Genomic DNA, 57,671 nt, shown 5'->3' with positions numbered 1-57,671 from the left:
GCCAGTAGATGCTATTTGGACAAAGGAACAGTGGCGTGCTATTTTTGCTGAAGGACAAAATATTCTTGTAGCAGCAGCAGCAGGGTCGGGGAAAACAGCTGTTCTTGTTACAAGAATTATTGAGAAATTACGTAATGAAGCTGCTAATTTTAATGTAGATGAATTACTTATTGTCACTTTTACCAATGCTTCTGCTGCGGAAATGAAAAGTCGAATCGAGCACGCACTTGAATTAGAATTGGAAAAAACCCCTACTTCCGTTCATCTGCGAAAGCAAATTGCGCTTTTGAATAATGCATCCATTTCAACGCTGCATTCATTCTGTTTAGATCTCATTAAAAAATATTATTACCGAATCGAGATTGATCCTGATTTTCGGTTAATGGATTCTATTGAAACGGTTATGTTACGCGATGAAGTGCTGGATCAATTGCTTGAGAATGAATATGAAAAAACAAATAATGTTAACTTTTTTCATCTAGTTGATAGCATAACAAATGATCGAGGTGATCAGGCACTGTATGATTTAATTACTAATCTTTATGATTTTTCACGGGCAAACCCTAAACCAAATGAGTGGTTAAATCAAATCGTGCAAAGTTATAAAACGAATCAATTTAAGACGATTAAACAACTTACTTATTACCCGCTTATTGAAGAAGGCTTAACTGCCGGTCTAAACAAAGCCTTGAACCAATTAGAAATTGCTAAAAGAGCAGCAAATGAAACAAGGGGCCCTAGCCCGTATTTAGTTATCCTTGAAGATGATATTAATCAATTAGAACAACTTCATCGTGCATTCACGCTTTCATGGTCAGAAATGCAAGCCATCTGGTTAAATATATCATTCAAGCGCATACCAACACTTAAAAACAGAGAGGAATATGATGAAAATTTAATCAATCTAGCCAAAAAAGCGCGAGAAGAAGCTAAAAAAGAAGTGAATCAGTTAATTGATACCTTTTTTAAGCGAGAAGAGAAAAAATATTTAATGGATTTAGCTAATATGGAACAGGATGTAAGCATGTTGGTTCAATTGGTGGAGAAGTTTAGCAAGCAGTTTTCAAAGGCGAAACTGGAAAAAAGTGTTTTAGATTTTAGTGATTTAGAGCACTTGGCTTTACAAGTTTTAAGTGTTTATGATAATGGGGTTTATTGCCCTTCAGAAATTGCTGATCTTTTAAATGAGCAATATAAGGAAGTATTAATTGATGAATATCAAGATACAAATATGGTTCAAGAGACAATTCTTGCTTTAATTACAGATAAGAATGAGGCAACTGGTAATTGGTTTATGGTAGGAGATGTTAAGCAATCTATTTATCGTTTTCGTTTGGCTGAACCTAGCTTATTTATGTCAAAGTATAAACGTTATCAATTAGAGAGTGAAAAGACAGGTTTACGCATTGATTTGGCAAAGAATTTTCGTAGTCGAAAAGAGGTGCTTGATTTAACTAATTTTATTTTCACGCAAATCATGGACCATGAAGTAGGGGAAATTGATTATGATAAAACACAGGAATTAATCCTTGGTGCAGACTATCCAGATGATCCAAATCACGATACCGAACTACTTGTCATTGATATGCAAGACGATTCAGCAAATAGTGAAAATGAACTTGATCCACAAAGAATTCAAAAAGATGAGTTAGAAGCAAAAGCAATAGCTGAGAGAATTGATCGGTTAGTCAAAGATAAGTACCCAATTTACGATCAAAAAGAAAAGCAATATCGTCCAATCGAATATCGTGATATTGCAGTTCTTACACGTTCCATGTCGAATGCAACTTCTATTGAAGAAGCAATGAAAGAGCGTGAGTTACCTTTTTACGTTAATAGTAATACAGGTTATTTTGAAGCAACAGAAATAGCTACGATCATTTCTTTATTAAAAATTATCGATAATCCTTATCAGGATATCCCACTTGTGTCTGTTTTACGTTCTCCTATTGTTGGCTTAGATGAAGAAGCGCTAGGGCAAATTCGAGCAAGGGGGAAAAATGGTTATTATTTTGATGCGTTAAAAAAATACGCTAAAAGAGAAACCGATAGCATTGCACAAAAAGCTGGCGATTTCATTAAACAGTTAGATAGCTGGCGAGAATTATCTATTCGTGAAAATTTGGCTACATTAATTTGGCGAATTTATGATGAAACTTCTTTTTATGCTTTTGCTGGTGGCTTGCCAGGTGGGAAACAAAGACAAGCCAATTTGTTGGCGCTACATGATCGAGCAAGTCAATATGAAAAAACAGCTTTTAGAGGACTTTTCCGCTTTATTCGTTTTGTAGAACGCCTTGAATTGCGAAATGATGATTTGGGAACGGCTAAAACAGTAGGCGAAAAAGAAGATGTTGTGCGCATGATGACAATTCACTCTAGTAAGGGGCTTGAATTTCCAGTAGTCATTTTAGCAGGATTGAATCGTAAATTTAATATGCGTGACATTCATAGTAAAGTTTTACTTGATAAGGATTACGGATTTGCTGCTAATTATACAGATATTGAAAAAAGAATAACTTATCCAACTATCATGCAGCAAGCGATCCGGCAAAAGAAGCATCAAGAAATGATTGCAGAAGAAATGCGCGTCCTTTACGTCGCCTTGACAAGAGCAAAAGAAAAATTAATTCTAATCGGTATCGTTTCAGAATGGGAAAAAACATTACAATCATGGCTTAAAGTCTCAACACAAAAAAGCACCTTACTCCCTGCTAGCGAAAGAGGAAATGCGAAGACGTATTTGGATTGGATTGGGAAAAGTTTAGTTAGACATCCAACATTTTTTAATCAAATCGGATTAAAAAACAACACTTCTATCAATATCCTTACAACCGATGTGAAATTACAGATTCACGTACACCCAAAAGAAAAATATCTAGATGAAATCATCAAAAGTGATCCTCTCAAAAAGTTTAAGACAAACATTGAAACGTATAATCAAGTGCCAATAAACGGGATATACCATCAATACGTTAAGCAAGCATTGTCTTATAAGTATACTAAAAAAATCGCTACAGAAATCCGTTCAAAACAGTCTGTAACAGAATTAAAACGTCAGTTTTCCCTTCAAGATTCATGGAGTGACAATCGTTTTATTAAAAACTTACAACCTATTATCCTTGATCGTCCTAAGTTTTTACAAGAAGAAAAACTTTCATCGATAGAAATTGGAACGGCTATGCACACTGTTATGCAGTCGGTTCCGCTTAATAAGGCGCCAAGTATTGATGACCTAAAAGCGCTGTTACAAGAATTGGTAGATCGAGAAATGATTACAGAAGCGGAATATAAGGCGATAAAACTTTCACAAATTCTTGCTTTTTTTGAGACAAAACTAGGTGAAATCCTTCTTAATAATCATCAGCAGGTTAAAAGAGAAGTTCCTTTTAGTTATTTATTACCAGCGCAAAGAATTCATTCACAAGCAGCGGAAGGGGATAATATTTTAATTCAAGGTGTTGTTGATTGTCTTGTCGAATTGGAAGATACGATCCTATTAATTGATTATAAAACAGATCAAATTGATAGAAAGTTTATAAATGGTTGGCTAGAAGCTGAAAAGATCATGAGGGCTCGCTATAAAGTTCAAATTGAACTTTATAGCGAGGCAGTTTCTCAAATTACTGGTAAAACAGTAACAAAAGCTTATTTATACTTTTTTGATGGACAACATATTTGTGAATTTAGCGAGATATCGATTTAAAGCATATTCAATTATTTGATGATATACTATGAAACATAACGACATAGGAGAGGAATGTTAATGATGTGGGCTTACTTTCATTTGTTTTCGTGGCTGGGGATCTTAATTTTAACGATCACAGCTTGGGGAATTTATGCAAAATCAATTAAAGGTTTTAAAGTATTACAAATGATCGATCGAGTGTTTTACCTTTTTATTATTTTTAGTGGAATCATGATGTTAGGAAATAGTTTTGCAACCAATTGGGTTCTTGCCATTCTAAAAATCCTATTAGGAATCATCGTTATTGGTATTGTAGAAATGCTCCTTAGTTTTCGTCAGCAACAAAAACCAACGATGCCATTTCTTATTCTGTTTTTCATTCTATTATTATTAACGATCTTACTTGGTTTTTATTTATCTGGTGGATACCCTGTATTCGACTAATAGGATCGAAACAAAGTAAAAATGCAGATTTTGACAAATTTCCAAGGCGCTGCTATTATATGGCAGCTGCTTGATTTCTACTGTCAAAATCTGCACATTGGAAGTATTTGGTCAGTTTGTCAGGTGTTGATCAACATTTTATAAATGAAGGCGTTCTTCGAGATAAACGGCAATACCATCCTCTTCATTAGAAAGTGTAATTTCATTTGCTATACTTTTGGCCTCTGGTGTCGCATTTCCCATCGCAACGCCAATACCAGCATAATCTAGCATTTGCAAATCATTATTTTCATCACCAAAGGCAATAATATCGCGTTGATGAATTCCAAGTGTTTTAGCAGCTACACGAATTCCAATTGCTTTATGAATCCCATGCTTTACAACTTCAACAGCAGGCCAGCTTGCTCCCCAAGTGTGATAAGAGATGACATGCGATAACGATTGATCCAGATGATTACTAATTAAGCTAAGTTCTTTTTCTTTACCAAAAAAAAGCAGGGAAGTAGCATCAGCTTGAATGTTTTTCCGTAAATCGCCAATAAAGATTTTATTAACACCAGCGTGAAATGTTGCAGGGATGCTGTCATTTTTTTCTTTTAAAAATACATTGTCCTCTACTTCAGCAGCGATATTCGAGAGTGGGAATTGGGTTGTAAAGTCAAGTAACTCACGAACAATAGCTAGATCAATCGCGTGATGGTAGTTTTCTTTATAGTGCTTATCATGAGGATGATGAAGGACTGCCCCATTGAAGTTAACAATAGGCGTTGTCAGATTTAAAGCTTGGTAATACTGAGAACTAAGGCGATATGGTCTACCTGTTGCAATCATGACTTCATGCCCAGAAAGCCGAGCCTTTTTCAATGTTTCTTGTGTACGAATAGAGATCGTTTGGTTTTCCTTAAGTGCTGTACCATCTAAGTCAAGTACGATTAATTTTTTATCCATTATAAACTCCTTTTATGAGATATCATTATTTCGTATTTATATACATCCATGATAGAACAAATCGAAGTCATTTGTAAATGGTTGTAGCAAATATAATCGAAAGGAAGTAGTGAAATGATTCAAGTTTACAATGAAAAAATCGCTTCTATTCCCATATTGCATATCGTTTCCAAAGAGAAAGCGGAACAAAAAACACCAACTATTTTTTTCTATCATGGTTTCCGTTCGCAAAAAGAGCTTTACTTACATTATGGTTATCTGTTAGCGCAGAGAGGATTTCGTGTTATTTTACCTGATGCAAAATTTCACGGAGAAAGAAGGGAAGGGGCGACTGATACTCAGCAAGCTACTTATTTTTGGGATATTGTGGAAGCAAATATTAACGAATTAGTTACTTTAAAAAAGGAGCTAAACGATCGTCTACTTATTGAGCCAACACGAATTGGTGTAGGAGGCGTTTCGATGGGAGCAATTACCTCCTTAGGCATGCTTGCTAAATATCAATGGATCAAGGTGGCCGTTAGTCTGATGGGGAGTGCTTATTATGGTCATTTTGCTACCACACTTGCTAGTGAAGCGAAAAAAAATGGTCTCGACTTGCCCTTCGATGTAAAAGAAAGAATTGCTTTACTAAATCCATATGATTTAAGTGAACAACTTGAGAAACTGGATGAGCGGCCACTATATTTATGGCATGGTAAAGAAGATCAAGTTGTTCCTTTTGCGTATAGTGAAAGGCTTTATCAAGCGCTTGATAAAGCAGGAATGGCGAATAATGTTAAATTTGCTATCGATGAAAAAGCAAAACATAAAGTTTCCATTGAAGGGATTTTAGAAGGCGTAGCTTTTTTTGAAAAATATCTTTAAAAGAGGCAGTGAAAATGATTCTCAAATATGATACAATAAATTGACAAATAAAAACAGGAGGTTCAACTGCATGGATGAGGAGCTAAAAGAGAATATCCTTGGTGCTTTAGAGCAAGTTATTGATCCTGAACTGGGGATTGATATTGTTAACATTGGTTTAGTCTATGATGTTGATTTAGATGAAGATGGTATTTGTACCGTTACAATGACACTTACGACGATGGGATGCCCGCTTGCTGGTGTTTTAACAGATCAGGTGCATGCAGCGCTTAGTGACATTCCAGAAGTGAAAGATACAAATGTCAACATTGTGTGGAATCCACCGTGGACAAAAGAAAGAATGTCCCGTTATGCAAAAATTGCTTTAGGAATTCGCTAATCAAACAAGAGTTCAGGCGATTTAGCTCTATTTTTTAAGAAAATACGATTTAAAAAGATCGCATAGGTACAACATTTCGCATACGATAAATCGAGCGAAAGTGTTTATATTTAAGAAGTTTGCCAGGAGCTAGGAGGGAGCGTACGATTGTACGTGAGTACCGGAAGTCTGGCAAACTTTTTCAATTGCGAGCAAGTTAAGTTGTTCGCCGATTTATCTCCTACATTCCTTTTTTTCGTACCAAAAAGTTGCTAAGCCGCGTATTTTCTTAGCTATAATAAAATTAGATTTTAATTTTATTTAGACTTAGCAAAAAAATATTTTATTTTTTTGCTAAATCCTCTTGATTTTTATTTCAATATCGTTTAATATATAAAAGTAACATTCAGGTGGTTATCCCTTCAAAAAAAATACACAGTTTGTTCTCTTGCTTTTTTTAATGAAAATAGTAAAATGTAAATATAAGGTTTGGTTCTTATTCCGATGAAAATGAAAAATCAATTTTTCACTTTCATGGGGATAAGACCCTATCATGGTTATAATGGATATCGGTGTTTCCATCTTCCAATCGATTAATTTTTATTAATCATCTGTTTAACACCGAACCATTATTTGTTTTCATTCATCTCATTTGCCATGTAGTTTTTGTTTATGCTTCATCCCGTTACGCATAAGCATCTAAACATGATGGCGACGCTGAATTTTTTATTCAGCGTATTTTTTTTGCCTAAAAAGAATGTGGAACACGAAACCAATGATTTCATGCTCCACATTCTTTTTTCAAAAATAAAAACTAATGATAAATCCGATAAAATTAGGAATAGCCATACAAAGTAGCATGATGCTCCACTTCATTTGTTTCTTGCGGTTTCCTCCGCTCCGTCCACCAAATGAAACAAAAGCAGAGCAGATGATTGAACCGATGACAAGGAGCATTGCCATATAAGAATATAATGTTGAAAGCGTATAGCTTGAGACAAAAGGACGAGCAATAAGTATTAAAAAAGCAATACCAATACCCGCAAAAAAGGATTTCCAGTACAACATAACGTCACTCATTTCTGCAACCTTTCAAAGGAGAAAGTTGTTTTAGGGTAAGCACTTTTAAAAGGATAACCTTAATGTGGTAAAAATGCTACTAAAATAAAGAACAAGAAGGCAATGGCGATTAAAAATCCATTTAGCTCATGCCATTTCTTTGTAAAGATTTTCAAGATGACATAAGAGATAAAACCGAATGCTAGGCCAATTGCGATACTTGAAGTAAGTGGCATTGCCAAAATAACAAGAAAGGCTGGGAATGCTTCGTCGAGTGAATCCCAGTTAATTTCTTTAACAGCACCAATCATCATGCTACCAACGATAATTAAGGCAGGGGCTGTTATTGCTGAGATACTTGAAACAGCTCCTACAAGCGGTGCAAAGAAAGCGGAGACCAAGAACAAGATGGAGACAGTGAGTGTTGTTAATCCGGTTCTACCACCAGTAGCCACTCCGGCTGAGGATTCAACATAAGCACTTGTTGGTGTTGTACCAAAAATAGAACCGATTGTTGTTGAAACAGCATCCGCAAGTAAGGCCTGTTTTGCGTTAGGAAGCGACTCACCTTTCATTAATCCGGCTTTTTTAGCGACGCCAATCATTGTACCTGTTGTATCAAAAATTGTGATCAATAAAAAGGATAAGATGACTGCGTATAAACCATGCGTCATCACATCACCAAATGCATGAAGCGGATTGGTAAAAATAAATTCAGGCATTGGTGGCAATTTGATAATACCATCTGTAAATTTCAGTTCACCAGTAAAAAAAGAAATAATCGCTGTAATAATCATTCCAATGAAAAGTGCGCCTTTAACATTAAGGGCTAGTAAAATAAGTGTAACAAATAAGCCGATAATCGCAAGTAAGGCTTCAGCAGAATGTAAATCACCAAGTCCAACTAGATTAGAATTATTTTGGACAATAATGCCTGTCATTCGGAATCCTAGAAAAGCGATAAAAAGGCCAATACCAGCTGTAATTCCTGCTTTTAAATTATGTGGGATTGCGGTAATAATTTTTTCTCGGATGGGTGTGAGTGAAAGCAATAAAAAGATAACACCAGCAACAAACACAGCAGCAAAAGCAATGGAGTAGTCAAGTTTTTGCGTTGTTACAACGGTAACAAAATAAGCATTCATACCAAGTCCCGGTGCAATAGCAATAGGGTAGTTAGCGAAAAGTGCCATCCAAAGCGTTCCGATAACAGTTGAAATAATGGTAGCCATAAAAACGGTGTTAAATGGAACCCCTGCTGCAGAAAGGATCGCTGGATTGACAACAACAATATAGACCATCGTTAAAAATGTAGTGAAGCCAGAAATAACTTCTGTTTTAGCATCTGTTCCACTAGCTTTTAATTGAAACATAAGAATAATACACTCCTTTTGGCATTATTTACGAACAATAACCAATACATATTACATATTATTCGTTTTTAAAATAAATTGCAAGCTTTTCTAATGATTTTTTAGAAATAAGTGATATTTTTTGCTATGATAGAAATAAGTAAAATGAATAGCAATAGGAGGAACGTGATGAAAGCAATTGTATTTGATTTTGATGGAACAATGATTGATACGGAAAATTTATGGCATCAAATCACGATGGATTATATTAAAGAAGCTTATGGGATCGATTTACCAAATGAAGTTTACGAGTCAATTATTGGTACTTCTGAAGAGCCGCTACATGACTATATGCAAACAGAGACGAATGGCAAGTTTGATTCAGCTGCATTTACAAGGCATGTTAGTAATGAAATTCATAGCATGCGTGATGAGCTTGTGCTTCGTGAAGGGGTTATGCGAATATTTGATTATGCTACTCAGAGGCGGTTTAAAATTGGTTTAGCGACAAGCTCGACTCGTGAATGGGTAATGCCTGTTTTAAAGCGTTTTGGCTTATTAGAGCGCTTTGATACGATTCAAACTGCTGATGATGTTATCGAGATTAAACCAGACCCTGCACTTTATTTACAAGCTGCCAATGAATTAGGAGTGAAGCCTACAGATGCTTATGCGATAGAAGATTCTTTAAATGGTGCAAAAGCAGCACTTAAAGCAGGATACCATGTAATTGTTGTACCGAATGAAGCGACGAAAAATATTCATTTTCCAGATGAAGTCACTTCTTTTGATCAATTTGATGATATTGAGCTAGAAAAAACTTTTCAATAAAAAAAGAAGAGTCCAGAATACATGTGATTTAGCTCTAATTTTTAAGGAAATGAAGTGTAGATGCTACATTTCGAACACGAAAAATCGAGCGAAAGCATTTGTGTTTAAGGGGTTTACCATGCTTCTGGTTCTGGCAAACTCCTTAAATACAAATGCTTGTCGCCGATTTGTTTTGTTTATTTCCCAGACTTCTTTAGTTAGAAATTCAATTTTTCCAAACGATCAAAAGCTTCTTTAAGGGTGGGGATGTCTTGCGTTGCAGCAAGCCGGATATAGTGATCCCCACTGTCCCCAAATGCCAAACCTGGAACGACGAGAATTTGTGTTTCTTTAAGCAAGTATTCACTAAATGAAACGGAGTCCATCTGTGTAGCGCTAATGTTGATAAAGGCGTAAATAGAACCTTTTAGTGGATGAATAGACAGATAAGGAATGGTTTCAATCCGTTTTACGATATATTCAAGTCGTTTTTGAAATACATTTGTTACTTGCGGGATGAATTCCTCGGCATGATTCAATGCATAAATAGCAGCACGCTGAGATGGAGTTGGGGCAGAGTAGGTAATGCCTTCATTAATTAATTTTGCTGCTTCATTAACATAATCTGGTGCGATCATATAGCCTATCCGCCAACCAGTCATTGCGAAATTTTTTGATAGACTGCCGAAAGTAATGGTGTGTTTTGGCGCAAAAGTAGCCATTGGAAGAAATTTTTCATAAAAACTAAAACCATCATAAACTTCATCAGCAAGAATAAAAAAATCATACTTCTTGGCAAGTTGTGCAATTTTTAGTAACGTCTCTTTCGGAAAAACTGAGCCTGTAGGGTTGTTTGGCGAATTTAAAATAAGAGCTTTCGTTTTATTTGTTATTGCAGCTTCAAGAATATCCACATGAATAGCAAAGCCATTTTTTTCATAAGTAGGAATAAAAACGGGTGTGCCACCAGAGTTTAATACTTGCTCTTTGTAGGGAGAAAAATAAGGTTCATGAATAATAACTTCATCTCCTGGATCAAGAATAGTCTGCAAGGCCAGATACATACCATGTAATGCACCTACTGTTGCTCGAACTTCTTCTGGCTTAAAATCAAGATGATAAATACGCTTGAAAAAATGGATAATTGCGGTGATTAATTCGCTCTCTCCAGCCGATTCTGTATATTTTGTAGCACCATTTTGTACATCAGTAAATGCAGCAGCAGTAATGCGTTGATCAGTAATAAGATCAGGATCACCAATCGAGAGATCGATTAAATTTGGTGTTGTTTTAGCAAGCGTCCCAATATTAGCTAACAAATTAGGTGGTGTCATGTGATGTTTTTTGGCGATTTTATGAATTCCGACCATCATAAATCCCTCCTCAAACGAATTGTGTTATAAGATTATGCTAAAACTTTACCAAGAAAATCTTTTGTACGAGCATTTTCCGGCTGGTTAAAAATGTGCTCTGGTTTTCCTTCTTCTTGGATAATCCCTGCATCCATAAAGACAACTCGATCAGCCACTTCACGAGCAAATCCCATCTCATGTGTGACAACGACCATTGTCATGCCTTCTTTAGCGAGGGATTTCATGACAGCGAGGACTTCGCCAACCATTTCAGGATCAAGTGCTGAAGTAGGTTCATCGAAAAGCATAACATCTGGTTTCATAGCGAGTGCGCGAGCAATTGCGACACGTTGCTGTTGACCTCCTGATAAACTAGCAGGATAACTTGTTGCTTTCTCTTTGAGCCCTACTTTTGCAAGTAGTTGTAACGCATGTTCACGTGTAGCATTTGCGGCTTCATGTTTAACTTTGAGTGGAGCAAGCATTAAGTTTTCCAAAACAGTTTTGTGTGGAAATAAATTAAACTGTTGAAAAACCATGCCCATATGCTGGCGTAATGTGTTGATATTTGTTGATTTAGCTAGTAAATCTTCACCTTCAAATTCAATCTGCCCATTTGTTGGCATCTCTAGTAGATTAAGGCAGCGTAAAAATGTACTTTTACCGCTTCCAGAAGGGCCAATAACGACGACAACTTCGCCTGTTGCAATTTCTAAATTAATGCCTTTTAAGACTTCATTTTTTCCAAAGTATTTATGCAAATTAGTTACTTTAATCACTAGTTCTCATTCTCCTTTCGGCAAGACCGAGTAGTCTAGATAGTGTAAATGTGAGTACGAAATAAATAAGTGATGTTAACATCAATGGAATAAACGGTTTAAAGCTAGCACCTTGAACTACCCCTGTCATAAACATAAGTTCACTAACACCAATAATGGAAACGACGGAGGATTCTTTAATGACTGTAACAAACTCATTTCCAAGAGCTGGTAAAATGTTTTTAATGGCTTGTGGTAAAATGATATAACGCATGCTAGCTGAATGGGTCATACCAAGAGAACGGGCAGCTTCCATTTGTCCTTTATTTACAGCAGCAATCCCTGCACGGATGATTTCTGCAACATAAGCCGCACTATTTAATGAAAGAGCGATACATCCAGAGACGAAAGCCGAGATATTCAATCCGAGAAGCTGAGTTCCAAAGAAAACCATAAAAATTTGGACAAGAAGTGGAGTACCACGGATAAACTCAATATACCACGTAGCTGGCCAACGTAACCATCTTGTTTTTGCCAGTTTCATTAAGGCGAATAGCGCACCAATTAGTGCACCAGCCAATACGCCAATAGCAGCAAGAGCTATCGTAAATAACGTTCCTTTAATAAAATACTGTCCATATTGGGCGAAGAAACCACTTTTTTGGAACATTAATTTATTAGCTTCTGCCTGATATTTTGGAAAAAGGTGTTGATTGTCGATTTGTTTGATTGTACGATTAACTTGTTTTTTTAGTGCTGTAGCATTTTTAGGCATAGCTATAGCCGTTTGTTTTGAACCGTTTGCGAATTTAACATCGGAAATTTTAAGTGTTTTGTCTTGGCTAACATAAGCGTCTGCTACAGGGCCCTCTAAAATAACCGCATCGATTTTATTGCTTTTTAAGTTAAGTAGTAGATCAGGTACTTTTTGAAGAGCGACTACATTAGAGCCAGTTAATTCGTTTTCTGCTAGTTCCTCTTGTGTTGTTTGTTTTTGAGCGCCAACTTTTCGTCCGTTAAAATCACTTGGCTGTTTGAGTTTATCTTTATCTGCTTCGCGAATAATCGCTTTTTGTTCAACAGTCATGTAAGGATCTGAAAAAGCAACTTCTTTTAAGCGTTCAGGTGTAGGTGACATACCAGAGACAATCATATCAATTTTACCGGTCTTAAGTGCACCAAGTAAACTGTCAAAACCCATTTCACTGATGACGAGCTTAACGTGTAAATTATCAGCAATTTTTTGGGCAATTGAAATATCAAAACCAACAATTTTATCTTTTCCTTTAATCGTTTGATGAAATTCATAAGGAGGATAATCAGCGGATAGGCCAACTACGAGTGTGCCTTTTTCTTTGATATGGTTTAAAGAATCATCATTCGCCTTCACTCCTTGTGGTAAGAAGATGCTAAGTATAAGTAAAATACAGCAGAATAAGACAGTTTGCTTTATTATTATTTTTGTGCAGATCATGAACACAGCTCCTTTTTTATTTAGCAAATAATATATTATAATAATACATTTAAATGATTAAATATGCAACACTTTTTTTAAAACAAAATCGGCAACTTGCTTTTAAGTTGCCGATCCTGCTCTTAAAATTCAGTTTTAAATAATTTTTGAATAAAATAAAGTAGAAAAAATAAGCTATCGGGCACATTTGTGTTTTCATCAAAAATATCAATCTTGATAAAAGTCTTTCCCTCTGTATTCAGAAATTGATGAAGGCTTGCACTTTTTCTGTTATGAAAAAATAGTAAATATTCATCGTCTGGAGCTTTCTGAATGAAATCAATGGGGAAGTCTGTTGCTTTGGTGGTAATATGGCGACTATTTTGATGATCAGAAATTTCTTCAAAGATAATATGCTGATGATTTTCTTTATCATGGTAAATAACAGAAGCACCATCGCGGCCAAGCCAGCCAATTTCGAGTGTGACCGTAGCTAAATCTTTAGTTTGAGAAGAAAAAATATTGTTATTCTTGCTAAATATAATCCCTGAAGCTTGTTTTATAATTTCACCAACAGGTTCGCTCTGTTCATCTAAAATGGTAATGGGCTGATTTTTACGAAAGTGTTTTGGTTTTTCAAAAAAATAACTATTCATGACTTTCTCCTCCTCTTTGCATCTTTTTCCCCAAACTCTTCTTTAGAAAACAAAAAACGGAGAAAGCACTTATTTTTGGCTTTTCTCCGTTTTCTTTATAAGAATAAGTTTAGAATAAGAAAGATGAGTGCGGCAATAGCAGCCGAAATAGGGAGTGTGATAATCCATGTGATAATCATGCGTTGTGCAGTGTCCCATTTAACACCTTTTATCCGATGACTTGTTCCTACACCTAAGATAGATGAACTAATGACATGCGTTGTTGAAACAGGGAGGTGAATAAATGTTGCGCCAAAAATGATAATAACGGAACTAAGATCAGCAGCAACGCCATTGACCGGCTTGATCTTCATAATTTTTCCACCAACTGTTTTGATGATTTTCCAACCACCAACGCTTGTTCCAACGGCCATTGCAAGCGCACAGGCAATTTGTACCCAAAGCTTGACATCATCTGTTGATTGAAAACCATTAGCAATCAGTGCCATTGTGATGATCCCCATTGATTTTTGAGCATCATTGGTTCCGTGAGTGTAAGATTGCAGTGCTGCTGTAGCTACTTGGAACATTCGGAAACGTCTATTTGTTGTTGAGAGATTAAGGTTTTTCAAGAAAATCTTAAATAATGTATAAATAAGATATCCAACAGTAAACGCAAGAAATGGTGAAGCAATTAAGCCGACAATAATTTTAGTAAAACCACCATATTCAATAGAAGCAAAGCCAGCAGCAGCAATGGCTGCACCAGCAATTGAACCAATTAAAGCATGCGAAGAACTACTTGGAATTCCAAAATACCAAGTGATTAAATTCCAAATAATAGCAGAAATTAATGCTGCAAGGATGACAATCTCACCATGCGGTACGGAAAAAGGATCTACAATATCTTTTGTGATCGTTTTAGCTACGCCTGTGAATGAAATAGCTCCAACAAAGTTCATAACAGCTGCTAAAATAATGGCATATTTAGGCTTTAATGCTTTTGTCGAAACGCTCGTTGCAATTGCATTGGCTGTATCATGAAAACCATTGATCAAGTCAAATGTAAGTGCGGCAAGGACGATGACAATTGTGATGAATAACATTCCTTCCATTTGTCTACTCCTTACGCATTTTTCATAACAATTGATTCAAGCGTGTTGGCTACACTTTGACAACTGTCAGCGATTTCTTCAAGACCTTCATAAACTTCTTTTAAGCGAATAATTTTAATTGGATCTTGTTCAGTTTGGAAAAGTTTGGTAAGCGATTCGCGGTAAATATCATCGCAATGAGATTCATAATCTTTAATTTTAATCGCAAGTTTGCGAACATCTTTTAATTTTTTATCAAAAACGAGATCAACAGCTTTTTCGATCTCAACAATACTTGATAAGATCGCTTGGATAAATTGCAACATGTATTCATCGTAGTGTGTAATTTGACAAATTACTAATGAAAATGCTGTTTGTTCAAGACCGTCCATTATATCATCAAGATGGTTAGCTAATTCAAGTATGTCTTCACGTTCAATTGGCGTGATAAAAGCGTTATTTAGTTCGATAATCATTTTATGAACCATAGAGTCACCGTTTGTTTCATATTCTTTCACCTTATCTGAAAAAGTATGTAGATCCTCTACCGTCTTAATGTTATATGACGCAAAAAAGTTGGCACCTTCATGCAAATTTACAGCAATATCATGAAGTAAAGAAGCAAAACGGTCTTTCTTATTTTTAAAAGCCATTTTTTACAATTCCCCCGATCTTTTTGTTAAGTGAATCTGTAATGTCTGTACTGTTTAAAGAAACTATTTTTTTGTTGAAATTTACCACAAGTTAATACTAACATAGTATGGTCATAAATAGGAACTATTTTTTGAAAGGAATGGTAAATAAAATTATGTAATCGTTTTAAATTGATAAAAATAGCTTTTAATTGAGTAAAAAATAGCATTTTATTAGTACAATGTATTGAGTTTGGGTATACTAATCTTATGAAAAAAGCTTACTATTTTGAGGGGGCTATGAAGTTGGGGAAATCATTAGACGATCGTTTTACCCTTCGAACAAATGAAGTGATTCCTTATATTGGTCTTGGTGCATTTCAAATGGGAGAGCAAAGTCATATCACTTATGCGGTCGAACAAGCACTTGAAGTTGGTTATCGCTTGTTTGATACAGCAGCTGTTTATAATAATGAAAAGCAAGTGGGGAAAGCTCTTTTAGAAAGTGGAGTTAAGCGCAAAGAACTTTACATCAGCGCTAAAGTCTGGAATGGAGATCAAGGCTATGACAAGACACTATTTGCTTTTGAACAAACACTAAAAAACTTGGCATTAGACTATTTGGATTTATATTTAATTCACTGGCCAATTGCGGGAAAGTATCGTGAGACCTGGCATGCAATGGAGCGGCTTTATCAAGAAGGTGTAATCAAGTCCATTGGTGTTGCTAATTTTAAGCAGCATCATTTAGCTGATTTAATGATTGTCGCAAATGAAAAACCAATATTAAATCAAATTGAAACACATCCGCTATTTCAACAAAATGAATTAAGGTGGTACTTGCGGGAAGAACACATTGCACATGCTGCTTGGTCGCCACTTGCTAAGGGAACGTTGATGCAACATCCGGTGATTATGAATATTGCTAAACGTCACGGCGCGTCAGTCGATCAGGTTATTTTACAGTGGCATTTAAATCGAGAGACCATTGTTATTCTAAAATCGATTGCTGCATCAAGAATTCGCGAAAATGCTAATTTGACATATTTTCAATTAGATGAGACTGACATGCAAAAAATTAATCAGCTGGATAAAAGGCAGTTAGTTGGACCAGACCCGGATGATTTACCTTATTTTCTTGAAAGTATGGAACGTGAGCGTGAGTTCTTAGGAAAATAGGAATAGCATAGGCGTATATTATGTTTTGAACGTAAAAGCGTCTCAGTAGTTTGGTAAACTGCTGAGACGCTTTTGTTTATGTTTATTTTAATAAATATGAAGCTGCATTTTTTCGTGTTTCAGCAGTATTACTGCCTAAAAGAATCGCGATTTTATCTTTTGTTGTTGCAATGAAACAATAACCAGCTTGAGTCGTGAATCCAGTTTTTAAGCCTGTTATTTCTTTATTTTCTCGGAGTAGTGGATTTGTTGTTAAAATTCGATTCCCATCTTTTAAAGTGTATTCTGCTTTTGATGTTATCGTTAATATTTCAGGATAATTTGACATTAATTTCTTTGTTAAGATAAGGAGATCTTGTGCGGTAGAAGTTGAATGGCGTCCATTTATATCATCTAACCCACTAGCGCTTGTAAAGTTAGTTTTATTAGACATTCCTAGCTTTTTAGCTTCATTATTCATTTTTTTAGTGAAATTTCCGCTAGCTACCCTTTCCGCTAGCGCTTCAGCAGCATCATTTGCTGACATAATTAACGTTGCAGCAATTAAGTCTTTCACGGAATAATTTTTTTGGCCCGTTTTCGCTTGGAGATTCACTGCTTGTGGATCATCTACTCGCTTTAATATTAGTTTTTCAGATTGCGAAATTTCGTTCTTTTGTAGCGCTTGAAAGGTTAGATAGATCGTCATCAGTTTAGTTAAGCTAGCAATAGGAAGCGCCTTTGTAGTGTTTTTTTGTTGGAGTGGCTGCTTTTTTTCATTGCTAACCACAAGAAAGCTGTTAACGTCGTTTAAATACGCATTGTTTTGCTCTTCATCACTTAATAGAAAATTTTTAGTGGAAGTTAGGGTAGGTTTTAGGCTATCTTTATTATTTAGCCCTATAACAGTTAAGCATAAAATAGTAATTATAACGAAAAATATCAGAAATTTTTTCATGTTTCTCTCCTTGTGTAGTTGTCTTTGTAAATAGAATAGAACAAAGAAATTAAATAGAAAGAAAGAAAAAAGAAAAGATTCTTAAAGATTAAAAATCCGGGTATTTTATTTTTCAATCTCCAATTTCCACGTTAAATTTTTGTTTAAAAAAGGATGCCAAATCGATAGCTCATAAGCATGAAGCATAACGCGGTGAAATGATTTTCCACCGTATAAAGTATCACCAATAATTGGATGACCAATGCTTGCTAAGTGGACACGGATTTGGTGGGTTCGTCCGGTTTCAAGCGTACATGAAAGAAGGGTTGTATCTTGATTCAAATGAAGCGGTGAGATGTGGGTCAACGCGGTTTGTCCAGTTTGGCTAATGCGACGTTTGTTTGCTTGAGTCCGATCTTTTCCAATCGGCTGGTTAATGATTAAGTCCTTTTCTATATGGCCGCTTACCAATGCATGATAGACACGGTGAATACGCCTAGCTTCTAATTGCCAAGAAAGTGCAGCAAGAGCTGGGGTATTTTTAGCAAAAAGGACTAGACCGCTTGTGACCTGATCAAGCCGATGTACATGAAGTGCGCTTGCAGCCGTTTGTTTTGTTTCTTGAAAATGGCATTCAAGCTGGTTAGCAAGTGTATTTTTTTCATTAGGATCATTGGGGTGAGTTTTTATACCAGTAGGTTTAAAAACAACGGCGAGAAAGTCATCTTCGTAGATTACTTGAGCGGGTTTTTTTGCAGAAGGGATTTTTTCAATAGCTAAAAGAGGTAATTGTAATATTTTAGCATCGCCAAGTGGAGCGTTCCAATTTGGCTTTTGATTATCAAGAAGGACATCATTTGACATCCGGTATATATGACGTAATTTTTTACCAAAATGGAAAGGGGATTGTAATAATTCGGCAAGTGTTTGTTGCTTATAGTCGGATAATATAGGAATACTTAGATAATGAGTCATTCTTTTTCCTCAAATGCATAATTATTTTGCTGCTAAACAAATAGTATAACCTAAATTGTTGAGAAATAAAAGAGCGGATTTGGCAGGCTTTTCAGCAAAACGAAAGCCTACCAAAAACGATTGTTATTGCTCAGCTTGTAAGCGTCGTTCCTTAGCAGATTCGTTCACTTGCTCATCGGCATGATAGCTTGAACGAACCATTGGACCGGCTTCACAGTGGATAAATCCTTTTTTTCTAGCGATGCGCTTCAACTCAAGGAATTCTTTTGGATGATAGTAGCGATCAACAGGATAGTGCTTACGTGAAGGCTGCAAATACTGCCCGATCGTTAAAATTTCGACACCATGCGCTAATAAGTCATCCATTGCTTCTAAAATTTCTTCTTTTGTTTCACCTAGTCCAACCATAATACTGGATTTTGTTGGAAGATCAGGAGCCATATCACGAACGCGTTGTAATAACTCAAGCGAGCGATCATATGTTGCACGGTGACGAACATTTGGAGTAAGGCGACGAATCGTTTCAATATTATGATTGAAAATATCTGGCTTTGCATCAAGCAATGTTTTTAAGCTCAAGTAGTCACCTTTCATATCCGATGGTAACACTTCAACTGTCGTTCCTGGCATACGTTCACGGATTGCACGAATTGTATTTGCAAAAACAAGAGCACCTCCGTCATCAAGATCATCTCTTGCAACAGCAGTAATAACAACATGGCGTAAATCCATCAAGGCAACAGATTCTGCTACGCGTTTTGCTTCCCCTAAATCAAGGTGGGTCGGACTACCGGTTTTCACGGCACAAAACCGACAAGCTCGTGTACAGATATCACCAAGTATCATAAATGTTGCTGTGCGCCGTTCACCAAAACATTCCTGTAAATTTGGACATTTTGCTTCTTCACAAACTGTATGTAAATTATTTTCACGCAAATTGTGCTTGACATCTTTGAAACTTTCCGTATTTGAAAGTTTGATTTTTAGCCAATCTGGTTTTGGAACGTGCTTTTTCTTTTCCAAATTAATTCTCCTCTCGTTAGCGTGACCAGTTATAATCATTATTTTTATATTTTGTTTCAGCTAATGTATAAATTTCTTCCCAATTTTGTTCAGAGAGCATAAGTGGTTCAAAAGTAACGTCAAAAATCTTACTAAATCCATCTTTGAAAGCTTGTTTTAAGTCAGATAAGGTAATTTCTTTTTTTAAAATATCATAAATACCTGAAGCCTTGTTAGAAAACGAACGCTTCATCCGCTCTTTTACACGTGGATTATCAAAAATAAATAAATCAAAAAGATCGTTTTCGTCCATTGATAAAGGAATGGAGCCATGTTGCAGTAATATGCCTTGAAGTCTTGCTTGAGCGCTTCCAATAATCTTTTTCTGTTCATAAGTGATCTCATACCAAGACGGCTCTTCAAAACAAATAGCAGTTCCTTTTGGACGCTTGTCTTTTGGAACTGCAAAATCCGCTTGAATTCCGATTTGATGTAAGCCAACAAGTAAGGCCTCTGAGATAAGTTTATGAGCTGCTTTAATTGTTTGCGGAATTTGTGAATGATTTTCAGAAATAATAAAGCTATAGGTCAATTCATTATCATGTAAGACAGCTTGACCACCTGTTTGCCTGCGTACCATTTCAAACTGGTGCTTTTTTACTGCTTCTGAGTCAATTTTTGTGCGCGCTTTTTGAAAGTGGCCAACAGTGAGTCCTGGTGGATTCCAGCCATAGAAACGTAAAGTTGGTTGTATCAGCCCTGACCGGTGCCAATCTGCTAGTTTTTCATCAACGGCCATGTTAATTGCTGGCGACAATTTGTCTTGGTCAAGAAGAAACCATTTTTCAGCCACATTTTATCCCCCCATTATATAATTGCCTATTGGTAAAATATTTGCTAAAATTAATTGTAATCAAAAGTTAAGGTTTTATTCAAATGATTATTTGCATATTTAATAAAATTAAAGGGTGTATCTAATGGATCAAATGGGAAAACGAATTAAAAGATTGCGTACTAATCGCGAATGGACCCAAAAACAACTAGCAGAAGGAGTATGCTCACAAAGTTTATTAAGTCGCATTGAACAAGGGATTGAAATTCCAAGCATATTAATTGTTCATAATCTTTGTCAAAAACTTGGTGTCACAGTTGATGACCTTTTAAGTTATACAGAACTTGCATCACCGCTTATTACCCTTAAGCAAAACTTATTTTCACTATATCAAAAAAATGATGTTGAAATGATGTATACGCTTTTGCATAAAAAAACATTTACTACTTTTGAAGCCTACCGTGAAGAAAGCTATTATTATTTTTTTCTTGGTGTTACGGAACTTTATTATAAGAAGAATCAAAAAGAGGCGCTGGCCAATTTTTTGAAAGCAGAGGCGTTTTGGAAGGGAGAAGATCAAGTATTTAACTTATTGATTGAAAGCTACTTGGCAGCAATCCATGCTGAGCGCTCGGAAGAAATCAAAATGTTGACAACTCTAAATTATGTATTACAAAAATTAAACCAAATTACAGAAAGCGAACAACGAAATATTAATTTACCCACTGTTTTTTTAAATATTGCTACTTGTTACGCTAAACAAGATGAGCGATTAACAGCCATTGAGTATGTTAATTTAGGGATAGAGTGTTGTAAGCGTCAAAATAATACATTTAATTTAACCGCTTTACTTTTTAAATCAGGTTTGCTTTTTTTGCAGATGGGACGCAAACAAATTGGAATGAAGCGTATAAACGTTGCGATTGAGCTGTCAGAGCACGTAGATCAACCGAAGTTTACAAATGAGTTAATTTGGCAAAAGAAAAATTGGGATAAGATATGCAAATAAGAATATTTTAGTTTGCTCATTTTGCTGACAAAATAAAGAGTCAGGAACATACACAAAATAAATCGGCGACAAGTGCTCGCAATTAAAAAGGTTTGCCAGACTTCCGGGTTTTCACGTACAGTCGTACGCTCCGGATTCTGGCAAACCTTTTAAATACAAACATTTTCGCTCGATCTGTCGTGTTTGAAAGCTAAATTTTTAAATCGGGTTTTCTTAAAAAATAGAGCTGAATCGCGTGATGTCCCAGATTGTTACGATTAACTATTTGCCTTTTTTACAATTTCCAAATATTCGATATGGTGAGGTTCGGCTTGTTTCACTCGGAAGATATATCCGCCGTATTCAAGTTCATCGCCAATTTCAACTTCATAATTTTGTGTCAAGAACCAGCCACCGATCGTATCTACCTCATCTTCCTCGATATCGGTACCAAGGATATTATTTACTTCATCAATTAGTAGCTTAGCATCAACAATATAATGCCCATCTTTTATTTTTCGAATCTCAGGAATTTCATCGGCATCAAATTCATCGCGAATATCACCAACGATTTCTTCAACGATATCTTCTACTGTAACTAAACCAGAAGTCCCCCCGTATTCATCAAGCAAAATCGCAATATGAGTGCGTTCTTTTTGCATCCGAATGAGTAGTTCCTTGATCGGGATGGTCTCGATTACTCGGATAATTGGTTTAATATATGGATCGATGTTAAAGTCAGGATTGAAACCATGTTTGACATATGCTGAGAGAATTTCCTTTAAATTTAATACACCGATAATGTGATCTTTATCTCCGTCAATGACTGGGTAACGCGTGTAGCGTTCATTTTCCATAATCTCGGATAATTGGGCAATCGTTTGTCCAGAATCGACGGTAATAATCTCAGTGCGTGGAATCATTACTTCCTTGGCCATCCGTTCATCGAAATCAAATATTTTATTCACATAGCTAAACTCTGATTGGTTAATTTCTCCGCTTTTATAACTTTCACCAACAATGATTTTGAGCTCTTCTTCTGTATGGGCAATTTCATGTTCAGTAGCGGGCTCCAAGCCAAATGCTTTCGAGATTAAAACAGAAGATTCATTCAGTAACCAAATGAACGGGAACATGACTTTATAAAAAAGATGCAGTGGGCGAGCTACAGTGAGTGCCACAGATTCTGTTTTATCAATAGCAAGCGTTTTAGGAACAAGCTCTCCAACAACGACATGTAAAAAGGTAATGATGATAAAAGCGATAATGAATGAAATAAGTGTGACAGCAGAATTAGGTATTTTTAAGAGTGCAAAAAGTGGGTGGAGAGCTGCTTCTACAGTTGACTCACCTAACCAACCAAGTCCGAGTGAACTGATTGTGATCCCAAGCTGGCAAGCAGATAAATAAGCATTTAAATGATTATAAATATGGCGCGCCAAGTTTGCACGTTTGTTTCCTTCTGATATTAGCTGATCTAAACGGCTTGGTCGCATTTTTACAATAGCAAATTCAGTAGCTACGAAAAAGGCTGAAACCCCGATTAGTAAAGCTATGATTAAAAATTTAATGGTTAATATCAATAATTGGCCGCCTTAGATTTGAACCTAGTGCGGCAAACACCTCCTAGAATAATCAAGTTTGTACATAAAAAATGATGCGTGTTACTTAAGGAAGAATGTATTTTTAGTGGAGAAAATACTCTCATTAAGCAATTTGTTTTCAATGACGTGTTTCGTTGTTCTGCCCCATTGGAATATTCCCTCCTAACATTTTTTGATACTCATTTTAAATTATAATAGAGTTCAGTTAATAAAACAATTATTTTTAGTGCAAATAAAAAAACTCCCTAAGAATGAGTTTTAGGGAGTGAACTTCGCTTTTAAGCTTCAATTAAATGCTGCTCAAGATTTTTTACAGATAGTGCGATATGATCACAAACTTTTTGATAGCTTGCCCATCTAGATGATGGCTCTTTTTCTTGCTCTGGGTCCTCAATATCCCAATAACTGACTTTTTCCATCATGGCATCAGGAAAACCAGGTGCCAATTCATGCGTGGAATCATAAATCGTAATAATTAAATCCACATCTCTAAGCAGTTCATTGCTTGGCGGGAAAGATAGACTAGCTGGAGGATCAATCGAAAATTCTTGAAGCGCATCATCAGCAAAAGGCGTTTTTTTTGCGTTAAGCCACGATCCACTAATAAATGTAACGTCCCCAAGCGAAAGTTTTTTAGCCCAAGCTTCAGCAATCATGCTACGACTACGTGATTGTGATAAAAAATAAATTAGCTTATGGGTCATGTTTCAAGTCCTTTCTGACATGGTTCATCAATTTGTTACGCTATAACGATAACGCCTCTTGTCTTTACCCATTTTAAATAAATAGGAAACGCTTTTTTGACAAATAAAAATTCATACTTAAGAAGGTAGCATAAAACGAAATTTTGGCGTAAAATAATTGATAACCAGCAAAAATTTTAGAAGCTGAGACTTTATTTAAGAAAGTTAGGAGATCATATTGCAAAAGTTTAAGCAACTGATCGGTCTTTTTTTTCATTTTATTGCAAAATGGATAGGAATAGGCTGGCGTAAATTCAGGCGTTTTTTAAAAAACCGTCATATTGTTAAAATCATTATTTTAACGGTCTTAATCGTCATTTTAGGCTTTATTATTTATCTTGTTATCTTAGCGAAATCCTCAGATATTGAAGCGCTTAAAAAAGGGCTTGAAACAGCAACAACGATCTATGATAAAGATGGAGATAAAGCAGGTGAATTGTCAAGTACTGACGCCACATTTGTAAAAATCAATAAAGTTTCAAAAAACATCCAAAATGCTGTGGTTTCTATTGAAGATAGAGATTTCTATAAGCACAAAGGCTTTGATATAAAGGGAATTATGCGTTCAGCGTTTGGCCTTGTTTCAACAGGTGGGATTACTGGAGGCGGAAGTACCATTACACAACAATTAGCCAAAAATGCCTTACTTAGTCAAGAACAGTCCTTTACGCGTAAAGCAAAAGAATTATTCATGGCACGTGAAATTGAAAAAACATATTCAAAAGATGAAATTTTAGAGATGTATCTTAACCGTTCTTATTTTGGTAATGGTGAATGGGGAATCGAAAATGCTTCTTTGAAATACTTTGGCAAGCACGCTTCTGATTTAGATGTTCCAGAAGCTGCCACAGTTGCGGGTCTCCTTCAAGCACCAAGCGCATATGATCCGTATAAACACATGGAAAAAGCAACGAAGCGACGAAATATGGTACTAAAAGCAATGAAAGAAACCGGGAAAATTTCAACAGCAGATTATAACCAATATTTGGAAACAAAGATCGCTTTAAACAATAAAAGTAAAGACCCAATGCAAAATAAATATCCATGGTACACAGATGCCATCATTAATGAGGCCATTGCCAAGGCCGATCTTACGCAAGATGAAATCATGAAAAAAGGCTATCAAATTTATACGGAATTAGACCAAAATTATCAAACATCACTAGAAGGTGTTTACGCCAACGACTACCTTTTCCCAAGCAATGCTAGCGACGGGAAAGAAGTACAGTCAGGGGCGGTATTAATGGATCCAAAAACAGGAGGCATTCGCGCGCTTGTTGGTGGCCGTGGTAAGCATACGTTTAGAGGCTTTAATCGTGCAACACAAATGAAAGCTCAACCTGGTTCGACAATGAAGCCACTCGCTGTTTATGCTCCGGCGCTTGAAGACGGATATAAAGTGGATTCGAAATTAAAAGATGAAAAGAAAACTTACAAAGGAAATTATACACCTACGAATGTTGGCGGCGTTTACCGTGGTGAAGTCCCAATGTATCAAGCGGTCTCAAATTCAATTAATGCACCGGCTGTGTGGCTCCTTGATCAAATCGGTATTGACAAAGGCTATAAGTCAGCTAAAAAATTCGGGATCCCACTAGAAGCTAGTGACCGTACGCTAGGTCTTGCTCTAGGTGGATTAAGCAGAGGGGCTTCACCAGTAGAGATGGCAGCAGCCTATGCAACATTTGCAAATCAAGGTCAAAAACCCGAATCCTATATTATCAGAAAAATTGTCGATCCATCAGGAAAAGTTATTTACGAGAACAAACCAACAACGAAACAAATTATTTCTAAAAAAGTCGCTGATAGCATGACATCCATGCTCCTTGATGTAGTTAAAAGTGGTACGGGACAAAATGCTTCTGTTGCTGGCTATGAAATGGCTGGTAAGACTGGTTCAACGCAAATCCCATACAATAATACCGGAACAAAAGATCAGTGGTTCATTGGCTATACACCAGACCTTGTTGGCTCTGTGTGGATGGGATTTGATAAAACGGATAAGGAACACTACCTCACAACAAATAGTTCAGCCGGTGTTTCAAGCTTAGCCCACTATGTAATGAAAAGTGGTTTGCGTTACCAAAAAGCAGCTGACTTTGATACAAAAAGTGCATCACAAAACTCAAAAGAAGAGAAACAAAAGGAAACAAAAAATGATTTCTGGGAGTCAATCAAAGGCGGGGCAGATAAAGTGAAAGAGTTCGGAGGAAAGGTGACAGACAGCATTAATAAGTGGATTGATTCTTGGTAATTAGTGAAAGAAGGGGTGAATCGTTTGAAGCGAATAGAATATGATACCATTGGGCAAATTGAAGTTGATCAAGCGAAATATTGGGGTGCACAAACTGAGCGCAGTCGCCGTAATTTTAAAATAGGAGAAGAAAAAATGCCACTTGCTGTTATTTATGCACTCGCTGAATTAAAAAAAGCTTGTGCAACCGTAAATATGGCGGAAGGCAAACTATCTTTAAATAAAAGAAAAGCGATTCACAAAGTATGTGCCCAAATTACAAGCGGTGAACTTGATGATCACTTTCCATTAGTTATTTATCAAACGGGGAGTGGAACACAAAGCAATATGAATGTCAATGAAGTGATTGCACATCTAGCAAGCGAATATGCTGGTGAAAAAGTTCATCCAAACGATGATGTCAATCAGTCTCAAAGCTCAAATGATACGTTTCCAACAGCTATGCATATCGCTGCTTACCAAGCTGTTAGCGAAGAACTTTTACCAAAAATCATTGCTTTAAAAAAAGTCTTGCATGAAAAAAGTGAAAAATATATGGATGTTGTCAAAATTGGTAGAACTCATTTACAAGATGCTACGCCGCTTACGCTTGGTCAGGAAATTAGTGGTTGGTGTGCGATGTTAGAAAATGATGCGGATTTCATTCAAACAAGCTTGCCTAAACTATTGCCACTTGCAATTGGTGGAACGGCTGTTGGAACAGGTCTTAACGCATCTAAAACATTTGGTGTTTCGGTTTCCAAAGAATTAGAACGTCAGCTTGGTGTCCCATTTACATCAAGTGAGAATAAATTTTTTGCCCTAACAAGTCATAGTCCGTTAAATTTTGTTCACGGCGCTATCCGAAGTTTGGCCGCCGATCTTGCGAAAATTGCAAATGACGTGCGACTATTAGCTAGCGGACCGCGTAGTGGCATTGGTGAAATTGAACTACCTGCAAATGAACCAGGTAGTTCCATCATGCCAGGAAAAGTCAATCCAACGCAATGTGAAGCAGTAACAATGGTCGCTGCTCAAGTTGCTGGTAATGATACAACCATTCAGTTTGCCGCTAGCCAAGGACAATTTGAATTGAATGTATATAAGCCAGTGATCATTCATAATTTTTTACAATCTGTTAGGTTGTTAAAAGATGCGATACATTCGTTTAATATCCACTGTCTATCAGGACTGACTGCTAATGAGCGTGTCATTCAAGAAAAAGTAAAACAATCACTAATGCTAGTCACTGCTTTAAACCCACATATTGGCTATGAAAAAGCTGCTGAAATTGCAAAAATGGCCTATCAAAAAGATTTAACTTTAAAGAAAGCTGCGATTCTTTCAGGTTATGTAAGTGAAGTTGATTTTGACAAGTGGGTTGATCCACTTAAAATGACGAACCGTTAATTTTAACTAGCGTCTCATACCTACTTTTGTTATAGTGTTAAAGTAGAACAAATTTAAGTATCTGGAGGATTTTAATCATGAGTGAAAATATTTATGACTTGGCACATAGCTTAGATCGAGGAATTCGTGATACAGCTGAATTCAAAGATTTACAAGATGCCTACCAAAAAGTAAACGAAGATAAAGAAGCAAAAGCAAAATTTGATCATTTCCGTGAAGTACAAGTAAATATTCAAGAAAAACAAATGTCAGGCCAAGAAATTGACGATGAAACAGTCGAGCTTGCTCAAAAAGTGGCTGAAGAGGTTCAAAAAAACGAACATATCTTACGTCTTATGGAAAAAGAACAAGCAATGAGCACGATTATCAATGATTTAAATCGTATTATTATGGCTCCGCTACAGGATCTGTATAATACAAGTGAAGAAAAATAATCAAAAAACCAGAAATCGAATTTATGATTTCTGGTTTTTTTTGATTAAAGAGCAAAGACCATTTCCAATCAGCCCTACAATAAAATAAATGATAACATAAAACCAAGCTGTACCATTTAAATAAATGAAAATAGCAGGAATAAATAATAAACTACTTACAAGTGGAAATACCCAGTTAAAATGAAAAATAATACGATATAAGAGGTTAATAAATAATAAAGCAGCTGGAATGATGATGCCTAGTATGATCATATCATTTCCACCATCCTGAATAAAAAGAGGAAGTAAATAGAAGATAAGAACAATTGGAATGAAACGCCAGAAGAACCGTTCTTTTTTATTCACATTATCATCTCCCTTTGAACAATGGTATCTTAATTAAACACAGTATTACTTTCTTATTTTAAAATGAGAAAGGTACATTTCGGAAACTTTCTGAGGAAGACGGATTATTTTCACAGCCTCTGATTGTAATAAGCCCTTGTTATTCACCTTGAATACTTCTAATTTATCAAAGGTCTTTAACTCAGTTAATATGTAAATGGATTGGTCAACAACGTCAATAAACCTACTAGCTTCAGTCTTAAATAGGGATTGTTTTGTTAGCGTCATTTTTTTATCATTTAGATTAATAAGAAATAACTGTCCTGTCTTATCAAGAAAATAAAAGTTTTCTTGATAAATAAAAGTGGAATTACTCCCGGTGTAAGGCGTTTTTTTGGAAACCTCCTCGCTATTTTTATATGCAAAAAGCTGTTTTTTCTTAGTTCGATGTGTATCTAAACGAACTTCCACAAAATGACAGGCATTTTTTCCATCATCTTCAACAAAATACAGCCGATTTTGTTGGACTAAGATATTTCCAATAATGGTTGATTGGCCTTTATCACTGCCTTTAAATGGGAAAGTATTTTTTACAACGAACTTATTATTTTGGTAAGTTATAATATACATTTTAAATTCATTATTTTCGTTTCGATCAGATAGTAAATACAGATTTTTATCGTCGCTGCCTGCATTTAAAATTGTACCTGGAATCGTAAGTTGCTCATTTTTAGTGTACAAAGTAGTATGATATTTGCCGTCCTCTTTTTGCCCACTATTATATACATGAATGATCTGGGTTTGTAATTGAAAAGTAGCTATATCTAAAGTTTCTAGAGCACGTTTTTTTTCAGATAGCTTTTTAGTTTTCGTGTGATAAGCATACATATTCTCTTTATCGGAAAAGTAAAGTTTGTCTTTAGAATAAAGTAATGTTCCATTATCCATGCCTAAAGTAGGTTTAGAAGAAAGTAGCTTATTTCCTTGATAAACTAGAACTGCCCCTTTACTGACCGAGCTATAACCTAGATTGGTGGTAAAATACAGGCCAAATTGTTGTTTATCTAGTGGATTTGCACTTTCACTTGTGTTTGATTGAAAATAGTACGTAGCAAAATAAGTGATACTAAGCATAGCTACAATGGCTATGCTCAGTATGATTATTCTTTTTCTCGTCATTATCATTTAATTACTTTATAGGTCTGTGTGTAGATAGAATCTCTTATGTCTCTAGGATAAACACCTGCTCCTTCGTCTTTATCAATATCAATATCACCCTCTACTTTATAAGCACTCCACACGAGTTTAGAGCAATTTTTCTCGCCATAATGGCTGGTCATTCTATTTGTTACAAAATTATATGAGTAACCATCTTTTCCTGCTCTTGATAAAGCCCAATTTGCTGCAGCTGTACGGACGGCTTGAGATTCGATCACTTCTTGCATTAGAGCGTTTTCTTCTACTTTACGGCCGTTATAAGCTAATGTGTGGACACCAGTTTCTGGGGTGCTTTCTACGATTCGATCTTCTTTATAATACATCCCTACATGTCCATGGGGAATATTCATTGTTTGAGAAGAGGTGTAATAGATATCTCCAATTGATTTAGCTTTAGAAAGTGTATATTGCCCAGAACTTCCACCTTCAGGCTTCATTGAAGGCTCTTCATTTTCTTCTTGTTTTAGTTTAGAAGATAATTCGCTTGTAAGTCGTTGTTCAGCGTTCTCATTGCTAATTTTTTCTGAGTTTGCAAAATCCTCCACAATCGCTTTTGCTTCTTTTAAGGATAGATTTTTCTCTAAAGAAGCTAATTTTTCACCAGCAATATAGTTGTTAGCGCTTACATTTTGTGGCAAAAGCAACAGCGAAATACTAAGTGTAGCAATAGAAAAAGTCCCTATTTTTTTATTCATTTTCTTTCCTCCATTTTTTATATTTTATTATACTTTTAATAGTACCTATATAGGGATAAAAAGTAAAGAATTTTACATCGTTGCATACAATTGTTTTTTTTTAGCTTTAGCGCTGATTTTTATTTTATTAAAATAGTTTACAAACAAGGGATTTCAGGGGTATAATAAGAACGTATATTCTTATTTTTGAAAGGAGTATCTAGAATGAAAGAAATCCGTTTTATTCATATGGCAGACCTACATTTAGATAGTCCTTTTCTTGGTTTAAGCAATTTACCGGAAGAACTTTACGCAGAAATAAAAAATGCGCCATTTACTGCGCTAAAAAAAGCTATCAGCATAGCTATTTCTGAACAAGTCGATTTTGTTCTTATTGCTGGTGATGTTTATGATAAAGAAATTCAGAGTATTAAAGCTGAAGTCGAGTTTTATAATGAGATGAAGCGGCTATTTGTTGCTGAGATTGATGTTTTTTTAATTTATGGAAATCATGATTTTCGAGGTTATCATCATGATGCACTTGTACTTCCTGATAATGTCCATGTTTTTGGTCCAGAAATCAGCCAGTTTGACTGGCAGAAACAGGGGAGGCCACATGTGAAATTATATGGCTTTAGCTATGATAAAAAGCACATTACAGACAAACGTGTTAATGATTACGAGAAAAGTGGAATGGCGGATTTTCATATTGCTTTACTACATGGAACAGAAGCCGCTCACGTAAAAGGCGATGTTTATGCTCCGTTTGTAACAAGCGAATTGAAACGAAAGGGTTTTGATTATTGGGCGCTGGGGCATATTCATAAGCGGCAAGCGTTATCAACTTCTCCTGTTATCTATTATCCAGGTAATATTCAAGGGCGACATTTTAAAGAAGTCAAAGAAAAAGGAATCACACTGGTCAATTTGTCTGAACAAGAAACGAATTTGCAATTTATACCAGTTGCACCGATCACTTGGCTAGACGTTCAGATAGAGTTGGATCAGCCAGTTAGTAAATCTACGGTATTTCTCGCACTTACAAGTAAATTAGCGGACTTTAGCGAAAAAAAGAGTTCTTATTTGCTACACATTGAGTTGCTTTTTCAAGAAGAGACCCCCTTACTTAAGGAGAATTGGCTAGAAATGCTAAATGACAATTATCTTTTTGAAGATGGGCATTTTATCTGGGTAAATAAGTTAACAACCAGAATGAAAGCGAAAGCAGTTGATGGAAATTGGTGGCAAAAAGATTTGTTAAGCGCAGAATGGGAAAAAGCAAAAGACGATCTTTTAGAAGAAAGTGCTTTTTTTAATCGTATTGAATCACTTTATTTTCATCCGAATATTAGCCGTTATTTACCTGAAATAAAGAAAGAAAAGCGGCAGGAGATCATTTTAGCTGCACTCCAAAAAATTGGCGATTCACTAGCCGAGGTGGAGGATGAGCGCAATTGAAAATAACTAAAATTGAAATTATCGGTTATGGAAAATGGCAAAATCAAGTTTTTGAGGAAATTGCTGATTTTCAAATGTTTTATGGAGAGAATGAAGCAGGGAAGTCAACAATTACGGCATTTGTCCACAGTATCTTATTTGGTTTTCCAACAAAGCAGCAACGAATACTGCGGATGGAACCTAAAAATAAAGGACCATATGGTGGGAGATTGACATTAGCTGATACAGCTCTCGGTAACATAGTGATTGAGCGTTTACGCGGGAAAGTGACAGGGGATGTGACGATCACTTTAGAAGATGGAACGACATTTGGCGAAGAGAAGCTAAGCGAGTTTACCTTTGGCATGGATCGAGTCACTTATGAAGCTATTTTTTCTTTTGATATCCATGGTTTACAGCATATTCAACAAATGAAGCAAGAGGAGTTTGAAAAGTATTTATTAGCAAGTGGGGGAGCAGGTTCGAACCGATTATTTTCCACTGTAGATAAGCTACAAAAACAACTCGAGACGCTATTTAAACCAAATGGGCGAAACCCACTTATTAACCAACAATTAGAGAAAACAAAAAATGCACAAAAAAAATATTTTTCAAGTAAAAAGCAAAACATGGCTTACGAAAGTTTGCGAAGTGAAAGTGTGGCGTATGAGCAAAAAGAAACAGCGCTTTTAACTCGGCAAAAGGAACAACAATTAGCAAAGAATGAAATCGATATCCTATTAAAAAAATGGCCGCTTTATGAAGAATGGCAGGGTCTATCCAAAATTATCAATCAAGCAAACGATAGCCAATTTCAGGCAGATGGTCTTCTTCGGTTAGAGCAGTTAAACCATTTTGAGATGACAAAAAAGAATCAAAGAAGCCAAGTGGAAGAGCGTTTAAACATGTCAAGGAATTTAGCAGAGGCTAATGTGTTAACTGAAAACGATGAAAAAGAAGTCGCTCAATTATTAGCTGAATGGCCGATTTATCAGGAAAAAGTCCGTCAAAATAAAGAAGATGAAGATGGCCGATTAATAAATGAGCAAGAGATAACGAGATTGATGCAAGAATTTGCTTTTACTGAGCCTGAAGAAAAGATAGATTGGCAAGCAAATTTCAATAAAAAAGCAGCAGATATCGAACATGCGAAACAAGAGCTTGTGCAAAAGCAGCTGTTATTAACCTATCAGCAACAAGAAAAAAAGAAGAGCTTAGACAAAGTGCAATCTCAGGTTGATCAATTGGAACGCGATATGTGGTCTACAGAAGAGCTAAAAAATGCAAAAAAACGCTTTGAAACAAAAGGGAAAGAGCGCTATGCGTTATTTATTGGTGTATTTTGTTTTGTAGTTTTTATTTTACTGGGTTTTTTATTTAAGCAAGTGTTCTTTTATGGTATTGCGCTTCTTTGCATTGGTTTTAGCTATTTGAAACGGATGAATCATCCTAATGATACGGATGCTTTCGCTTTTTTCGAACAGAAAAGACTTCGGAATTCATGGCAGCAACTTTTAAGCGAGATGGATGTGATTGCGGAGGAGAGTGCAAGGTTAGAAACTGAATTCAATGAAACTTCTAGCGGCTTGTCTATTTTAAAGCAAGAGGAATTCACTTTTCTTAGCAGCCTTGGAATGAAAACACATTCAGGTAACTTACGAGAAGTGATTGCAGCATGGCAAATTTTTTTAAAAGAATGCAGTGCAAGAGAGCTTCATGAAGAAAGATTGAAGCAAAACCAAATCTTTTTAGATACTTGGGAGAGACATTGCTATGATTTGGTTAGTAAAGAGCTGTCAACAGAAGCTGCTGTGTTAAAATTACAAACGCTGTATCAGACGCATCATGAAAAAACAAAGCAACTTGCAACAAGTAAAGAACAAATAGAGCAAGCAAAAAATCAATTAGATTTACTTGAAAAAGATTTAGCAGATATTGAAACAAAAAAAGAGAAATTATTACAATCGGTCGGTGCTGCAACAGAAAGTGAATTTCAACAAATTGGTTTTAAAGCGCAAGAATTTTTCCAAGCAAAAGAGAGAGGTCATTTACTAGAAGCTCAATTGCCAAAAGAAATCCGAGAGCGATTAGCGAGCTTTCAAAATCAAGAAGCTTTAAAAGAAGCAGAACTTGAGCATGAAGCGTGTATTCAGGAAATAGAGCAAGAATTAAGCCGAACGAGAACGAAACGAGTGGAATTGAAACATCAAATAGCTATTCTTGAAGAAGGCGGTTTGTTTAGTGAAACCGTTCAAGATTATTTCACCGCGAAAAGTGAATTAAATGAACAAGTAGAGGATTGGGTAGTCACAAAAATAGCTGAGTCTTTAATTCAACGGGCGATGGGCTATTTACAAGATGAAAAGCTACCACGAGCGCTTCAATTTGCTACCGAATATTTTAAGCAGCTCACAAAAGGCCAATATCAATTCGTTCGCTTTGAAAAGGGAAGCTTAGAAGTATTAAGACATGATCATGTGATTTTTAAGCCAGATGAGCTAAGTCAAGCAACAAAAGAACAGCTTTACTTAGCCATTCGTTTTGCTTTGATTGAAACTTTGGCTAAAAAGTATCCTTTTCCTTTGCTTATTGATGACGGCTTTGTGAATTTTGATGAACAGCGTTTTGAAGCGATCATGGAATTGCTTAAGTCAAGAAAACTCAAAAACCAAGTGCTATTTTTCACGTGTCATCAAGAAGCTAATAAATATTTTTCCCGTGAAGAGACTCTCATGCTATACTAGAGGTAGATTAAATGCTGAATATAGAAAGAAGGCGATAGAAAATGGAGAAAAAGTTACTGGATTATGATGTTGGTGCAGGGGTTGATTTATTTTTGCTTATTAAATCAAGCACAAAAGGGATTGCAAGTAATGGGAAGCCTTTTTTAAGTTTAACATTACAAGATAAATCTGGTGAACTTGAAGCAAAATTGTGGGATGTTAAAGAAACTGATGAAGAACATTATGCGCCGCAAAAAATTATCCATATTATAGGAGATATTCAAAATTATCGTGGTCGTAAACAGCTTAAGATTAGACAGATCAAACAAGCTACAGCCACTGATCATTTAGTGCCTGCTGATTTTATGGAAACAGCTCCAGTGAATAAAGAAGAGATGGCTAGCGAGATTACACAATATATTTTTGAAATGAAAAATGCTAATCTGCAAAGAATTACGCGTTCACTTTTAAAAAAATATCAAGCTGAATTTTATGATTATCCAGCGGCGGTGAGACATCATCATGAATTTGTATCTGGTCTAAGTTTTCATGTGCTATCAATGTTAAGACTCGCCAAAGCGATTAGCGATTTATACCCTAGCATTAATCGGGATTTACTTTATGCAGGGGTCATCCTACATGACCTAGGAAAGGTAATTGAGTTATCGGGGCCTGTTTCAACAACCTATACATTAGAAGGAAATTTAATTGGCCATATTTCAATTGTTGTAGAAGAAGTAAGCAAAGTGGCAACAGAGCTTGATATTGCAAGCGAAGAAGTGGTTGTCTTAAAACATGTCTTACTAGCTCATCACGGTAAAGGAGAATGGGGAAGTCCTAAGCCTCCACTTGTTAGAGAAGCTGAGATTTTGCATCAAATTGATTTAATGGATGCAACGATGAATATGATGGATAAAGCATTGGGCCATACAAAGCCAGGTGAATTTTCTGAACGAGTTTTTGGTTTAGAGAATCGAGCTTTTTACCGTCCGTCATTTGATTAAGTTCGCTTGAAAATAAATAAACACCCTTTAGCAAAAGACTTATTGCTAAAGGGTGTTTATTTTTATTTTTTAGAAGAAGTGTAATCTTTGAATGTATCTTTTAAGTCTTTATCTTCTACCTTAATGTCTGCATCTTTCACTGCTTTTTTCAAGGCTTTTTCTTTGTTTTCTTGTGTTAATTGGCTTTGGATATAAGCTTTTTTAACAGCATCTTTATCTTTTTCAAATGATTGTTTTTCAGCTGGTTTTTCTAGTTTAATAATATGATAGCCAAATTGAGATTTTACTGGTTCACTAACATCGCCTTTTTTCTTAAGGGCATAAGCTGCTTTTTCAAACGCTGGATCCATTTTGCCAGGGCCAAATGGTTCTAATAAGCCGCCTTGTTCTTTAGAAGCTGTGTCAGTTGAATATTCTTTCGCTAATTTAGCAAAATCATCGCCATCTTTAACTTTTTTCTCTACTTCTTTCGCTTTTGCTTCATCAGCAACTAGAATATGTCTAACAGTGATGTCTGGTTTCCAAGTTTTGTAGTACTCTTTTAATGTTTTGTCATCTGTTTTGATTGAAGCTTTTGTTGCTTTGTCGATAAGCAGATTGTATTTTAACGTTTGTTTGAAAGATTTTTCGGTTAACTTAGATTGAGCAAGTACAGATGGCAATTGATCGCCATATTGTTTTTTGTATTTATTAAATTCAGCATCTACTTCTTTGTCACTTACTTTATATTTTTTTGAAAGAACTTTATCAAAAGTAAGTTGTTGTAAAACTTCTGCTCCACCTTTTGTTTTCATTGCATCATAAAGCTCATCTTTAGTAACATTTCCTGAGTTCGTTTTTACGACGTCACCGCCACCTCCGCATGCTGCTAGCCCAAATACTGACATCAGCATGACAAGTCCTAAAACCAGTTTCTTTTTCATTTAATTAAACACTCTCCTTAATTAGTTAGGGATAATTTCATTAACTATGATATCATAAAACAACTTTGAAAAGGAAAAATATGAAAAATTTAATTGTATTCTCATTTTCATCATTTCTCTCTCATCAGAAATTAAAATTGAAAAACTGTGTTTAAACGCTTTCCAGATTTTCATTTAAATAGCTCATTGCCAAGTGTAGCACAGAATTATAAAGTGGCAATGAGCTAACGTTTATATTAGAGAAAACTTATAGATTCAAATATAAAAAAATACGTATTGTAAGGCCAGAGCGAGCAATCAAGCGGAGAAACATTTATATATATATTGATAAAAAAATTTTGAAGAAATGATTAAAATGTGACAATCTTTTCGCTTTGTGGGCTTTGACAGGCTTTCTCACGGTCTTTGAAGCAAACAACTTTCCAAACTGAGATGCCTTCCCTTGATTGAACAGCACACACTTATGCCATATTTTCCTGAAAAATATGGAGTAAATTGATTTATATCCGCTAGATTTGCTTATTTTGCATCTTTTTTTAATGTTTTTTCAAGATCAGCAATTGTTTTTTGCATATCTTTAATTTCATCTTTTAAACGTTTTTTTTCTGGTTCCATGTCTTCGTTCCATTTTGAAACAGATTCCATAATGTCACTTGAGACATCTTTTAGTAAAGTCGTGCCCTCTGTTCCTAAAACTTGAATCGATTGCAGCAGTTCATTGGTGTTATAAGCAAGTTCTTTTAAAATGACACTTGCTTCACCGGATTTTTGTGCAATGTCATGTCTGAGTTCACGACCAGATTTTGGTGTTAAAAAGATAGAAGCGATAGCACCAGTTGCTGCGCCAGCTAGAATTCCTAGCATAAAAGATTTTTTGTTCATTTTTTGTTCACCTCTCCAATTGATAAGTCGATGCTACTTAAAGTAAAGTGGCTCGTTTTATTTTAAGTGGTCGCGAATATCCGCTGCGATTTTGTTGAAGCTCTCTGGTGTATAAGAACTTGAATGGTCTTGCCATTTTAGTCCAAAGCCATCTTGTTTATTGTAGCGCGGAATTAAATGCACATGAAAGTGAAAGACACTTTGACTAGCTATTTCTTCATTATTGTTAAGAACATTGAGGCCTTCTAGTGGAAAAGCTGCTTTTAAAGCATTTGCGATTTTAGGAACACGATAGAAAAGACTTGCAGCAGCATCTGCGTCTAAATCAAAAACATTGCGGGCATGTTTTTTGGGGACGATAAGTGTATGTCCTTTCGTTACTTGGCCTAAATCGAGAAAAGCGTAAACTTCTTCATCTTCATAAACTTTAGCAGAAGGAATTTCCCCGTTCATTATTTTACAAAAAATACAATCTTCCATTACTAAGGCCACCTTTCATCAATATGTATCTATCATTTAATTTACCACAAAACATTAGGAAAATCATGCTTTATAATCAAATCTTAAAGTTTTTTTAGAGAAATAGATAAAAATATGCTATCATTAAGATAAAATCATTTTGCTAACAGATGAGGAAGTAGAGGAGGAAGTCTTAATATGGCCTTATTAGAGGTTGAGCATCTTACTGGAGGATACACAAAAAGACCCGTTTTAAAAGATGTTTCCTTTAAAATTGATGAAAAACAAATTATTGGCTTAATTGGTTTAAATGGTGCTGGAAAAAGTACAACGATTAAGCATATTACTGGTTTAATGCAGCCCAAAAAAGGGATAATTAAAATTAATGGCAAAACGTTAACAGAAGACATTGAGGCCTATCGTTCAGAATTTGCTTATATTCCAGAAACCCCTGTACTTTATGATGAGCTAACGTTAAATGAACATTTGGAATTAACAGCAATGGCTTATGGCTTAAGCGAAGAAGAATTTAAAACGCGAATAACACCGCTTTTAAAAGAATTTCGTTTAGAGAACAAATTAAATTGGTTTCCTGCTCATTTTTCTAAAGGAATGAAGCAAAAAGTCATGATTATGTCTGCTTTTTTGATTGAGCCTAAATTGTATATTATTGATGAACCATTTGTCGGGTTAGATCCGCTCGGCATTGCGTCACTGCTTAATTGGATTAAAGAGATGCGTGATAAAGGTGCTAGTATTTTGATGTCCACTCATATTCTTGCAACAGCGGAAAAGTATTGTGATCGTTTTATCATTCTACATCAGGGAAGAATTCGGGCTGAGGGAACACTTTCCGATTTGCAAGAACAGTTTATGATGAGCGGGGCATCTCTTGATGAAATCTATATTCAGTTAACGAAGGAAGAAGAGGCCGATGAAGCTGAACTTTAATAGTAATGAGTTATGGAAGAAACGCTATAGTCATTATACAGATGAATTAGTTAAGTATCTCCGCTATATGTTTAATGATCATCTGTTACTTGTCTTGCTTATTGGGATTGGCGCGCTTATTTTTTATTATGCTGACTGGGTAAAGACACTTAAGCCTGGATTTCCTGGTATTCCGCTTATGGTTGTGTTATTGACGGTAGCTATTTGTGCTGGTCAAATTGTAACTTTGCTTAAACGCGCTGATTCTGTTTATTTAATTGTACAAGAAAAAGGAATGGCACCATATTTTCGAAAAGCACAAGTGGCTAGTTTTTGGCTACAGAGTTATTCTTTTGTGATCATCCTTGGTGCTGCAATGCCAATGTATACAGCGATAACAGGATATTCTTATAGCCGCTTTTTTGGTTTGTTAGTCGCGCTTATTTTGATTAAGTGTTGGAACGTTGGTTTTTCTTTTCAAGCGTTAAAGCTTGATAATAGTGATACCGCATGGCTTTATTTCCGCGTTATTTTAAGTGCGTTATTGATTTATCTTGTTTTAGCATTTCATTTGCTATGGACGATTCCAATTACGATTGTTGTTTTATTGGTGAGTTATGCTGCTATTTTGCAACGAACGAAAGATGTAACGTTGCGTTTTGAGCTTTTGATCGTTAAAGAAGAAGCACGAATGAACCGTTTTTATCGTTTGGTGAACTTGTTTACAGATGTTCCTCACTTAAAGGGGACTGTGAAAAGAAGAGCCTATCTGGATTTTCTTTATAAACCAATTCCGTATGCCAAGCGCAAAACTTTTGCTTTTTTATGGAGCAGAACTTTTGTCAGGACGAATGAATATATTGGTCTTTATGTAAGATTAACAGTTATTTGCGCGATTTTGATCATTTTTATTCAAGGTCTATATTTAAATTTATTATTTTCATTACTTTTTCTCTACTTAACGGGTTTTCAATTTATTCCGATGTTGAAACATTTTGATGGGCAGCTAATGATGAAACTTTATCCAGTAGAACCGAAAATTGAGCGCAGAAGCTTTGTTCACTTCATTCGGATATTATTAGTTGGACAAGCCGTTTTATTTAGTATTATTGAAATTGCTGAAAATGGATCAATTGGTGGTATGTTATGTTTAGCAATTAACTTACTTTTTGTTGTTATTTTCACGTTTATCTATATACCTTATCGGATGAAAAAAATGTATCAATAAAATAAAAAAGCTTGGTGTGATCTTTAAATAGACCACATCAAGCTTTTTATTTAGCATCATGCGTAAATTCAGGAAAATGATAAATATCTGTATGTGAAAAGCCAATCTGTGTATTGTTGCTTTCCATGACTTTCACGATTTCTTGGTAATGTGGTGTTTTTTTCCAAAGAGGATAATCAGATGCATTGTCCCAGAACATAATGATAATAAACTTATTATTTTTTAGAGACTGTCCGAGCTGAATACATTGCAAACCAGCTGTTTCGTTAAAATGAACGCTTAGATTTTGATAAAGTTTTAGAAAAAGGGGGATTTCTTCATCACGTACCATAATATATTCGAATACGACGCTACCGCTCCCTTTTATTTCACCGCGATTTTGCAGCAAATGATACGTACTTTCTTCTTTAAAAACTGTAGGGTCAGAGCTTTCTTGTAATAAAAGCGACTGATTATAGTTTTGCAGTAAAAGAATGTTATCAGATGGGTGATCATTTAAGATTTGCCGTAAAAAATGTTCTGTCCCTGTTGTTATATAAATGTTTTTCATTTCCATGACCTGCTTTCCTAGTGGTATGACTTATATTTTATTCCCAATTTTTATAAATTCAAAACGCTAGGCAATTTATTTGGTTTTAAGCGATATATTTAGTATTCTTTAATGTAGTCTAGTTCAGATTTGAACAATGGAAGGAAGTGCAGAGTTGGCTAAGATAACAAATGATTTGTTCTTGCGGGCGGCTAAAAGAGAAGCTGTTGAAAAAATTCCTGTATGGTATATGAGACAAGCCGGGAGATCACAACCGGAATATCGCAAGCTTAAAGAAAAATATTCCTTATTCGAAATGACGCATGAACCTGAACTGTGCGCTTATGTAACGCGTTTACCTGTCGAAAACTACGGTGTGGATGCCGCTATTTTGTACAAAGATATTATGACACCACTCGTTGGGATGGGGATTGACGTTGAAATAAAAAGCGGGATTGGCCCAGTGATTCCTCAGCGGATCCAGAAATTCCAAGATGTAGAGCGCTTAGGGACATTAGATGTAGCGAAAGACCTGCCTTACATATTAGAAACCATTCGTTTGTTAACGAGCGAACAATTAGAAGTTCCACTTATTGGTTTTTCTGGTGCCCCATTCACGATTGCTAGTTATTTAGTTGAAGGAGGTCCGTCACGGAATTATCATCGAACGAAAGCGTTAATGTATAAAGACCCAGCTACTTGGTCGTTTTTGATGGAAAAGCTTGGGCAAATGATTACTGATTATTTAATTGCTCAAATTGGCGCTGGCGCAAGTGCAGTACAATTATTTGATTCGTGGGCGGGATCATTAAGTCTTGCTGATTATGATGAATATATTAAGCCCACAGCGTCTAAAATAGTGCAACAAGTTAAAGCGATTTATCCAGATACACCGATTATCATGCAAGCAGTCGGAGCTTCACATTTGCTAAACTCATTCTCTGATCTATCCGTTGATGTTTTGGGATTTGATTGGCGTGTGTCTGTTAATCAGGCAAGAGAACTTACACGTGGCAAGGCACTACAGGGGAACTTAGATCCGTCACTATTACTTGCAGAAGAAAAATGTCTTCATGTAGCAGACCAAATTTTACTAGAAGCAGTAAAAAGACGTGGCTTTATCTTTAATTTAGGGCATGGAGTTTTCCCGGAAGTTTCACCGCAAATGTTACAAAAATTGACGAAGCACGTTCATCAACAAAGTGAAAAATTTTTAAAAAAAGGTGATCATTTATGAAGAAAATAGGGCTGTTAGTGATGGCTTATGGAACGCCATATAGCGATGCAGATATTGAACGTTATTATACAGATATTAGGCGCGGCAAGAGGCCAACAGCTGAAATGGTTGCTGATTTGCGTGAACGTTATCAGGCGATTGGTGGCTTATCACCACTTGCGAAAATTACAGAAGAACAAGCTTACGGTTTAGAACGTGTATTAAATGCACAAGAGGCTGGGGTTGAATTCAAAGTCTACGTTGGCTTAAAACATATTGAACCCTTTATTGAAGATGCTGTAGCAAAGATGCATCAAGATGGTATAACAGAAGCCATTTCTATTGTTCTTGCACCGCACTATTCAAGCTTTAGTGTTAAATCATATAATGAACGTGCGCTGACTGCCGCTTCAAAATTGGGTGATTTAAAGATCAAAACGATTGATGAATGGTATCTTGAGCCCAAATTTATTGAGATGTGGGCAGCGCGTATTAATGAAGTTGCACGTCAGATTCCTGAAGCTGAACTAGACAAAGCCATCTTAATTATTTCTGCTCATAGTCTACCAGAGAAGATTAAAGAATACGGTGATCCCTATCCAAAGCAATTACAGGAAACAGCAGATTTAATTGCAGAAAAAGTGATTGTTCCGCATGTCGCACTCGGTTTTCAAAGTGAAGCCAAAACAGGCGTTCCTTGGCTAGGCCCTGATGTCCAAGATTTAACAGAGCAGCTTTATCAAACAAATCACTATCAACATTTCATTTATGCACCTGTAGGATTTGTGGCAGATCACCTTGAAGTGCTGTACGATAATGATTACGAATGTAAAGTGATCACAGATAAGTTACAAGTAGCTTATCATCGCCCGCCAATGCCAAATGCAGATCCAACATTTTTGGATGTATTAAAAACGGTCGTCAAAAAGGCATATCAGGAGATGAGCTAAGTAATTTGATGTGGTGTGCTTTGTCTTAAGAAAAGCGCTTTCTTAATTATTACCATAATACTATCCTTTTTTAATCGGGTTCTCATTTTTTTGGGGGATAATATAAATTGTAGTAAGAAAGCACGGGAGGTTAGTAAAATGAAAAGTAGCGTAGAAAAACAAAGAATTGCTAATAACATTTCATTATATATAAAATTAAATGGATATACGCAAAGAACATTTGCAAAGGTAGCCGGGATTTCACAAAGCACAATGGCAAGTATTACAACAGGTAGAATGAGAAATGGCAACAAATTTAATAGGTACATAGCGAATATTACTGAACAGCTAGGACTTGAAGCAAACTATTTCTCAAAAAAACAAGAAGAGATTACAGCTGCACCAATTAAATTTCAAGATGAGACAAAACTTCATACGAGCGATGAAAAATTCAGTGCGCTCAGTCTCATGTTAAAAATTGGTGAAATTCATTACAAATAAAGGCTAAACACCAATTTACGAAGAAAAGAGTGAAGGAGGAGTAGCGAATTTGCGAAACAATGACAAACTTCTTGCCATTTTGGCTTATTTAAGTTATTTTTTCTTGCCGATCATTTTGCCAATTATCATTTGGGTTGCTGTTTCTAGTAATTACGTTAAAAAGCATGCAAAAACAGCTTTATTTGTTAACATTCTGCCATCGATTATCAATCTTCTCTTCCTCCTTATTCTTGGAATTTACGGCTTAGGGGTAGCAGTAGATGATGGGCTGATTGTCCTTTCTATTTTAGGTGTAGGTTTTATCCTTTTAATGAACTTGATCGTTTTTATCTGGGTGATCGTACGTGTTGTTAAAGTTGCAACAGATCGTATCTAAGTTAGGAGGATTCTAACGCATGGTGAGAAGAATTGTACATTTAGCTGTTGGTAAACCAAAAGAAATGACTTTTCAAAGCGATCAAAACATGATGACTGGAATAAAAAAGCAAGCGGTTAAAGAAGCTTTTTTGACAGAAGAAGGTTTTCAAAATGATGGATCTTTTCATCTTAAGTATCACGGGGGACCAGATCGAACCGTTTGTATCTTTCCAGCAGAGCACTACGTCTTATTTGAAGAAACGTTTCAAAAGAAATTACCAGATGCTGCATTTGGAGAAAATTTAACAGTCACAAATATGCTAGAGACCGACGTAGCCATTGGTGATCTATTTCAGGCAGGCGATGCTGTCTTTCAAGTAACCGAAGCGCGTAACCCTTGCTCAACCATTGCGAAATATAATGCTATGCCAGAGCTTTATGAAATGGTGCGAAAAACAGGATATACTGGATACTTATGCCGTACTATTAGAAGCGGAAAAATTCAATTAGGTGATGAGTTGGTTCGTTTAAAACAAGATCCACATCAGATAACGGTTAGTTATTGCCATGAAATGATCTTACATAGGAAAGGCGATCTTGCTGCTTTTAAGCGGATTTTAGCGGTGCCAGCTTTGTCTGAGCGTTACCGTGCAGCAGTAGAAAAAAAGCTGAAATAAAAAGACTAAAATTAGCGGGTATGAGAAATGGATCAGCGACAAGCTTGATCTTGACCTACTAATTTTAGTCTTTTTGAATTTGTGCTATTAAATTTGCAAGCGATTTTTTTGGCTGCGGGTAGCAAGTAGACTAAGATAGCAAAATAGCGCAAATAAAATCGTAATAATTAGACTATGGAATAATGCTACATAAAGGTTAACACTTGTTATAACGGACATGATGCCAGTCAAAGTCTGAAGTGCAACAAGGATGATAGCAAGGACCATACCATAAGTGAGCACACGATAATGTTTGTAATGACGGAAGATCAGATATGTAACATAGAGGATCCATATCACAAGTAAAAACGCAGCAGCGCGGTGGAGGTACTGAACGTAATCTTGAATGGAATGTGGCCAGATAAATTGTCCATTTTGAAAAGGCCAAGCAGGAACAGCCAGACTTGCTTTTTCATGGCGTACGAGTGCTCCAGTATAAACGGTAATGTAAGTATATAGTGTTAAAAAATAAATATGCAAGCGTAATTTGCGTTCCATAACTAGATAGCGTGCATCGAATTTTCGATCGACTTCAAAAATAAGGAGTGCTAGTAAAACAATCGCAGAATAACAAATAATGGAAATACCAAAATGAAGTGCCATAATATAAGGATTTTGCCCCCAAATCACGGCAGCTGCTCCCATAAAAGCTTGTAAAATTAAAAAAAGGATGGCGATAATGGCAAGCGGCTTTGTTTCACGACGATCTTTAATTAAACGCCAAGCACAAATAGCTAAAATAATAACAAAAATAGAGCTAATACCAGTAGTGAAACGATGCGCAACTTCGATTAGTTTTTCTGGTGTGATATCGGTTAAATGAACAAGCTGTCCGTTACAAAGTGGCCAAGAGTTACCACAACCGTCAGCAGAACCAGTTTTTGTTACTAAAGCGCCGCCAAAAACAACAAATGTCATCGCAATGATGGTTAAGACGGACCAGACTTTCAAAAATTTCTTCATATGAAATCAAATCTCCTCTTTAGTGTATATGTAATTTATGTAGACTCTAGGTGACTTGCTGCTTATAAAATTTATTTTAGCGTGTTTTATAGGATAAGTAAAGAAAGTATGATCATTGGGTAACGATATGTTTAAGCCGATTAATTGACAAGCGGCGTCATTTTTCCACATAATAGAAAGATAGTGGGGCTGTTCATGCGATTTTTGACTTAAGGGGGAATACAGGTGACTCAGATGGAAAAAACGAATCAGTTGCAAGACGTTTCAGCTAAATTTACAGTTCGTGATTTTACGGAATTGATTAAGATAGGGATTGTTAATTCAAATACAATTACTGCTTTCACTGGGATGTGGTTAGCATTTCAATTAAATGGGATTTCTTTTTTTCAGCAGCTTGACCTTCTTTTTTATACAATCATTGGTTCTGCGCTTATTGTTGCGTCTTCAGGGGCCTTTAATAATGTGATTGATCGTGATATTGATGGGATAATGGAACGCACAAAAAGCAGGCCAACAATGACAGGGAAAATTTCTGGAAAACAAGCATTGACTGTGGCATCTTGTCTTGGTTTAGCAGGAATAATCATTCTCTTTATGACAACCTGGCAAGCGGGATTGCTTGGGGTTTTTGGTATGTTTTTATATGTGGTTGTTTATTCGCTATTTGCTAAACGAAAACTTGTTTCTAACACGGTCATTGGGAGTTTATCTGGCGCAGTACCGCCGCTTATTGGTTGGTTTGCTGTTTTCCCACACATTAGCATCATTCCGATCATGCTCTTTCTCGTGATGTTTTGTTGGCAGCCACCACATTTTTATGCCATTGCGATTAAGCGAAAAGAGGAATATGCAGCAGCAGGGATCCCAATGCTTCCTGTAGTAAAAGGAATTGAACGCACGAAGAAAAGCATGTTATTTTGGGTGGTATTACTTACAATCTTACCTTTTTTTATGATGCAGCTTGGCATGGTTTATGTCGTGTTAGCGACTATACTTAATTTGGGTTGGTTTATACTTAGCCTTTATGGTTTTAAAATGAGAGATAGCATAAAGTGGGCACGTCTTATGTTTGTCTACTCGTTAAATTATATGACCATTTTATTTGTTGTAATGATTGTAGTATCCATCTTCTTGTAAAAGTGGGGTTTGCACTTGAGGGGCGTAGCGGACAAAATGATGGCGCTTTCTCTTTTAAACGCTAAAATCCTTACTTTTTCTTAAGCTTTTCATAAATATTTTCTGTATTTTGGTGTGGTATAGTGATAAAAATGCTGAAATCGGAGTGATATGACATGAAGATTGCTAGTTTTGAACGAACGATTCAATTAATCCGGGCGCATCAATTTTTAAAAGCTGAAGAAGAAGCGACACATATGATTTGGGAAAACCCCTCTCATTTTGCTGGCTATTTATGTTTAAGCTATGTCCAATTTAAGAAGCAAAACTTAGTAGAAGCAGCTGAAAATATTGAACAAGCGATTAATTGTCAACCTTTACAAATAGAAAGTTATCAACTAGCGGTTGCGATTTATAAAGAAATGAAAAAAAACAAACGAGTTTGCCATTTTGCTCGTTTAGGGATTAAACATGATCACACAAACGCTTATTTTTATTTTGAGTTAGCTGAACATTTATCTGTAAGCTTCAGTGAGCGTGAACCCTTATATGAAAAAGCTCTTCATTTTGATCCTGAAAATGTAAATTATTTAGGAAGGTATAGTGAGCTTTTAGTCGAGAGTGGAACGGAATGGCAAAAAGCATGGAGAATGGAAAGTTTAGCAATTGCACTTGAACCATACCACCAAGAAAATTTGCTTATTTTTGCTAAAACAAACTATGAGCGTGGCAATTTCGAGCAAGCCCGAGAGTACGTGGAACGAGTCTTAACTGGCGATTCAGGTAACAAAGAGGCATTAGAACTTCGGGAAGAATTTGCGATTACAGAAAGCCGATCGTTTGCTTTGTATGAAAAGGTTCGCTTGTTTTTAAAGCGAAAGCAGCTGTCTGTTAGTTGCTTGATTGTCGCTTCTTACATGGGTACGGTCTTATTACTGTGGTGGTTAATCGGAATCTCTGCCTTATTATGCATCATTGTGCCACTTGTTTTTATCATTAGAGCTATTTTTTTACAAATTGAAGCGGGTGGTAAGGAAACGATTCAAAAAAAGCAAAATCGATATATTAGGCTGCCTATTGCAATTTTTGCTTTATTAATTTTGTTAATTCCACTAGGGATACATTCTCTTGCTGCGTTTTATCAAACAGTGAGTGTGGATTCAACTCATCTAACTTATGGAGCTAAAAAAGTTGTTGCTACAAGTGATAAAAGCCAAGTAGCTGATCATCGTAATTTAGCACAATATCAAAAAATAGAAGCCATCCGTGATTTATATCAAAAAAATCAAGCCACTCCTGCCAATTTAAAAAAATATATTGCTAAACCTTATCTCGCTCAATTTGATCGCGCAATGAAAAATAAGGAAAATTACGTTGCTTTTATGAATTTTCGTTTTTCACAAATGTTTGTAAAAGATCGTCATGAACAGCTGTATTTAATGCAAGAAAACAAGCATCATAGCTTAATCATCGCCATGCGAGATAATAAAATCATTCATATATACAGAAATAACAAGGAAAAAGAGACCAAAAGTGAGCAGCAACAAAATAAACTGTTTTCAAAAATGAAAAGTGCTGGAAGTGTGTAGAACCTTACAATGTGAGTAGATAAATAGTTTGGAACATAAAACGATAGCGCAAATGCGTTCATTTCGGGCATGATCCAAGCTTATTTGTCGTGTGTAAAAAGCGTGTCAATCAATTTATCTTCAAAACGAGTCAATTTTTATAGCATTTCTGTAGAAAAATCGGTACAATATAAAGAAATAGCGCTTTGAGGAGGCAAAAAGTGAAATTTATTTTGAAAGTTCTTGTCATGCTTGTTATTTGCCTTTTTATTGGTTACAATACCGATTTATTTTTTCAAAGTCCAAATGAAAAAAACCAAGCTTTTGAGAAAATAAAACAGGAAGATTTAGCACCAACAAAGAAAAAAACAAATGAATCAAATCGATCAATGACTAGTAAAACGAGCATTAGTCGTTTTATTGATCAAGATTTTAAGCAATTTAAAGCTCAATTTGGTGAGCCTGTCCGAATTGATAAGACGCCTTATGGTTATGATAATTATGTCTATAATCAGCCGAATTCAAGCTATATGATTGTTGGAGTGCGGGATCAAAAGATTCAAACTGTTTATGCCTTAGGTGAAGACTTAAGCCTTGAACCGTATAAAATTGGGATGTCAATAGAAAAAGTGTTCACAAACGCCAAGCTTCAATCAGGAATTGCCTTTTCTTATCAAAATGGTTTTTATCGCTTTGAACTCTCGGAAGACGATTTGAACGTACGCCCCATTGTCAATCTAGGAAGTGGTGTTTATGCACAGTTGAATTTTGATAAATTTAAATCAAAGCTTGTCAGTGTCCGTTATTTAAATAAATTAGCTTTTATAAAAATGCATCCTTATGAGTTAAATTATCAAGGGAGTCTTTTTGAAGAAAAAATAGATGAAGCAATGTGGCAAAAAATTAACAAAGCAAACGATGAACAAACACTTGAAATTACGAATGTCATCCGAGAGCGTTATGGGGCAGAGGAGCTAGCTTATGACAATCAAGTCCAGCAAGTTGCTTATAATCACAGTGTTGATATGATGCAAAATAATTATTTTGATCATCAGTCAAAAACGTACGGTTCACTTTCTGATAGATTAAAACGAGCAGGCGTTCGTTACCAATTAGCTGGTGAAAATATTGCGCATAATTATATTGATGCAGGAGCGGTTGTTGAAGGCTGGCTTAATTCGCCTGGTCATCGTAAAAATTTGTTAGATAAAAAGTTCACGTATATGGGTGAAGGAACCTATCAAAAATATTACACACAGAATTTCATCACGAAGTAAAAAGTTATGGTATAATAAAAGATGCTTAAAAATAAAGATTGTCACGGAGGTTAGATGTGATGATGACAACAACGAAAGAACTAGAGCTCTTAAGTGAAGCAGATGGACTAGTACAGACTATCTTTGAATCTGACTACGTTCAGCTTTATCTTGAGAAAAAACAACAAATGAATGATAATCCAAAAACACAAGCGCGAAAAAAAGCTTTTGTTAAAATAAAAGAAAGATACGACGAAGTGCAACGCTTTGGTCGTCACCATCCTGACTATAAAGAAATCACGAGACAAGCTAGAAAGCTGAAACGTGAGCTTGATATGGATGAATTTGTCGCGGAATTTAAGCGAGCTGAGATGGATTTACAATCTTTGCTTGATGAAATTAGCATTATGCTTGCTGGCGCCGTTTCTACCAATATTAAAGTTCCAACGGGTAACCCATTTTTTGTGAAAAATTCTGGTTGTTCTGGTGGCGGTAGTTGCGGTTGTGCGAAATAATTAGCGAAAAGGAGGATGAGTTTTATGGGAAATGATCGTCAAGCGATTATTGTTTGGCTAAGTCATTTAAAGCAAGTTCGGTCACTAAAACGTTTTGGGAACATTCATTATATATCAAAGAAATTAAAGTATGTTGTGCTTTACTGTGATATGAGTGAAGTTGATGAGATTTCAGAAAAACTATCACGTTTTCACTATGTTAAACGTATTGAACCTTCCTTTCGACCATTTTTAAAAACAGAATATGAATCGAAAAAGGATCAACTGAATGAACATTACGTTGAAGAAATTCAAGTAAGTATTTAAATAAAAAAAGATGCGCCCTAATTTCAAGCATTTTTCGGAAATTAAAAGTCCGTTAAAGCTTGGGATTAGGGCGAGATTGATATGTGGTGTTTAAGGGAAGAACAAGCGAAAGTGAGGAAGTTGCCATGAGAGTCATTGCCGGAGATTGTAAAAGCCGTGTGCTAAAGGCTGTGCCTGGCAAAAATACGCGCCCAACAACAGATAAAATTAAAGAGGCATTATTTTCAATAATTGGTCCCTTTTTTGAAGGCGAGGAAGTGCTTGATCTTTTTGCCGGAAGCGGTGGACTTGGCATTGAAGCCCTTAGCCGTGGCGCAAAAACAGCTGTATTTATTGATCAGTCCAGCTTAGCTATTAAAACCATTCATGAGAACTTAACAACCTGCAAGTTAACTGAACAAGCGGAGGTTTTTCGCAATGAGGCATTTCGAGCTTTAAAAATATTTGCCAAACAAGAGCGTTGTTTTGATTTAATATTTCTTGATCCGCCATATAAAAAACAGCAGCTTGAAACAATTATCAGTCAATTAGATACACTTGAAATGGTGAGGCCAGGGAGTCAAATTATTTGCGAACATGACAAAGAAGCTACTTTACCTAAAAATTTAGGTCGCCTTACAAAAATACGCGAGGCTACTTATGGAATTACGATATTGTCAATTTATCGCTTGGAGGAGGGTCTACAATGAAAGAAACAATTGGAATTTGTCCAGGAACTTTTGATCCAATTACAAACGGGCATCTTGATATTATTGAACGAGCAGCTAAAGTTTTTGATATTATTTATATTTCTGTTTTAAATAATTCTAGTAAAAAGCCGCTATTTAATCTCGATGAACGAATGGAATTAATTCGCCTTTCAACTAGCCACTTAGCGAATGTCCATATTGAGAGTTCAGCTGATTTATTAATTCAGTACGCGAAAGAAAAAAAGGCGACAGCCATTGTGCGTGGTTTACGAGCAGTCAGCGATTTTGAATACGAAATGCAGATTGCGACAATGAACCGTGCACTTGATCCAGGAGTAGAGACTTTTTTTATTATGACAAGTTCTAAATATTCTTTTCTTAGTTCAAGTATTGTGAAAGAAGTAGCGAAGTATCATGAAGATATCGGTGAGTTAGTGCCCGAAGTTGTAGCAAAAGCACTGCGGATAAAGTTTCCACGTGAAATGAACTAGGAGAGGTAACCAATCAATGCACAAACAAACAAAAAAAATTATTGCGATTGTTCTTTTAATCATCATTATTATAGGCTTCTTTATTCCAATGCCTTATTATATTACAAAGCCAGGTTCTGCGGATGCACTTGAACCGCTTGTCACTGTGGAAGATCATCCAAAGACAGTCAAGGGCTCATTTAGCTTAGTCACGGTTGCTATGACAGATGCCAATATTTATTCTTACCTAGCTGCAAAATTTCTTCCGTATCATCAGATCGATCCGAAAGAAGAGGTCAAATATGATCATGAGTCAGATGAAGAATATAATGTTAGGCAAATGTACATGATGAATGAATCAAAAAATAACGCGATTCAAGTGGCTTATAAAGCGGCTAAACAAGATATCAAAGTAAATTATAGTGGAATTTATGTATTAAGTGTACTGGAAGAAGCTCCCGCATCTAAATTTTTAACAGCTGGTGATTTAATAACAGCCATAGATGGACATCCATTCAAATCGAGCCAAGAATTTATTTCTTATGTAAAAAGTAAAAAAGCTGGAAACAAAATCGAACTTAGTTATGTGCACAATAAACAAAAAAGGACGGCTAATATCCCGCTTGCTAAAATTGACAAGAAAGGGACAGTGGGTATCGGTATAACACTTGTAGATGACCAAAATGTAAGTGCCGATCCGAAAATCAAAATAGACTCAGACAAAATTGGTGGACCTTCTGCAGGCTTAATGTTTAGCCTAGAAATTTATAGCCGATTTATGAAGACAGATTTGACAAGAGGACGACAAGTCGCTGGGACTGGAACAATTGATGCTTCTGGGAATGTGGGGCGTATTGGTGGAATTGATCAAAAAGTTGTAGCCGCAGATAAAAGTGGCGCAAGCATTTTCTTTGCGCCAAATGACGAAATTACAACAGAAATGAAAAAAGATGATCCGACGATTCTATCCAACTATCAACTTGCCAAAAAGACGGCAAAAGCAATCCATTCAAAAATGAAAATCATCCCTGTTAAGACGTTCCAAGATGCGGTAAATTATTTGCAAAAATAAGCGATACGCGGTGTTTCGCCATTCATTTAAATGGGAATGAAAAGAGCAAAAGCTAAAAAAGGGGTTTGCCTATGACAGAATTAAGCGGAATGTTGATGCGCTTTTTATTGCCGATTATTGAGTTGTTGATTTTATTTCTCAATCTGATATCTATTATTATTTTAATTGTTGGGGTTTTTCAGGTTTTAATCTATTTTTTGAAAAGATTATTTCATCCGGAAAAAAAGCAAAATGTTGTACTTACGAATAATGCCATCAAAAATAAACTCGGCAGCTATGTGTTACTTAGTTTAGAAGTTCTAATTGCTGCTGATATCATTGAGACAATTATTAAACCGACCTTTGAAGATATTATGATGTTAGGTTTAATCGTTGTGATTCGGACCATTATTTCGTACTTTTTAACCAAAGAAATCAAAGAATTTGAGAGCGAATAAGCGAGGGAAATTATGACAGAAAAAAGAAATCTTTTAGTAGCTGTGGATGGGTCAAAGAAGTCATATGATGCTTTTTTAGAGGCTTTGAAGTACAGTGAGGCGCAGATTACATTGTTATATGTTATTGATCAATCACTTCCAAACGATCAAGAATTCTATTTATCTCCACAGTATCAGATTTTACCAGAAAACAATGCCTTTGAACCTTTTGCTGAGAACTATTTAAATCGCCTTGCTTCAAGTGCAGGTGTAGAGCACAATATTCAAAAAGTGACAATGGAAGGAAATGCCAGCAAATGTATCGTTCAATATGCTGAAGAAAACCCAATTGACCTCATCATTTTAGGAAAAACTGGAAAAGGTACTGTAGAACGTATGATTCTTGGATCAACCTCTCATTATGTGTTGAAGCATGCTTCATGTAACGTGTTAGTTGTCAATTAGAGAATGAACTAGGACATAAACGAAATAAATCAGCGCAAGCTCTCTCAGGCTTTCGCTTGATTTGTCGTGCTTCAGAAATTATGCCCCAGTCGATCTTTAGTTGTTTATTATTACAGGTCTTGTTCTTGATAAAAAGGAAGCCTTATTGAAAAGAGCGAACCTTTATTTGGTGTGCTTTCAGCTGTAATTGTCCCTCCGTGGTTTTCAACAAGCTGTTTGACAATAGAAAGGCCAATACCGGATTCGCCAAGTGCTGTATTCGTCCTTGACATATCCGCTTTATAAAATCTTTCCCAAATTTGTTCAAGCTCTTCTGTATTCATACCGATACCAGTATCTTGAATCTCCAAAATCGTTTCTTTATAATCTTGAACTCCCTTTAATGTAATCTTGCCATTTTCTGTAAACTGGATGCTATTTTTAATAATGTTCATAACCACTTGTGTGAGGCGATCATAATCTGCGTAAACTTCTAAATCTGCTGGGATCTCCATGATAAATTGATTGTTTTTCTCTTGTGCTAAAGGTTTTAATTGCTCGGCAAGTAAGTCAAAGAAAGCATGAACGTTAAATCTTGTTTTGTGTAAGACAATTTTATTTGCAAGAATACGTTCATAATCGAGGTTTTCATTAACCAGCTTTGTTAATCTTTTAGCTTCTGTGTCAATTAAATGAATAGCGCGATTTGTCTCACTTGCTGGAATGGCATGGTTTACAAGGCCTTCTGTTAGTCCGCTAATGGTTGTTAGTGGTGTACGCATTTCATGAGAAACATCTGCAATAAATTGGCGTCTACGTTTTTCTTGACGAACAATTTCTTCATGGGACTGAGCTAAATTCTCGGTCATTTTATTAAAATCACTTGCTAATTCACCAATTTCATCGATTGTGTTTTCTTTTAAGCTAGTTTTGTAATCTCCACGGATGACGTGTTTTGTCGCCTCGCGAAGTTTGTTAATCCGGTTGACCTGTAGTTTTGATATCAGTGCACTTAAAGCGAGCGCTACGGCAATCGAAAGTAAAATCGTATAAAGCATATATTGATTAATCGTGCCAATAACTTTTTCTGTTCCACTAATTGGTGCATTTAAGATGATCGAACCTAAAAAAGTATCATTATTCATAATAGGGACATAGACAACGGACATTTCTTGGTTAAAACGAGCATCAACTTTTATAGTAACGGTTTTCCCTGCTTTAAGCTTATCCATGTCATCACGCGAAATTTTAAAATTAGGTGGCAGTGGATGGCTCATTCGGGGATAAAATATTTCATTCTTACTGTTCATAATGGTATAGCGTGCTCCACTAACATCTAAAACATGCTGATAAGAATTTAAAACCGCCATTGCCTGATTCCCTGGTGAATATTTAATGTTATTGGAAATGGTATTCCCATATTTTGTTAAAATGGCCACCTGCTCTTCAAAAAAATAATCTTTTAGAAAATGCGAAACGGATAAGCCAATCATCAAGCAAGCAATGAATAAAATGACAAATTGTGTCAAAAATAATTGATAAATATATTTAAATTTCAAGGCATTCATTCCATTTCATCAAATTTATAACCCACACCCCAAATTGTGTGTAAAAAAGGATGTTCAGGAGTGGCAATTTTTTGCCGTAAGCGTTTGATATGAACATCAACGGTGCGTTCATCACCATAAAATTGATATCCCCAAATCCGCTCTAAAAGCTGTTCGCGAGAAAATACTTGACGCGGGTGCTGCATCAAAAAGTAAAGTAAATCAAATTCTTTTGGTGTCAGTGATTCAAGTAGGGTATCTTTATAGAAAATTTCACGTGTACTTCGGTTAATTTTGAAATAGGTGGTTTGTAATGTATCGTTTTCTGATTTGGTTTTACCACTTGTCCTTGTGCGGCGAGTAACGGCTTTAATTCGCGCAATAAGTGTTAGCGGGCTAAACGGTTTAGTGACATAGTCGTCTGCTCCAATCTCAAGGCCTAATACCTGGTCTGATTCGGATTCCTTTGCTGTTAAAATAATGATAGGGATATCACTTACTTCCCGGATTTTTTTACATATTGTCATTCCGTTCATGCTAGGTAACATTAAATCAATGATCACCATATCAAATTCTTCTTTTAAAAATGTTTCATATCCTTGTTTTCCATCGTGCTTAAATGTCGCATCAATTTCTTCCTTCATAAAGAACATTTCAATCATTTGGCAAACACTTTCGTTATCTTCAATCATTAGTAGCTTCATTTGAAATCCTCTCCTCATATAATAAAATTAGCCTAAAAAAATCAATTCAGCAAGTATTTACGAAAACTTTAAAAACTCCATCACATTTTGTTCATACTTATTTCATATCTTCCCATTATTCTAAGGACAGTGAATGGAGGAAAAAAATATGAATTTTATTAAACGCGCTTTTTTTAATATGAAAGTAAGATTAGGACGCACGATTTTGCAACTTATTATTTTTACTGTTGTTTCTGTACTTATATTGTCAGGCTTTACGATCCAATCTGCTGCAAATAAAGCAAGCGAAATGGCCAAGAAAGAGCTTGGAGGAACGGTAACACTTACAGTAGACAGGGAGAAGCAAATGAAAGCTCAGCAATCTGAGCAAGGCACAGGCAATCAACCACCTAAGTTTGAAAGTACACCAATTTCGCTAAAAAGTGCAGAAAGCTTGTCTAGCTTAAAGCATGTGGCAAGCTATAATTATTATTCAAGCACACAAGCTTTAGCAGAAGGATTTGACCCAGTTAAGTCTTCTGGTGATAGCTCTCAAGGCGAGAATAATGCTCCGCGTATGGGCGGTGGTGGCGGTGGGCACCAAATGATACAAGCCGATCTTAGTATAAATGGTGTTTTAAATTCTGAAAAGGCAACAGACTTTACTAGCGGAACCGCTAAATTACAAAGTGGCCGTGCTTTAAAAAATGATGACATAGATAAAAACGTTGTACTCGTTGAAAAGACACTTGCTGACCAAAATAATTGGAAAGTAGGCGATAAAGTTAGCATTCAATCAAGTGACGAAAAAACAACGATCAAACTTGAAATTGTTGGGATTTATAAAACGAGTGATTCCGGAAATGATATGGCCAGTAATTTCTCTTTCTTAAATCCTTATAACAAAATGTATGTACCTTATACAGTTGCTAACACATTAAAAGGATCAGACTATAAAAATACGGTTGATACAGCAGTCTATACCATGGATGATGCAGCTAATATATCACAATTTGAAAAACAAGCTAAAACAGTAGATTCCATTGATTGGGATACATTTAAACTTGATGCCAACGATACTTTATATAAGCAAATGATCAGTCCAATTAATAATGTAGCTTCATTTTCCAAAAATGTTGTTTACATTGTAACGATTGCTGGTGCACTTATTCTAGCGCTACTTGTCATGATGCAAGTTCGTGAGCGAAAATATGAAATGGGTGTTTTACTAGCCATAGGTGAAAAACGAATGAAGCTGATCGGTCAATTTTTTGTTGAGATTTTAATGGTCGCAGTGGTTTCATTTATGATTGCTGGCTTCAGTAGTCATTATGTTGCCCAAATTGCCGGAAATCAGCTTCTTTCAAGCCAGAATCAAACCCAGGAAGCTCCTGCTAATACACCAGGTCAAGGTAGACAAGGTGGTGGCGGACCGGGTGGCATGATGAATCGTGGGATTTCGAACCTAACACAAAATACGGAGAAAATTAAAGAACTAAATATTCAAGTGACGACTGCTGATATGTTTAAAATGGGTGGAATCGGTGTTGGAATTGCCTTTATTTCGGTGTTGCTACCGGCTATGACTATTTTACGGATGAATCCAAAAACAATTTTAACAAAACAAGAATAGAGGTGTCATAATGACTAAAATTTTAGAATTTGAAAATGTGAATTACTGGTATAAAAGTAGAGAAGAAAGCATTTTAACCAATATTAATCACGCGTTTGAAACAGGTGTTTTTTATACGGTTGTAGGAAGCTCTGGTTCAGGGAAAACGACATTTTTATCGCTAGCAGGTGGACTTGATCGACAAAAAGAAGGAAACATTTTTTATAAAGGACGTTCTTTAAAAGAAATCGGACTTCAAACTTTTCGGAATAAATATGTATCGATTGTTTTTCAAAGCTATAATCTATTAACTTATATGACAGCACTACAAAATGTCATGGCAGCAATGGAGATTACCAAGGTGAATCATCCTAACCGCAAAGAATTTGCACTTCAAATGCTTGAAAAAGTTGGGATCAGCGAAAAGATGGCAAAACAAAAGGTATTAACACTTAGCGGAGGGCAGCAACAGCGCGTTTCGATTGCACGGGCTTTATGTTGTGAAACGGACTTAATTGTCGCTGATGAACCGACTGGAAACTTAGATGAACGCACCAGTAAAGAAGTTGTTCGTTTGTTTCAAGACTTAGCTCGTAAGGAAGAAAAATGTGTGATCATGGTAACTCATGACCCTGAAATTTCGAAAGTGTCAGATGTAAAATTAACACTTAAAAATGGACAATTTAAAATCTAAGTGAAAGAGTGTAGGACATCATGTGATTTAGCTGTATTTTTTAAGAAAATACTTAGCGTAAGTGCTACATTTCGAACACAATAAATCGAGCGAAAGCGTTTGTATTGAAGGGGTTTGCGAGAATTCGGAAGCGTACGTAGGAACCGGATGTCTGGCAAGCCCCTTCAATTGCGAGCGCTTGTCGCCGATTTATTTTGTGTATGTCCACATTTAGCCTAAAATTTTTGTTAGATCTGCTTCTGGCGTAGTAATTGGCTGAAGTCCGAATGTATTTACTAAAGTTGTAAGGACTGTGTTAGAAAGGAAAGCTGGTAAACTCGGTCCAATATAAATATTTTTAACCCCTAAAGAAAGTAAAGTAAGTAAGATCGAAACGGCCTTTTGTTCGTACCAAGAAAGAATTAAAGTTAGTGGCAGTTCATTTATTTCACATGAAAAAGCATCAGCTAGAGCAAGGGCGACTTGAATGGCTCCATAAGCATCATTACATTGTCCCATGTCCAA

58 protein-coding genes (2 of these 58 only partly in view) are annotated in these 57,671 nt (G+C 35.9%); 32 read left to right on the top strand and 26 right to left on the bottom strand.

What is annotated here, in order from left to right; all coding sequences use genetic code 11:
* Window positions 1-3,706 carry the 3' portion of a helicase-exonuclease AddAB subunit AddA gene (addA, locus tag G6Q10_RS06730; RefSeq protein ID WP_163654493.1) on the top strand. 26 nt of this gene lie to the left of the window's left edge, so the window shows 3,706 of its 3,732 coding nt (coding positions 27-3,732); its start codon lies off the left edge, out of view; the stop codon is at window positions 3,704-3,706.
* A gap of 63 nt (window positions 3,707-3,769) precedes the next feature.
* Entirely contained in the window at window positions 3,770-4,132 is a 363-nt protein-coding gene (locus G6Q10_RS06725; RefSeq protein WP_163655791.1) for a DUF1516 family protein, read from the top strand.
* Window positions 4,133-4,270: 138 nt separating this feature from the next.
* Here the strand turns inward: G6Q10_RS06725 and G6Q10_RS06720 are convergent, their stop codons facing one another.
* Entirely contained in the window at window positions 4,271-5,080 is an 810-nt protein-coding gene (locus G6Q10_RS06720) for a Cof-type HAD-IIB family hydrolase (RefSeq protein WP_163654491.1), read from the bottom strand.
* Between the two features lie 114 nt (window positions 5,081-5,194).
* Between G6Q10_RS06720 and yjfP the strand changes: the two genes are divergently transcribed.
* A complete protein-coding gene (yjfP, locus tag G6Q10_RS06715; protein ID WP_163654489.1) occupies window positions 5,195-5,947 on the top strand; it encodes an esterase in 753 nt (250 codons plus the stop codon).
* A gap of 70 nt (window positions 5,948-6,017) precedes the next feature.
* A complete protein-coding gene (locus tag G6Q10_RS06710; RefSeq protein WP_163654487.1) occupies window positions 6,018-6,326 on the top strand; it encodes a metal-sulfur cluster assembly factor in 309 nt (102 codons plus the stop codon).
* 780 nt (window positions 6,327-7,106) lie between these two features.
* Here G6Q10_RS06710 and G6Q10_RS06705 read toward each other — a convergent pair.
* Both G6Q10_RS06705 and G6Q10_RS06700 read right to left on the bottom strand, forming a co-directional pair.
* Window positions 7,107-7,370, bottom strand: coding sequence for a hypothetical protein (locus tag G6Q10_RS06705; RefSeq protein WP_163655789.1), 264 nt, complete (start codon window positions 7,368-7,370; stop codon window positions 7,107-7,109).
* A 74-nt stretch (window positions 7,371-7,444) separates the two neighbouring features.
* Complete coding sequence (locus tag G6Q10_RS06700) at window positions 7,445-8,737, bottom strand: NCS2 family permease (RefSeq protein ID WP_163654485.1); 1,293 nt, start codon at window positions 8,735-8,737, stop codon at window positions 7,445-7,447.
* Between the two features lie 168 nt (window positions 8,738-8,905).
* On the opposite strand from G6Q10_RS06700, the gene G6Q10_RS06695 reads away from it, so the two are divergent.
* Window positions 8,906-9,547 carry an HAD family hydrolase gene (locus tag G6Q10_RS06695; protein ID WP_163654483.1) on the top strand — a complete coding sequence of 214 codons (642 nt, stop codon included), beginning with the start codon at window positions 8,906-8,908 and terminating at the stop codon, window positions 9,545-9,547.
* 197 nt (window positions 9,548-9,744) lie between these two features.
* Here the strand turns inward: G6Q10_RS06695 and G6Q10_RS06690 are convergent, their stop codons facing one another.
* The 6 genes from G6Q10_RS06690 to G6Q10_RS06665 form a co-directional block, all read right to left on the bottom strand.
* A complete protein-coding gene (locus G6Q10_RS06690) occupies window positions 9,745-10,896 on the bottom strand; it encodes a pyridoxal phosphate-dependent aminotransferase (RefSeq protein ID WP_163655787.1) in 1,152 nt (383 codons plus the stop codon).
* A gap of 35 nt (window positions 10,897-10,931) precedes the next feature.
* Complete coding sequence (locus G6Q10_RS06685; RefSeq protein ID WP_163654481.1) at window positions 10,932-11,657, bottom strand: amino acid ABC transporter ATP-binding protein; 726 nt, start codon at window positions 11,655-11,657, stop codon at window positions 10,932-10,934.
* Window positions 11,650-13,110 (bottom strand): ABC transporter substrate-binding protein/permease, encoded by a 1,461-nt coding sequence (locus G6Q10_RS06680; protein WP_163654478.1) that lies wholly within the window; start codon window positions 13,108-13,110, stop codon window positions 11,650-11,652. The genes G6Q10_RS06685 and G6Q10_RS06680 overlap by 8 nt, the downstream gene beginning before the upstream one ends.
* Before the next feature lie 122 nt (window positions 13,111-13,232).
* Window positions 13,233-13,745, bottom strand: coding sequence for a hypothetical protein (locus tag G6Q10_RS06675; protein WP_163654476.1), 513 nt, complete (start codon window positions 13,743-13,745; stop codon window positions 13,233-13,235).
* A gap of 95 nt (window positions 13,746-13,840) precedes the next feature.
* Entirely contained in the window at window positions 13,841-14,839 is a 999-nt protein-coding gene (locus G6Q10_RS06670; protein ID WP_163654474.1) for an inorganic phosphate transporter, read from the bottom strand.
* 11 nt (window positions 14,840-14,850) lie between these two features.
* Window positions 14,851-15,471: a DUF47 domain-containing protein gene (locus tag G6Q10_RS06665; RefSeq protein ID WP_163654472.1), complete on the bottom strand. Its 621-nt coding sequence runs from the start codon at window positions 15,469-15,471 to the stop codon at window positions 14,851-14,853.
* A 285-nt stretch (window positions 15,472-15,756) separates the two neighbouring features.
* Between G6Q10_RS06665 and G6Q10_RS06660 the strand changes: the two genes are divergently transcribed.
* On the top strand, window positions 15,757-16,629 hold the full coding sequence (locus tag G6Q10_RS06660) for an aldo/keto reductase (RefSeq protein WP_163654470.1): 873 nt from the start codon (window positions 15,757-15,759) through the stop codon (window positions 16,627-16,629).
* Between the two features lie 82 nt (window positions 16,630-16,711).
* On the opposite strand, the gene G6Q10_RS06655 is transcribed toward G6Q10_RS06660, so the two are convergent.
* From G6Q10_RS06655 to G6Q10_RS06640, 4 genes are all read right to left on the bottom strand, one after another.
* Entirely contained in the window at window positions 16,712-17,566 is an 855-nt protein-coding gene (locus G6Q10_RS06655) for a D-alanyl-D-alanine carboxypeptidase family protein (RefSeq protein WP_163654468.1), read from the bottom strand.
* Window positions 17,567-17,671: 105 nt separating this feature from the next.
* On the bottom strand, window positions 17,672-18,520 hold the full coding sequence (locus G6Q10_RS06650) for an RluA family pseudouridine synthase (RefSeq protein WP_163654466.1): 849 nt from the start codon (window positions 18,518-18,520) through the stop codon (window positions 17,672-17,674).
* Between the two features lie 123 nt (window positions 18,521-18,643).
* Window positions 18,644-19,582, bottom strand: a complete 939-nt coding sequence (lipA, locus tag G6Q10_RS06645; RefSeq protein ID WP_163654464.1) for a lipoyl synthase — start codon at window positions 19,580-19,582, stop codon at window positions 18,644-18,646.
* A complete protein-coding gene (locus tag G6Q10_RS06640; protein ID WP_370519518.1) occupies window positions 19,560-20,375 on the bottom strand; it encodes a lipoate--protein ligase family protein in 816 nt (271 codons plus the stop codon). Before G6Q10_RS06640 ends, lipA begins: the two co-directional genes overlap by 23 nt.
* Window positions 20,376-20,499: 124 nt before the next feature.
* Here G6Q10_RS06640 and G6Q10_RS06635 point away from each other — a divergent pair, with 124 nt between their 5' ends.
* Window positions 20,500-21,363, top strand: coding sequence for a helix-turn-helix domain-containing protein (locus G6Q10_RS06635; protein WP_163654462.1), 864 nt, complete (start codon window positions 20,500-20,502; stop codon window positions 21,361-21,363).
* Between the two features lie 257 nt (window positions 21,364-21,620).
* Here the strand turns inward: G6Q10_RS06635 and G6Q10_RS06630 are convergent, their stop codons facing one another.
* Together G6Q10_RS06630 and G6Q10_RS06625 are read right to left on the bottom strand one after the other, a co-directional pair.
* Entirely contained in the window at window positions 21,621-22,925 is a 1,305-nt protein-coding gene (locus tag G6Q10_RS06630) for a hemolysin family protein (protein WP_163654460.1), read from the bottom strand.
* Between the two features lie 299 nt (window positions 22,926-23,224).
* Window positions 23,225-23,650 carry a low molecular weight phosphatase family protein gene (locus tag G6Q10_RS06625; protein ID WP_163654458.1) on the bottom strand — a complete coding sequence of 142 codons (426 nt, stop codon included), beginning with the start codon at window positions 23,648-23,650 and terminating at the stop codon, window positions 23,225-23,227.
* A 217-nt stretch (window positions 23,651-23,867) separates the two neighbouring features.
* Between G6Q10_RS06625 and G6Q10_RS06620 the strand changes: the two genes are divergently transcribed.
* The 3 genes from G6Q10_RS06620 (at window position 23,868) to G6Q10_RS06610 (ending at window position 27,766) form a co-directional block, all read left to right on the top strand.
* Window positions 23,868-25,943 (top strand): penicillin-binding protein 1A, encoded by a 2,076-nt coding sequence (locus tag G6Q10_RS06620; protein ID WP_163654456.1) that lies wholly within the window; start codon window positions 23,868-23,870, stop codon window positions 25,941-25,943.
* A 24-nt stretch (window positions 25,944-25,967) separates the two neighbouring features.
* Window positions 25,968-27,332, top strand: a complete 1,365-nt coding sequence (fumC, locus tag G6Q10_RS06615) for a class II fumarate hydratase (protein WP_163654454.1) — start codon at window positions 25,968-25,970, stop codon at window positions 27,330-27,332.
* Between the two features lie 77 nt (window positions 27,333-27,409).
* Window positions 27,410-27,766, top strand: coding sequence for a YlbF/YmcA family competence regulator (locus G6Q10_RS06610; RefSeq protein WP_163654452.1), 357 nt, complete (start codon window positions 27,410-27,412; stop codon window positions 27,764-27,766).
* Window positions 27,767-27,787: 21 nt separating this feature from the next.
* Here the strand turns inward: G6Q10_RS06610 and G6Q10_RS06605 are convergent, their stop codons facing one another.
* The 3 genes from G6Q10_RS06605 to G6Q10_RS06595 are packed head-to-tail and all read right to left on the bottom strand — an operon-like array spanning window position 27,788 to window position 30,003.
* Window positions 27,788-28,111, bottom strand: coding sequence for a hypothetical protein (locus G6Q10_RS06605; protein ID WP_163654450.1), 324 nt, complete (start codon window positions 28,109-28,111; stop codon window positions 27,788-27,790).
* Between the two features lie 45 nt (window positions 28,112-28,156).
* Entirely contained in the window at window positions 28,157-29,275 is a 1,119-nt protein-coding gene (locus G6Q10_RS06600; RefSeq protein WP_163654448.1) for a hypothetical protein, read from the bottom strand.
* On the bottom strand, window positions 29,272-30,003 hold the full coding sequence (locus tag G6Q10_RS06595; protein ID WP_163654446.1) for a hypothetical protein: 732 nt from the start codon (window positions 30,001-30,003) through the stop codon (window positions 29,272-29,274). Before G6Q10_RS06595 ends, G6Q10_RS06600 begins: the two co-directional genes overlap by 4 nt.
* Before the next feature lie 204 nt (window positions 30,004-30,207).
* On the opposite strand from G6Q10_RS06595, the gene G6Q10_RS06590 reads away from it, so the two are divergent.
* From G6Q10_RS06590 to yhaM, 3 genes are read left to right on the top strand one after another with little or no spacing between them, the layout of a single operon-like run.
* Window positions 30,208-31,440, top strand: a complete 1,233-nt coding sequence (locus tag G6Q10_RS06590) for a metallophosphoesterase family protein (RefSeq protein WP_163654444.1) — start codon at window positions 30,208-30,210, stop codon at window positions 31,438-31,440.
* Complete coding sequence (locus G6Q10_RS06585; protein ID WP_163654442.1) at window positions 31,437-34,163, top strand: ATP-binding protein; 2,727 nt, start codon at window positions 31,437-31,439, stop codon at window positions 34,161-34,163. The genes G6Q10_RS06590 and G6Q10_RS06585 overlap by 4 nt, the downstream gene beginning before the upstream one ends.
* Before the next feature lie 41 nt (window positions 34,164-34,204).
* Complete coding sequence (yhaM, locus tag G6Q10_RS06580) at window positions 34,205-35,146, top strand: 3'-5' exoribonuclease YhaM (RefSeq protein WP_163654440.1); 942 nt, start codon at window positions 34,205-34,207, stop codon at window positions 35,144-35,146.
* 62 nt (window positions 35,147-35,208) lie between these two features.
* Here the strand turns inward: yhaM and G6Q10_RS06575 are convergent, their stop codons facing one another.
* The 3 genes from G6Q10_RS06575 to G6Q10_RS06565 all read right to left on the bottom strand — a co-directional run bounded on the left by G6Q10_RS06575 (window position 35,209) and on the right by G6Q10_RS06565 (window position 37,431).
* Window positions 35,209-36,069, bottom strand: a complete 861-nt coding sequence (locus G6Q10_RS06575) for a peptidylprolyl isomerase (RefSeq protein ID WP_163654437.1) — start codon at window positions 36,067-36,069, stop codon at window positions 35,209-35,211.
* 519 nt (window positions 36,070-36,588) lie between these two features.
* On the bottom strand, window positions 36,589-36,951 hold the full coding sequence (locus G6Q10_RS06570; protein ID WP_163654436.1) for a YtxH domain-containing protein: 363 nt from the start codon (window positions 36,949-36,951) through the stop codon (window positions 36,589-36,591).
* Window positions 36,952-37,008: 57 nt separating this feature from the next.
* Window positions 37,009-37,431 (bottom strand): HIT family protein, encoded by a 423-nt coding sequence (locus G6Q10_RS06565; RefSeq protein ID WP_163654433.1) that lies wholly within the window; start codon window positions 37,429-37,431, stop codon window positions 37,009-37,011.
* A 177-nt stretch (window positions 37,432-37,608) separates the two neighbouring features.
* Between G6Q10_RS06565 and G6Q10_RS06560 the strand changes: the two genes are divergently transcribed.
* On the top strand, window positions 37,609-38,361 hold the full coding sequence (locus G6Q10_RS06560) for an ABC transporter ATP-binding protein (protein WP_163654432.1): 753 nt from the start codon (window positions 37,609-37,611) through the stop codon (window positions 38,359-38,361).
* A complete protein-coding gene (locus G6Q10_RS06555) occupies window positions 38,345-39,568 on the top strand; it encodes an ABC transporter permease (protein ID WP_163654430.1) in 1,224 nt (407 codons plus the stop codon). Before G6Q10_RS06560 ends, G6Q10_RS06555 begins: the two co-directional genes overlap by 17 nt.
* 46 nt (window positions 39,569-39,614) lie before the next feature.
* On the opposite strand, the gene G6Q10_RS06550 is transcribed toward G6Q10_RS06555, so the two are convergent.
* Complete coding sequence (locus tag G6Q10_RS06550; protein ID WP_163654428.1) at window positions 39,615-40,118, bottom strand: antibiotic biosynthesis monooxygenase; 504 nt, start codon at window positions 40,116-40,118, stop codon at window positions 39,615-39,617.
* 154 nt (window positions 40,119-40,272) lie between these two features.
* Between G6Q10_RS06550 and hemE the strand changes: the two genes are divergently transcribed.
* The 5 genes from hemE (at window position 40,273) to G6Q10_RS06525 (ending at window position 43,777) form a co-directional block, all read left to right on the top strand.
* Window positions 40,273-41,334, top strand: coding sequence for a uroporphyrinogen decarboxylase (gene hemE / locus G6Q10_RS06545; protein WP_163654426.1), 1,062 nt, complete (start codon window positions 40,273-40,275; stop codon window positions 41,332-41,334).
* Window positions 41,331-42,263 carry a ferrochelatase gene (gene hemH, locus G6Q10_RS06540; protein ID WP_163654424.1) on the top strand — a complete coding sequence of 311 codons (933 nt, stop codon included), beginning with the start codon at window positions 41,331-41,333 and terminating at the stop codon, window positions 42,261-42,263. The genes hemE and hemH overlap by 4 nt, the downstream gene beginning before the upstream one ends.
* 138 nt (window positions 42,264-42,401) lie before the next feature.
* Window positions 42,402-42,743, top strand: coding sequence for a hypothetical protein (locus tag G6Q10_RS06535; RefSeq protein ID WP_163654422.1), 342 nt, complete (start codon window positions 42,402-42,404; stop codon window positions 42,741-42,743).
* Between the two features lie 49 nt (window positions 42,744-42,792).
* Entirely contained in the window at window positions 42,793-43,119 is a 327-nt protein-coding gene (locus G6Q10_RS06530) for a magnetosome magnetite crystal formation protein family (protein ID WP_163654420.1), read from the top strand.
* A 19-nt stretch (window positions 43,120-43,138) separates the two neighbouring features.
* Window positions 43,139-43,777 carry an MOSC domain-containing protein gene (locus tag G6Q10_RS06525; RefSeq protein ID WP_163654418.1) on the top strand — a complete coding sequence of 213 codons (639 nt, stop codon included), beginning with the start codon at window positions 43,139-43,141 and terminating at the stop codon, window positions 43,775-43,777.
* A gap of 87 nt (window positions 43,778-43,864) precedes the next feature.
* Here G6Q10_RS06525 and G6Q10_RS06520 read toward each other — a convergent pair whose 3' ends face one another.
* A complete protein-coding gene (locus G6Q10_RS06520; protein WP_163654416.1) occupies window positions 43,865-44,779 on the bottom strand; it encodes a COX15/CtaA family protein in 915 nt (304 codons plus the stop codon).
* Window positions 44,780-45,004: 225 nt separating this feature from the next.
* Between G6Q10_RS06520 and cyoE the strand changes: the two genes are divergently transcribed.
* From cyoE to G6Q10_RS06470, 10 genes are all read left to right on the top strand, one after another.
* A complete protein-coding gene (gene cyoE / locus G6Q10_RS06515; protein WP_163654414.1) occupies window positions 45,005-45,916 on the top strand; it encodes a heme o synthase in 912 nt (303 codons plus the stop codon).
* Between the two features lie 155 nt (window positions 45,917-46,071).
* Entirely contained in the window at window positions 46,072-47,484 is a 1,413-nt protein-coding gene (locus tag G6Q10_RS06510; RefSeq protein ID WP_163654412.1) for a tetratricopeptide repeat protein, read from the top strand.
* 200 nt (window positions 47,485-47,684) lie between these two features.
* A complete protein-coding gene (locus tag G6Q10_RS06505; RefSeq protein WP_163654409.1) occupies window positions 47,685-48,740 on the top strand; it encodes a CAP domain-containing protein in 1,056 nt (351 codons plus the stop codon).
* 59 nt (window positions 48,741-48,799) lie between these two features.
* Window positions 48,800-49,234, top strand: coding sequence for a YlbF/YmcA family competence regulator (locus tag G6Q10_RS06500; protein WP_163654407.1), 435 nt, complete (start codon window positions 48,800-48,802; stop codon window positions 49,232-49,234).
* A gap of 24 nt (window positions 49,235-49,258) precedes the next feature.
* Entirely contained in the window at window positions 49,259-49,540 is a 282-nt protein-coding gene (locus G6Q10_RS06495; RefSeq protein ID WP_163654404.1) for a YlbG family protein, read from the top strand.
* Window positions 49,541-49,665: 125 nt separating this feature from the next.
* On the top strand, window positions 49,666-50,229 hold the full coding sequence (gene rsmD, locus G6Q10_RS06490) for a 16S rRNA (guanine(966)-N(2))-methyltransferase RsmD (protein ID WP_163654403.1): 564 nt from the start codon (window positions 49,666-49,668) through the stop codon (window positions 50,227-50,229).
* Window positions 50,226-50,720 (top strand): pantetheine-phosphate adenylyltransferase, encoded by a 495-nt coding sequence (gene coaD, locus G6Q10_RS06485; RefSeq protein ID WP_163654401.1) that lies wholly within the window; start codon window positions 50,226-50,228, stop codon window positions 50,718-50,720. Before rsmD ends, coaD begins: the two co-directional genes overlap by 4 nt.
* Window positions 50,721-50,736: 16 nt before the next feature.
* Complete coding sequence (locus G6Q10_RS06480) at window positions 50,737-51,771, top strand: SepM family pheromone-processing serine protease (RefSeq protein WP_163654399.1); 1,035 nt, start codon at window positions 50,737-50,739, stop codon at window positions 51,769-51,771.
* Between the two features lie 71 nt (window positions 51,772-51,842).
* Window positions 51,843-52,208, top strand: coding sequence for a DUF1622 domain-containing protein (locus G6Q10_RS06475; RefSeq protein ID WP_163654397.1), 366 nt, complete (start codon window positions 51,843-51,845; stop codon window positions 52,206-52,208).
* 12 nt (window positions 52,209-52,220) lie between these two features.
* Complete coding sequence (locus G6Q10_RS06470; protein WP_163654395.1) at window positions 52,221-52,652, top strand: universal stress protein; 432 nt, start codon at window positions 52,221-52,223, stop codon at window positions 52,650-52,652.
* Window positions 52,653-52,762: 110 nt separating this feature from the next.
* Here G6Q10_RS06470 and pieS read toward each other — a convergent pair whose 3' ends face one another.
* Window positions 52,763-54,199: a two component system sensor histidine kinase PieS gene (gene pieS / locus G6Q10_RS06465; RefSeq protein WP_163654393.1), complete on the bottom strand. Its 1,437-nt coding sequence runs from the start codon at window positions 54,197-54,199 to the stop codon at window positions 52,763-52,765.
* Window positions 54,196-54,882 (bottom strand): two component system response regulator PieR, encoded by a 687-nt coding sequence (gene pieR / locus G6Q10_RS06460; RefSeq protein ID WP_163654391.1) that lies wholly within the window; start codon window positions 54,880-54,882, stop codon window positions 54,196-54,198. The genes pieS and pieR overlap by 4 nt, the downstream gene beginning before the upstream one ends.
* Window positions 54,883-55,030: 148 nt before the next feature.
* On the opposite strand from pieR, the gene G6Q10_RS06455 reads away from it, so the two are divergent.
* Window positions 55,031-56,494: an ABC transporter permease gene (locus G6Q10_RS06455; protein WP_163654389.1), complete on the top strand. Its 1,464-nt coding sequence runs from the start codon at window positions 55,031-55,033 to the stop codon at window positions 56,492-56,494.
* A gap of 10 nt (window positions 56,495-56,504) precedes the next feature.
* Window positions 56,505-57,167, top strand: a complete 663-nt coding sequence (locus G6Q10_RS06450) for an ABC transporter ATP-binding protein (RefSeq protein ID WP_163654386.1) — start codon at window positions 56,505-56,507, stop codon at window positions 57,165-57,167.
* A gap of 210 nt (window positions 57,168-57,377) precedes the next feature.
* On the opposite strand, the gene hcp is transcribed toward G6Q10_RS06450, so the two are convergent.
* Window positions 57,378-57,671 carry the end of a hydroxylamine reductase gene (gene hcp, locus G6Q10_RS06445; protein WP_163654384.1) on the bottom strand. The gene runs 1,281 nt beyond the window's last position, so 294 of the gene's 1,575 nt are visible here — the last part of the coding sequence; its start codon lies beyond the right edge, outside the window; it ends in the stop codon at window positions 57,378-57,380.

The sequence above is a fragment of the Listeria sp. PSOL-1 genome, assembly GCF_902806445.1.
Taxonomy (GTDB): Bacteria; Bacillota; Bacilli; order Lactobacillales; family Listeriaceae; genus Listeria.
This window is presented reverse-complemented; position numbering and strand designations above follow the sequence as displayed.

Excerpts from the sequence above, each read along its gene's own strand:
- G6Q10_RS06665 (WP_163654472.1), bottom strand. The coding sequence starts at position 15,471 with ATGGCTTTTAAAAATAAGAAAGACCGTTTTGCTTCTTTACTTCATGAT.
- G6Q10_RS06725 (WP_163655791.1), top strand. The coding sequence starts at position 3,770 with ATGTGGGCTTACTTTCATTTGTTTTCGTGGCTGGGGATCTTAATTTTA.
- G6Q10_RS06500 (WP_163654407.1), top strand. The coding sequence starts at position 48,800 with ATGATGACAACAACGAAAGAACTAGAGCTCTTAAGTGAAGCAGATGGA.
- G6Q10_RS06570 (WP_163654436.1), bottom strand. The coding sequence starts at position 36,951 with ATGAACAAAAAATCTTTTATGCTAGGAATTCTAGCTGGCGCAGCAACT.
- G6Q10_RS06450 (WP_163654386.1), top strand. The coding sequence starts at position 56,505 with ATGACTAAAATTTTAGAATTTGAAAATGTGAATTACTGGTATAAAAGT.
- G6Q10_RS06670 (WP_163654474.1), bottom strand. The coding sequence starts at position 14,839 with ATGGAAGGAATGTTATTCATCACAATTGTCATCGTCCTTGCCGCACTT.
- G6Q10_RS06590 (WP_163654444.1), top strand. The coding sequence starts at position 30,208 with ATGAAAGAAATCCGTTTTATTCATATGGCAGACCTACATTTAGATAGT.
- yjfP (WP_163654489.1), top strand. The coding sequence starts at position 5,195 with ATGATTCAAGTTTACAATGAAAAAATCGCTTCTATTCCCATATTGCAT.
- G6Q10_RS06720 (WP_163654491.1), bottom strand. The coding sequence starts at position 5,080 with ATGGATAAAAAATTAATCGTACTTGACTTAGATGGTACAGCACTTAAG.
- G6Q10_RS06480 (WP_163654399.1), top strand. The coding sequence starts at position 50,737 with ATGCACAAACAAACAAAAAAAATTATTGCGATTGTTCTTTTAATCATC.
- G6Q10_RS06575 (WP_163654437.1), bottom strand. The coding sequence starts at position 36,069 with ATGAAAAAGAAACTGGTTTTAGGACTTGTCATGCTGATGTCAGTATTT.
- G6Q10_RS06710 (WP_163654487.1), top strand. The coding sequence starts at position 6,018 with ATGGATGAGGAGCTAAAAGAGAATATCCTTGGTGCTTTAGAGCAAGTT.
- G6Q10_RS06675 (WP_163654476.1), bottom strand. The coding sequence starts at position 13,745 with ATGAATAGTTATTTTTTTGAAAAACCAAAACACTTTCGTAAAAATCAG.
- pieR (WP_163654391.1), bottom strand. The coding sequence starts at position 54,882 with ATGAAGCTACTAATGATTGAAGATAACGAAAGTGTTTGCCAAATGATT.
- G6Q10_RS06555 (WP_163654430.1), top strand. The coding sequence starts at position 38,345 with ATGAAGCTGAACTTTAATAGTAATGAGTTATGGAAGAAACGCTATAGT.
- G6Q10_RS06535 (WP_163654422.1), top strand. The coding sequence starts at position 42,402 with ATGAAAAGTAGCGTAGAAAAACAAAGAATTGCTAATAACATTTCATTA.
- G6Q10_RS06560 (WP_163654432.1), top strand. The coding sequence starts at position 37,609 with ATGGCCTTATTAGAGGTTGAGCATCTTACTGGAGGATACACAAAAAGA.
- rsmD (WP_163654403.1), top strand. The coding sequence starts at position 49,666 with ATGAGAGTCATTGCCGGAGATTGTAAAAGCCGTGTGCTAAAGGCTGTG.
- G6Q10_RS06510 (WP_163654412.1), top strand. The coding sequence starts at position 46,072 with ATGAAGATTGCTAGTTTTGAACGAACGATTCAATTAATCCGGGCGCAT.
- G6Q10_RS06525 (WP_163654418.1), top strand. The coding sequence starts at position 43,139 with ATGGTGAGAAGAATTGTACATTTAGCTGTTGGTAAACCAAAAGAAATG.
- G6Q10_RS06690 (WP_163655787.1), bottom strand. The coding sequence starts at position 10,896 with ATGGTCGGAATTCATAAAATCGCCAAAAAACATCACATGACACCACCT.
- hemH (WP_163654424.1), top strand. The coding sequence starts at position 41,331 with ATGAAGAAAATAGGGCTGTTAGTGATGGCTTATGGAACGCCATATAGC.
- G6Q10_RS06625 (WP_163654458.1), bottom strand. The coding sequence starts at position 23,650 with ATGACCCATAAGCTAATTTATTTTTTATCACAATCACGTAGTCGTAGC.
- G6Q10_RS06565 (WP_163654433.1), bottom strand. The coding sequence starts at position 37,431 with ATGGAAGATTGTATTTTTTGTAAAATAATGAACGGGGAAATTCCTTCT.
- coaD (WP_163654401.1), top strand. The coding sequence starts at position 50,226 with ATGAAAGAAACAATTGGAATTTGTCCAGGAACTTTTGATCCAATTACA.
- G6Q10_RS06700 (WP_163654485.1), bottom strand. The coding sequence starts at position 8,737 with ATGTTTCAATTAAAAGCTAGTGGAACAGATGCTAAAACAGAAGTTATT.
- G6Q10_RS06635 (WP_163654462.1), top strand. The coding sequence starts at position 20,500 with ATGGATCAAATGGGAAAACGAATTAAAAGATTGCGTACTAATCGCGAA.
- G6Q10_RS06610 (WP_163654452.1), top strand. The coding sequence starts at position 27,410 with ATGAGTGAAAATATTTATGACTTGGCACATAGCTTAGATCGAGGAATT.
- G6Q10_RS06495 (WP_163654404.1), top strand. The coding sequence starts at position 49,259 with ATGGGAAATGATCGTCAAGCGATTATTGTTTGGCTAAGTCATTTAAAG.
- G6Q10_RS06695 (WP_163654483.1), top strand. The coding sequence starts at position 8,906 with ATGAAAGCAATTGTATTTGATTTTGATGGAACAATGATTGATACGGAA.
- G6Q10_RS06680 (WP_163654478.1), bottom strand. The coding sequence starts at position 13,110 with ATGATCTGCACAAAAATAATAATAAAGCAAACTGTCTTATTCTGCTGT.
- G6Q10_RS06655 (WP_163654468.1), bottom strand. The coding sequence starts at position 17,566 with ATGAAAAAATTTCTGATATTTTTCGTTATAATTACTATTTTATGCTTA.
- G6Q10_RS06475 (WP_163654397.1), top strand. The coding sequence starts at position 51,843 with ATGACAGAATTAAGCGGAATGTTGATGCGCTTTTTATTGCCGATTATT.
- pieS (WP_163654393.1), bottom strand. The coding sequence starts at position 54,199 with ATGAATGCCTTGAAATTTAAATATATTTATCAATTATTTTTGACACAA.
- G6Q10_RS06520 (WP_163654416.1), bottom strand. The coding sequence starts at position 44,779 with ATGAAGAAATTTTTGAAAGTCTGGTCCGTCTTAACCATCATTGCGATG.
- G6Q10_RS06600 (WP_163654448.1), bottom strand. The coding sequence starts at position 29,275 with ATGATAATGACGAGAAAAAGAATAATCATACTGAGCATAGCCATTGTA.
- lipA (WP_163654464.1), bottom strand. The coding sequence starts at position 19,582 with ATGATTATAACTGGTCACGCTAACGAGAGGAGAATTAATTTGGAAAAG.
- G6Q10_RS06470 (WP_163654395.1), top strand. The coding sequence starts at position 52,221 with ATGACAGAAAAAAGAAATCTTTTAGTAGCTGTGGATGGGTCAAAGAAG.
- G6Q10_RS06455 (WP_163654389.1), top strand. The coding sequence starts at position 55,031 with ATGAATTTTATTAAACGCGCTTTTTTTAATATGAAAGTAAGATTAGGA.
- yhaM (WP_163654440.1), top strand. The coding sequence starts at position 34,205 with ATGGAGAAAAAGTTACTGGATTATGATGTTGGTGCAGGGGTTGATTTA.
- G6Q10_RS06595 (WP_163654446.1), bottom strand. The coding sequence starts at position 30,003 with ATGAATAAAAAAATAGGGACTTTTTCTATTGCTACACTTAGTATTTCG.
- G6Q10_RS06650 (WP_163654466.1), bottom strand. The coding sequence starts at position 18,520 with ATGACTCATTATCTAAGTATTCCTATATTATCCGACTATAAGCAACAA.
- G6Q10_RS06550 (WP_163654428.1), bottom strand. The coding sequence starts at position 40,118 with ATGAAAAACATTTATATAACAACAGGGACAGAACATTTTTTACGGCAA.